Raw genomic sequence first — 56,221 nt, forward strand, 5'->3', positions numbered from 1 at the left:
CGCCGACCTGGCCGCCCTCGCGCTGAAGATCCTCGTGGCGGGCGGCTTCGGGGTGGGGAAGACCACGCTGGTGGGCGCGGTGAGCGAGATCCGGCCGCTGCGCACGGAGGAGCTGCTCAGCGAGGCGGGTGAACTGGTCGACGACACGGGCGGCGTGGACCAGAAGACGACCACGACCGTGGCCATGGACTTCGGGCGGATCACCATCAGGTCCGGGCTGTCCCTGTATCTGTTCGGCACTCCGGGGCAGGACCGGTTCTGGTTCATGTGGGACGAGCTGTCGCAGGGGGCGCTCGGCGCGGTGGTGCTCGCCGACACTCGGCGGCTGGAGGACTGCTTCCCGGCGGTCGACTACTTCGAGCACCGGCGCATTCCGTTCGTGGTGGCCGTCAACTGCTTCTCGGACGCTCGGCGTTACGGGGCGCACGACGTGTCGCGGGCGCTGGACCTGGATCAGGGGACGCCGGTGGTGCTGTGTGACGCGCGGGACAGGGACTCGGGGAAGGAAGTGCTCATCAGGCTGGTCGAGTACGCCGGACGGGTGCACACCGCCCGGCTGCTGGACTCGGTGGAGCCGCAGGCGGATTCCGTGTGAACCGGCCCGCCCGGGAGGCGGTCAGTCCGCCACGGCCGCGATCGCGATCACGTTGTCGATCAGGACCCGGACGAGGAGTTCGCCCGGGACGGCATTGCGGCGGCCGAAGGCCTCTGCGCGCTCCTCGCCCATGTAGCGGGCGCCGATCCGGGTCGCCCAGGTGAGCAACTCGTCCGCGGTGTCGGCGTACTCGCCGATCTCGGCGCGGCCCTGCAGCACGACGTAGGAGAACGGCGGCCGGTCGTCGTCCACGCAGAGCGCGACCCGGCCGTCACGGGCGATGTTGCGCGCCTTGACCGTGTCCTTGCCGGTGGTGAACACGAAGGAATCGCCGTCGAGCACGAACCAGACGGGAGCGATGTGCGGGCTTCCGTCCTTGCGGACGGTGGAGAGCTTTACGGTGCGGGTGGAATGGGAGGCGAATGCACGCCATTCCTCTTGAGTCATCTTCTTCGCCATGGGGACATCCTCCTTGCCGGAAAGGAGCTGGTGGGGAAGGCTTGCGGCACGAGTACGCGGGGTGGGGCGCGGCCGTTCGGGCCGCGTCGAGGGGGAGGGGCTGGGAATGGCACTGGACAAGCAACTGGACTGGCTGCTGGACGACCTGACGCGCAGGGTCCAGCGGGTGCGGTACGCGGTCGTGCTGTCCAACGACGGCCTGGTGACGGGGGCGAGCGCGGGACTGGCGCGGGAGGACGCCGAGCACCTGGCGGCCGTAGCCGCCGGTCTGCAGAGTCTGGCGAAGGGGTCGGGACGGCACTTTCGGGCCGGTGAGGTCCGGCAGACGATGGTCGAGTACGACGAGGGGGTGCTCTTCGTCATGGCGGCGGGCGCGGGCAGCTGCCTGTGCGTGCTGAGCGCCGCCGAGGCGGACGTCGGCCAGGTCGCGTACGAGATGACGCTGCTGGTCAACCGGGTGGGCGAGCACCTGGGTGTCGCGGAGCGGCGCATCACCGGCGGCTGAGTCCGGCTGAGTCCGGCTGAGTCCGGCTGGGTCCGGCTGGGTCCGGCTGGGCAGGGGCGCCGGGTCGGGGTGCGGGGAGGTGGCGCGGGCCCGGCTGGCCGCTCCGGACAGTTGTCCACAGGCCTCGCGCACTGTCGTCGCACTCGGTTACGGTCTTCACGCAGAGTAATCACTGCTGGTGGGGAGGCCGTAATGATGCAGATGGGGACCGCGCTGCGGGACGACGTGGCCGTGAGCCGGGACGACGTGGCCGCGAGTGTCGAGGCGGTCGCGGCCGCGGCCGTCGGAACCGGCGGTGAAGGCGCCGCCGTGGACGAGCTGGTGGGCGGCGTGCGGGCCGCCGGGGAACTGCGCCTGAGCCGAGCCGAGTTCGCCAGGGCGGTCCAGCTGGGGATCGTCCGGGCCGGGCCGCCGGCGGCCGGTGGGGCCGCGCGGTACGCACGGGCCGAGCTGGACCGGGTCAGGTCGGCCGACAGCCCGCCGGGTGCCCTGCGCGAGCGGGTCGAGGCGGTGGCCGGCGCACAGGCCGCCGCCGAGGTGCTGGGGATCGGCCCGAGCCGCTTCACCCGGCTCGCCCGATGCGGGCACGTCATCCCGGTCGGCTACCGGATCAACCGGTACCGGGCCGTGGTCTGGCTCTACCTGGCCGCGGAGCTCAGGGGGTTCGCCGCTCGGGAGCCGGGGATGCTGCGCGGGATCGCATCCCCTGAAGACCGGGAGCTGATGGCGGCCGGGGCGGATCTGCGCCCGCGCAAGTGGCGCGGGCGGCATGTGGGGCTCCTGCTGAGACAGACCGCCGACCCCTGGGAGCGCGCCGCCGTACTGGCCTCCGTACTCCCCGAGGAAGAGGTGCGGGACGCCGTGCCCGACCCGGGGGACCGGATCGTGCTGGCGGCGCTCGCCCCACCCCCGCCGTACGGGCATCCGCAGGTTCCGGCGGCCGCGGCGGTGGCGCTCGGCCTGCTGAAGGCCGGGCCGCCGGAGGAGGTCCAGTGGTACCGCACCAGCCTGGACTTCGCCCTGGCGGGGGCGCGGGGTCAGTCGAAGTCGACGGGGGAGAGGGGTCCGACGTAGACCCATGCCCCGCCCTCGCGGGCGAAGCTGCTGTGCTCGTGCAGCGAGCCGGTGCGCCGGCCCTCGCGGTAGTGGGCGCGGAACTCCACCGAGCCCTCCGTCTCGAACATCCCGCCGCGCTCGGTGGCCAGGATCTCCAGCCGCTCCCAGCGCTGCCCGGGATCCAGGTCCAGATGGGCCGGACGGGTCGAGGGATGCCAGGAGCGCAGCAGGTAGGCGGTGTCGCCGACGGCGAAGGCGCTGAACCGGGAGCGCATCAGCCGTTCGGCGGTGGGTGCCTGCTGAGTGCCGGAGTGGAAGCGGCCGCAGCACTCCGGGTAGACGGCGGGCAGCCCGCAGGGGCAGGGGCGGGCGGGAGTGGGCATGGGCGTGCTCAGTTCTTCGGGGCGGGCTCGGACTGCCCGGCCGGCCGGGCCGACCCGGACGGCTTGGGGGCGTACGGACGGAAGAGGCCCTCCTGGACCACGGAGACCAGCATCCTGCCCTCCACGTCGTAGATGCGGCCCCGGGCCAGGCCCCGGCCGCCGTGCGCGATGGGCGACTCCTGGTCGTACAGGAACCACTCGTCCGCTCGGAAGGGCCGGTGGAACCACATGGCGTGGTCCAGCGAGGCCATGTCGAATCCGCGCATCCCCCACAGCGGTTCCACGGGGATGCGCACGGCGTCGAGGAGGGTCATGTCACTGGCGTAGGTGAGGGCGCAGGTGTGCACGAGCGGGTCGTCGCCCAGCGGGCCGACCGCGCGCATCCACACCGCGCTGCGGGGATCGGCGCCCTTGAGCTCCTCGGGAGTCCAGCGGAGCCGGTTCACGTACCGGATGTCGAAGGGCTGGCGGCGGGCCATCCGCTCCAGCGCCTCGGGCAGCGCCCCCAGGTGCTCCCGGATCTCGTCCGCCACCTTGGGGAGCGTCTCCGGGTGGGGGTAGTGGTGAGGAGGCAGCTGGTGCTCGATGCCGCCCTCCTCCGGATGGTGGAAGGAGGCGGTGAGATTGAAGATCGTCTTGCCCTGCTGGACCGCGGTGACCCGTCGCGTGGTGAAGGACCGCCCGTCGCGCACCCGCTCCACCTGGTACACGATCGGTACCCCGGGGATGCCGGGGCGCAGGAAGTACGCGTGGAGCGAGTGGACCGGTCGGTCGCTCTCGACGGTGCGGCCCGCGGCCACCAGCGCCTGGCCGGCGACCTGCCCGCCGAAGACGCGCTGGAGGGACTCCTGCGGGCTGGCGCCGCGGAAGATGTTGACCTCGATCTGCTCCAGATCGAGCAGGTCGACCAGTCTCTCGGCGGGGTTCGTCATCAGAGGATCTCCACTGTCAGGTCCGGTCGGGGCCGGCGGGAAACAGGAGTCTGCGGTTCGTGCGGGATACGGCGGACGGTCAGAGCGCTCCGAGCTCACCGACCGAGGTGACCCGGATGACCGCCCGGGCCTCCTCGTCGGAGGCCGCAAGGTCGACCTCGGCGCTGATGCCCCAGCCATGGTCCCCGCTGGGGTCGGCGAAGGTCTGGCGGACGCGCCACAGGCCGTGCGCCGGGTCCTCCTCGATCTGCAGCAGCTTCGGGCCGCGCGCGTCGGGGCCGGTGCCCAGGTCGTCGTACTCGTCCCAGTACCCGTCCATGGCCTCGCCCCAGGCGTCGGCGTCCCAGCCGGACTCGGCGTCGAGCTCGCCCAGCACGTTGACGTGGTCGAGGGCGGCCAGCTCCACCCGGCGGAACATGGCGTTGCGGACCAGGACGCGGAAGGCGCGCGAGTTCGCGGTGACCGGCTTGACCTGGTCGGCCTTCTCCTGGGCCTGCTCCGCCGTCTCCACCTCCGGGTTCGCCAGCTGCTCCCACTCGTCCAGCAGGCTGGAGTCGACCTGTCGGACCAGTTCGCCGAGCCAGGCGATCAGGTCCTGGAGGTCCTCGGACTTGAGGTCGTCGGGGATGGTGTGGTCGAGCGCCTTGAACGCGCTCGCCAGGTAGCGCAGGACGATGCCCTCGGTGCGGGCCAGCTCGTAGAAGGAGGTGAACTCGGTGAAGGTCATCGCGCGTTCGTACATGTCGCGGATGATCGACTTCGGGGAGACGGGGTGGTCGCGCACCCACGGGTGGCTCTTGGCGTAGACGTCGTAGGCGTGGAAGAGCAGTTCCTCCAGCGGCTTGGGATAGGTGACGTCCTGGAGCCGCTCCATCCGCTCCTCGTACTCGATCCCGTCGGCCTTCATCTGGCCGACCGTGATGCCGCGTTCCTTGTTCTGCTGGGCGGCCAGGATCTGACGCGGGTCGTCCAGCGTGGACTCCACGACGGAGACCATGTCCAGGGCGTAGGAGGGGGACTCCGGGTCCAGCAGGTCGAAGGAGGCCAGCGCGAAGGTGGACAGCGGCTGGTTGAGCGCGAAGTCCTGCTGCAGGTCGACGGTGAGCCGGATGGTGCGGCCCTCCGCGTCCGGGGTGTCGAGCTTCTCGACGACACCGCCATCCAGCAGCGAGCGGTAGATCGCGATGGCCCGGCGGATGTGCCGCAGCTGGGCCTTGCGGGGCTCGTGGTTGTCCTCGAGGAGGTGGCGCATCGCCTGGAAGGCATCGCCCGGCCGGGCGATGACCGACAACAGCATGATGTTGGTGACCTTGAAGCGCGAGGTCAGCGCCTCCGGGTCGGCGGCGATGAGCTTCTCGAAGGTGGTGTCCGACCAGGCGACGAAGCCCTCGGGAGCCTTCTTGCGCACCACCTTGCGGCGCTTCTTCGGGTCGTCGCCCGCCTTCGCGAGCGCCTTCTCGTTCTCGATGACGTGCTCGGGCGCCTGGGCGACCACATAGCCCGCCGTGTCGAAGCCGGCCCGGCCGGCACGGCCGGCGATCTGGTGGAACTCACGGGCGCGCAGCGTGCGGACCCGGTTGCCGTCGTACTTGGTGAGCGCGGTGAACAGCACCGTGCGGATCGGGACGTTCACGCCGACGCCGAGGGTGTCGGTCCCGCAGATGACCTTCAGCAGGCCCGCCTGGGCGAGCTTCTCGACCAGGCGCCGGTACTTGGGGAGCATGCCGGCGTGGTGCACGCCGATGCCGTGCCGGACGTAGCGGGAGAGGTTCTGGCCGAATTTGGTGGTGAAGCGGAAGTTGCCGATGAGATCGGCGATCTTGTCCTTCTCCTCGCGGGTGCACATGTTGATGCTCATGAGCGACTGCGCCCGCTCGACCGCCTGGGCCTGGGTGAAGTGGACGATGTAGACGGGGGCCTGCCGGGTCTCCAGCAGCTCCGTGATCGTGTCGGTGATCGGTGTGGTGACGTACTCGTAGGACAGGGGGACGGGCCGGGTCGCGGAGCGGACCACCGTGGTGGGCCGGCCGGTGCGCCGGGTCAGGTCCTCCTCGAACCGCTTCATGTCGCCGAGGGTCGCGGACATCAGGACGAACTGTGCCTGCGGCAGCTCCAGCAGCGGAATCTGCCAGGCCCAGCCGCGGTCCGGCTCGGCATAGAAGTGGAACTCGTCCATCACGACCTGGCCGATGTCGGCGTGCTTGCCGTCGCGCAGGGCGATGGAGGCCAGCACCTCGGCGGTGCAGCAGATCACCGGGGCGTCCGCGTTCACGGAGGCGTCGCCGGTCAGCATGCCGACGTTCTCCGTGCCGAAGAGTTTGCACAGGTCGAAGAACTTCTCCGACACCAGCGCCTTGATCGGGGCGGTGTAGAAGGTGACCTTGTCCTGGGCCAGGGCGGTGAAGTGCGCGCCGGCCGCGACCAGGCTCTTGCCGGAGCCGGTCGGGGTGGAGAGGATCACGTTCGCCCCGGAGACGACCTCGATCAACGCCTCCTCCTGAGCCGGGTACAGGGTGATGCCCTGGTCCTCCGCCCACGAGGAGAAAGCCTCGAAGAGGGCATCGGGGTCGGCGTTCGGCGGGAGCTGATCAATGAGGGTCACACCCCCCATCTTGCCTGGCTTCCCCCCGGATCAGGGAACCGGCGGACGGAACGAAGATCACCGCCGGTACGCTGTGCCGTCGATGAGGCCCGAACGAAACAGTCGGCAGGGCCCGAGCACACACCACCGGGGCGGGGAAACGACCATGATGGGTCCGGCGCACTCATTGTCAGGGGCGGCGGCGTGGCTGGGGGTGGGAGCGGCGACCGCGGCCGCCGGTCACCCCATGCCCTGGCCGGTCCTCGTCGTCGGCGCGCTGATCTGCGCCGGGGCGGCCCTCGCCCCCGACCTCGACCACAAGTCGGCGACGATCTCGCGCGCATTCGGCCCGCTCTCCCGAGGCCTGTGCGAGGTGGTCGACAAGATCTCCTATGCCGTCTACAAGGCCACCCGCTCCAAGAAGGACGCGCGCCGCACCGGCGGCCACCGCACGCTGACGCACACCTGGCTCTGGGCGGTCCTGATCGGCGGCGGCGCCTCGGTGCTCGCCGTGAGCACCGACCGCTGGGGCGTCCTCGCGCTGCTCTTCGTACACCTGGTGCTGGCGGTCGAAGGCCTGCTGTGGCGCGCGGCCCGGATGTCCAGCGACGTCCTGGTCTGGCTGCTCGGCGCCACCAGCGCCTGGATCCTTGCGGGCGTACTCGACCAGCCCGGCAACGGAGCGAACTGGCTGTTCACCGGACCGGGCCAGGAGTACCTCTGGCTCGGTCTGCCGATCGTGCTCGGTGCCCTGGTCCACGACATCGGCGACTCGCTGACCGTGTCCGGCTGCCCGGTCCTGTGGCCCATCCCGATTGCAGGGAAGCGCTGGTATCCGGTCGGCCCGCCGAAGCCGATCCGCTTCCGGGCCGGCAGCTGGGTGGAGCTCAAGGTCCTGATGCCGGTGTTCGTCCTGCTGGGCGGCTTCGGCGGGGCGTCGGCCCTCGGGTTCATCTAGGCCCTGGATCCGGCGAGGGGCCGGAGGGACGCTGCGAGGCGGGTCGGACCGTTGGGTCCGGACCCGCCCCGCAGCGCGTGGTCACCCGTGCCAGGACCGCCACAGCGCCGCGTACGCCCCGTCGGCCGCGACCAGCTCGTCGTGCGAGCCCAGTTCGCTGATCCGGCCGCCCTCGACCACCGCGATCACGTCCGCGTCGTGCGCGGTGTGCAGCCGGTGGGCGATGGCGATGACCGTACGGCCGTCCAGCACCCGGGCCAGCGAGCGCTCCAAGTGCCGTGCCGCCCGCGGATCCAGCAGCGAGGTCGCCTCGTCCAGCACCAGCGTGTGCGGGTCCGCCAGCACCAGCCGGGCCAGCGCGATCTGCTGCGCCTGCGCCGGGGTCAGCGACGTGCTGCCGGAGCCGACCTCGGTGTCCAGACCGGCCTCCAGGGCCCGCGCCCAGCCGTCCGCGTCCACCGCGCCCAGCGCGGCCCACAGCTCCGCGTCCCCGGCGCCCGTCCGCGCGAGGCGGAGGTTGTCGCGCAGGGAGCCGACGAACACGTGGTGTTCCTGGTTGACCAGTGCCACGTGCTCGCGCACCCGCTCCGCCGGCATCCGCGACAGCTGCGCCCCGCCGAGGGTGACCTCGCCGGTCCGGGGTGCGTAGATGCCCGCGAGCAGCCGTCCCAGGGTGGACTTGCCTGCGCCCGAGGGCCCGACGAGCGCCATCCGGGTGCCGGGCGGCACGGACATCGACACCTTGTGCAGGACGTCCACCCCCTCCCGGTAGCCGAAGTGGACCTCCTGCGCCCTGACGTCCCGGCCCTCGGGAGCCACCTTCGCGTCCCCCGCGTCCGGTTCGATCTCCCGGACGCCGACCAGGCGGCCCAGCGAGACCTGGGCGACCTGCAGTTCGTCGTACCAGCGCAGGATCAGACCGATCGGGTCGACCAGCATCTGCGCCAGTAGTGCGCCCGTGGTCAGCTGCCCCACCGACATCCAACCCCGCAGCACGCAGTATCCGCCGATCATCAGCACGGAGCCGAGGATCGTCACGAAGGTGACGTTGATGACCGGGAAGAGGACCGTCCGCAGGAACAACGTGTAGCGCTCCCACGCGACCCACTGCGTGATCCGCCGCTCCGACAGGGCGATCCGGTCCGGCCCGAGGCGGTGCGCCTCGACCGTGCGGCCCGCGTCCACCGTCTCGGTGAGCACGGCCGAGACCGCCGCATAGCCGGCCGCCTCCGAGCGGTACGCCGACGGCGCGCGCCGGAAGTACCAGCGGCAGCCGATCACCAGCACCGGCAGCGCCACCAGCGCGGCCAGCGCGAGCGGCGGCGCGGTCACCGCGAGCGCCCCGAAGAGCAGCCCCGCCCACACCACTCCGATGGCCAGCTGCGGTACGGCCTCACGCATGGCGTTGGCCAGCCGGTCGATGTCGGTGGTGATCCGGGACAGCAGGTCACCGGTACCGGCCCGCTCCAGGACACCGGGCGGCAGCCCCACCGACCGCACCAGGAAGTCCTCGCGCAGATCGGCCAGCATCTCCTCGCCCAGCATCGCCCCGCGCAGCCGGACCAGCCGGACGAAGAACGTCTGGACGGCGAGCGCCAGCGCGAACAGCAGCGCCACGCGCCCCAGATGGAGTTCGCGCACCCCCGCCGCGAGATCGTCCACGATCCGGCCCAACAGGTACGGACCGGCCATGGAGGCGATCACCGCGACCGCGTTGACGCTCACCAGCACCACGAAGGCCCGCCGGTGGCGCCGGAACAGGCCGCGCACGTAGCCCCGTACGGTCGCCGACGTGCCCACGGGCAGGGTCGCGGCCGACTCGGGGGCCGCCGGATCGTATTCCGGTGGCGCCACGCCGATCATGCGGATTCCTCGATCTCTGTGAGTGCTTCTTCCAGCTCTGTCATCTCGAGCCCGGCGAGCCGCTGCTCCTCGTCCGTCTCGCGGGTGACGACCGCCCGGTAACGCGGCTCACGCTGCAACAGCTCGCGATGCGTGCCGATCGCCGCGACCGCGCCCGCGTCGATGAGCACGACCCGGTCCGCGCGGTCCAGCAGCAGCGGCGAGGACGCCAGGACCACCGTGGTGCGTCCGGCGCGCAGAGCCGCCACACCGTCCGCGATCCGCGCCTCGGTGTGCGAGTCGACCGCGGAGGTCGGCTCGTCGAGCACCAGCACCTCCGGGTCGGTGACCAGGGACCGCGCGAGAGCGAGACGCTGGCGCTGCCCGCCCGACAGGGACCGGCCGCGCTCGGTGATCCGCGCGTCCATGGGGTCGTCGACACCCTCCGGCGCCGACTGCAGCAGCGCGTCCAGGACGTCCGCGCACTGGGCCGCCCCCAGAGCTGCCGCGGCCTCGACCGCGCCGGAGGCCGGTACGTCGAACAGCTCGCGCAGGGTTCCCGACAGCAGCACCGGGTCCTTGTCCTGGACGAGGACCAGCGTGCGCGCGGTGTCCAGCGCGAGCTCGTCCAGCGCGACCCCGCCGAGGAGCACCGACGGCCCGCCGGGCTCCGCATCGCCGCCCTCGTCCATGGGATGGCCGCCCAGACGTTCCGCGAGGCGGCCCGCCAGGTCCGGGTCGCCGCACACGACGGCGGTGAGCCGGCCCGCGGGGGCCAGCAGCCCGGTCTGCGGGTCGTACAGGTCCCCTCCCGCGGCCGGTGCCTGCACCGTCTCGGCGTGCGCGGGCTGCTCGGGGGCGTCCGTCCGGGTCAGCGACAGCACCCGGGCGGCGCGCTTGGCGGAGGGGCGAGAGAAGGAGTACGCCATGGCGATCTCCTCGAAGTGCCGCAGCGGGTAGAGCAGTGTCGCCACCGCGCTGAACGCCGCGACGAGTTCACCCACGGCGATCCGCCCGTCCACGACGAGCGTGGCGCCGTACCAGATCACCGTGATCAGCAGCGCACCCGGGAGCAGCACCTGGATCGCGGAGATCAGCGCCCACATCCGGGCACTGCGCACGGCGGCCTTGCGGACCTCCTGGGAGGCCTCGCGGTAGCGGCCGAGGAACAACTCCTCGCCCCCGATGCCGCGCAGGACGCGCAGACCGGCGACGGTGTCGGAGGCCAGCTCGGTGGCCTTGCCCGCCTTCTCCCGCTGGATGTCGGCGCGGCGGGTGGCGCGCGGCAGCAGCGGCAGTGAGGCCAGGGCGATCAGCGGCACGCCGATAGCGACGACCACGCCGAGCTCCGGCGCGTAGAACAGCAGCCCGACGCAGACGAGGACGATGGCGAAGACGGCCGCGAGGAAGCGAGAGACCGCCTCGACGAACCAGCCGATCTTCTCCACGTCGCCGGTGGACACCGCCACGACCTCACCCGCGGCGACCCGTCGGGTCAGGGCCGAGCCCAGTTCGGCGGTCTTGCGTGCGAGCAGCTGCTGCACGCGCGCGGCGGCGGTGATCCAGTTGGTGACGGCCGTGCGGTGGAGCATGGCGTCCCCGACCGAGATGGCGACGCCGATCAGGACGAGCAGCGCGCCGACGAGCAGCAGCCGGTCCGGGGCGCGTTCGACGACCGCGTCGACGCCCAGGCCCACGGTGTACGGCAGCCCGGCGATCCCGGAGAAGTGCAGCATCCCCCAGCCCAGGCTCTTGAGCTGTCCACCGAGTTGACCACGCCCCAGCCACAGGAGGAAGCGGGGCCCGGAACGAGCGTCGGGTTCCCCCGGATCCGGATACGGAAGATCGCTGATCTGCATGACGCCCCATGACTGGTCGAGTGGTTCAAACCGTGCAAGGTTCGCCTTCCGGACCCGACCCGGGCAATCGATTTTCCGTCGGCCGAAGCCTGCGGCGAAGAGGCTTACGGCCCCGGACGGCGGCTCGGCGCCTGGTCACAGGGCCGCGCACACCGGCGCTCACGGGCGACTGGCGTGCTCCAGTTCGATCAGAGCGGAACAGTAGCTTCGCCCGGTGGCCCGTTCCATGCCCAGCTCGCACATCCGGTTCGCCGACACGTGTGCGTCGAAGTCCCGCGCGGTCACCTCCGCCGCCTCGCGCCCCGTAGCCGAGGCCGCCAGCTCCGGATGCAGCATGCCGCGGTCACCCGCGAAGGCGCAGCAGCCCGCGTCGTCCGGGACCAGCACTTCCTCCGCGCATGCCGCGGCGACCGCGCGCAGCTGCGCCTCGTCGCCCAAGTGCCGCATCGAGCAGGTGGGGTGGAGCACGGCCGAGCCCACCGTGCGCCGGATCTCCAGATGCGGCAGCAGCTCTTCCGCGGCCCACACGATCGAGTCGACGATCCGCAGCTGCACGTGCAGTGCCCGGTTCTCCTCCGTCAGATACGGGATCACCTCGTGCGCGAGGCCCAGGGTGCAGGACGAGGCGTCGACGACCAGCGGCAGCTGTCCGCCGGCCGTCCAGCCCCAGGCCGCCTCGACGATCCGGTTGGCCATGACCCGGTTCCCCGCCTCGTAGCCCTTGGAGTGCCAGATCGTCGCGCAGCAGGTGCCGCGCACATCCCCGGGGATCCAGACCGGCTTCCCGGCCCGCTCCGACACGGCCACGACGGCCTCCGGCAGGGAGGGACCCGGCCGGTCCCGCGGTCCGCCGAAGATCCGGTTGACGCAGGCCGGGTAGTAGACGGCCGCGGCGCCCACCCGCCGCGTCGCGGGCATGCTGCGCGCGGCGGCGCCGGGCATCCGAGGCAGCCACTGCGGGACCAGGTCCGGTCGTACGGCCTTGCGCGCGGCGCCCGTCACGGCCGTGAGGAACCCGTCACCGATCCGATGAGTGATCTTGTCGGCGGCGGCCACGGCCAGCCGGGCCGCGGCCTCGACGGTTGCGAACCGCCGCGCGGCCAGCGCTGCGGCGGCCTCCTCGCGCGGGCTGTGCCGACGGTGGCGGAAGTCCTTCATCAGCGCCCCGGTGTCGATGCCGACCGGGCAGGCGAGCCTGCAGGTCGAATCGCCCGCGCAGGTGTCCACCGCGTCGTAGCCGTAGGCGTCCAGCAGCCCGTCCAGCACGGGGGAGCCGGGCGGCTGGCGCATCATCTCCCGGCGCAGCACGATCCGCTGGCGGGGAGTGGTCGTAAGATCCTGGCTGGGGCAGGTCGGTTCGCAGAAGCCGCACTCGATGCAGGGGTCCGCCACTGCTTCCACCTGCGGGATCGTCTTCAGGCCGCGCAGGTGGGCCCGCGGGTCGCGGTCGAGGAGGATGCGCGGGGCGAGGACGCCGGCCGGGTCGACGACCCGCTTGGTGCGCCACATCAGCTCGGTGGCCCTGGGCCCCCACTCCAGTTCCAGGAAGGGGGCCATGTTGCGGCCGGTGGAGTGCTCGGCCTTCAGCGAGCCGTCGAACCGTTCCACGGTGAGTCGGCAGAAGGCTTCCATGAAGGCGCCGTACCGCGCGACGTCGGAGGGGTCGGCGGCGTCGAAGGCGAGCAGGAAGTGCAGGTTGCCGTGGGCCGCGTGACCGGCGACGGCCGCGTCGAAGCCGTGCTCCGCCTGGAGTTCGAGGAGCGCCTCGCAGGCCTCGGCCAGCCGGGACGGCGGCACCGCGAAATCCTCGGTGATCAGGGTCGTGCCGCAGGCGCGGGCCCCGCCGACGGCGGTGACGAAGGCCTTGCGGGCCTTCCAGTAGCCGCCCACGGTCTTCGGGTCGCTGGTGAACGCATTGGTGACCGAGGCCACCGGCGAGACCAGGCCGAGCCCGGCGAGGGCCTGCGCCGCCCGGCGTGCGCAGGCGTCCCGGCCGGCCGCGTCCGGTGCACGGAACTCCACGAGCAGGGCGGTGGTCTCCCTGGGCAGGTCCGCCCAGTCGGCCGGAACCCCCTCGACGCTGACCGAGGCGCGCAGGGTGTTGCCGTCCATCAGCTCGACGGCGAGGGCGCCCGCCTCCGTGAAGCGCGGCACGGCGGCCGCCGCGGCGGGCAGCGAGGGGAAGAACAGCAGGGCGGAGCAGACCTCGCGGTCCAGGGGGAGGGTGTCGAAGACGGTCTCGGCGATGAAGCCGAGCGTGCCCTCCGATCCGACCATGAGGCCCCGCAGGATCTCGACGGGCGTGTTGCCGTCCAGGTAGGCGTCGAGGCGGTAGCCGGTGGTGTTCTTGATCTCGTACTTGGCGCGGATCCGGGCGACCAGCCCGGGATCGGCCTCGATCTCCTTCTTGATCTCCATCAGCCCCTGGCACAGGGCCGGTTCGGCGCGCGCGAGCTCCTCGTCGGCCAGCGGGTCGGCCGTGTCCACGACGGTGCCGCCGGGCAGGACGAAGGTGAGGGAGGAGAGTGTGCGGTAGGAGTTCCTCGTGGTGCCGGCCGTCATGCCGGACGCGTTGTTGGCGACGACCCCGCCGAGGGTGCAGGCGATGGCGCTGGCGGGGTCGGGGCCGAGAATCCGGCCGTGGCGGGCCAGGGCGGCGTTGGCCCGCATGACGGTGGTGCCCGGCCGGATCCGGGCCCGCCGGCCCTCCTCCAGCACCTCGATCCCGGCCCAGTGGCGGCGCACGTCGACCAGGACGTCCTCGCCCTGGGCCTGGCCGTTGAGCGAGGTCCCGGCGGCGCGGAAGACCACCTCGCGCCGGCGGCCGTGGGCGTACGACAGCACCGCGGAGACGTCGTCGAGGTCCTCCGCGATCACCACAACCTGCGGCACGAAGCGGTAGGGGGAGGCGTCGGAGGCGTAACGGACCAGGTCGGAGACCTTCCACAGCACCTTCCCGGCGCCCAGGAGCTCGGTCAGCTCGGTGCGCAGCGGCTCCGGGGTGCCGGCGGCCCGGTGCCGGGGGACCCGGTCGGGGGAGGGGCCGCGGAGGCTGTGGGGACGCAGGGCCCCCGGCTTCGGTTCGAGCAGCGGCATGTGCGACCCCTCGCCTCATCGCGGCCCACGAGTGGCCTACTCAGCAGGTGCGCTCCGCCGGCGCGTCCGACAGGGCGTTCAGCAGGCCGCCGAGCACTTCGCGCTGGTCGGCGGTCAACGGAGCCAGGATCTCCTCCGCCGCGTCGGTTCGCGCGTTGCGCAGACGGCGCAGCGTGGCGCGGCCGGTGTCGGTGAGCTCGATCCTGATGACGCGGCGGTTCGCGGGGTCGGGCGCGCGCCGCACGCACGCGGCCGCCTCCAGGCCGTCCACCAGAGTGGTCACCGCGCGGGGGACGACCTCCAGCCGGGCCGCCAGATCCGCCATCCGGGGTGCCTGCTCTCCCTCGTAATGCGAGACCAGGCGCAGCAGCCGACCCTGGGCGGGAGTGATCCCGAGCGGCACCATGTGTCGCTTCTGGATCCGGTGGAGCCTGCGCGTCAGGCGCAGGAGCTGTTCGGCGAGGAGGCGATCGGTGTCGGAGGCGGAGCTCATGCGGGAACAATATCAGGAGGCCGTTCATTGTGAGTATAGGTAACAATGACCTGTGCTCCAATGGCAGCGACCCTGCCGAAACCGGCTCCGCGACGACTTCGACCCCTGACTTCCCGACCCCGAGAGGGTGCCCATGCCACACGACGAACCGAAGTGGACCCCATCGAAAGACCCCCTGGACCCACGCCGCCCCGCCCCGGCCGAGCAGCCGCGGGAACTGCGCCGGATCGTGGCCCTGTTCCGGCCCTACCGCGGCAGGCTCGCCGTCGTCGGCCTGCTCGTCGGCGCCTCCTCGCTGGTCGGCGTCGCCTCGCCGTTCCTCCTCAGGGAGATACTCGACGTCGCGATCCCGCAGGGCCGCACCGGGCTGCTCACCCTGCTCGTCCTCGGCATGATCCTCACCGCCGTCGTCACCAGCGTCTTCGGCGTACTCCAGACGCTGATCTCCACGACCGTCGGTCAGCGCGTCATGCACGACCTGCGCACCGCCGTCTACGCACAGCTGCAGCGGATGCCGCTGGCCTTCTTCACCCGGACCCGCACCGGAGAGGTGCAGTCCCGCATCGCCAATGACATCGGCGGCATGCAGGCGACCGTCACCTCCACCGCTACCTCGCTCGTCTCGAACCTGACGATCGTCATAGCCTCCCTGGTCGCCATGCTCGCGCTCGACTGGCGGCTCACCCTCGTCTCGCTGCTCCTGCTCCCCGTCTTCGTGTGGATCAGCCGGCGGGTCGGCCGCGAGCGCAAGAGGATCACCACGAAGCGGCAGAAGCAGATGGCCGCCATGGCCGCGACGGTCACCGAGTCGCTTTCGGTGAGCGGGATCCTGCTGGGCCGCACGATGGGCCGCTCCGAGTCACTCACCGCCGCCTTCTCCGCGGAGTCCGAGAAACTCGTCGACCTCGAAGTGCGCTCCAGCATGGCCGGGCGCTGGCGGATGTCCACCATCGGCATCGTCATGGCCGCGATGCCCGCGCTCATCTACTGGGCCGCCGGTATCGCCCTCCAGACCGGCGCCCCCTCGCTCTCCGTCGGCACCCTCGTCGCCTTCGTGACCCTCCAGCAGGGCCTCTTCCGGCCCGCCGTGAGCCTGTTGTCGACCGGCGTGCAGATACAGACCTCGCTCGCGCTGTTCGCCCGCATCTTCGAGTACCTCGACCTGCCGGTGGACATCACCGAACGCGCCGAGCCGATACGGCTGGAGCGGGCCCGGGGCGAGGTCAGGCTGGAGGACGTGCACTTCGCGTACGACGCGAAGAACGGTCCGACGCTCTCGGGCATCGACATCACGGTCCCGGCCGGCGGCTCCCTCGCCGTCGTCGGCCCGACCGGCTCCGGCAAGAGCACGCTCAGCTACCTCGTGCCCAGGCTCTACGACGTGACCGGCGGACGGGTCGCCCTCGACGGGGTGGACGTGCGCGACCTCGACTTCGACTCGCTGGCCCGCTCCATCGGCGTGGTCTCCCAGGAGACCTACCTCTTCCACGCCTCGGTCGCGGACAACCTGCGCTTCGCCAAACCGGACGCCACCGACGAGGAGATCGTCGAGGCGGCCCGCGCGGCCCAGATCCACGACCACATCACGTCCCTGCCCGACGGGTACGACACCCTGGTCGGCGAGCGGGGCTACCGCTTCTCCGGTGGCGAGAAGCAGCGCCTCGCCATCGCCCGCACCATCCTGCGGGACCCGCCGGTGCTGATCCTCGACGAGGCCACCAGCGCCCTGGACACCCGTACCGAGTACGCCGTTCAGCAGGCCATCGACAACCTCTCGGCGGGTCGCACCACCATCACCATCGCGCACCGCCTCTCCACCGTCCGCGACGCCGACCAGATCGTGGTCCTGGACGCGGGCCGGATAGCCGAGCGCGGCACCCACGAGGAGCTGCTCAAGGCGGACGGCCGGTACGCCGCCCTGGTACGCCGGGACCGGGACGCCACGCTGGCGCCGGAGCCGCCCGAGGAGGTCCAGCTGGCTCCGGTGAATGTGTGACCGTATGACCGGCGCACCGGTTGGGTGCCGGAAATCTGGCGTTTTGCAGGGTAGCGTTCCCGTATGCGTCATGAGTACCGGCCGCCGCAGCGCCGTTCCCGGCTCACCCGCCGGGGCCGGCTGGCACTCTTCTTCGGCACGCTGCTCGCGCTGGGTGCGGCAGTCCTGATCCCGATGCTGCGGGGCGGGGAAGTGCCCGAGAAGCCACGCCGGTTGGTGATCCCCGAGGGCTGGCGGGCCACCCAGGTGTACGCCGCGATCGACCGCGAGCTGAAGCTCCCGCCCGGATCCACGAAGTCGGCGGTGGCCACCGCCGGGCTGGACCTGCCCGCGGAGGCCAAGGGGAACCCGGAGGGCTACCTCTTCCCGGCGACGTACCCGGTGACCTCGAAGTCCACCCCGGCCACCCTCCTCGCGTACATGGTGCGCACCGCGAACGAGAAGCTCGCCACCAAGGCCGTCGCGGACGGCGGCAAGGCCCACGGGATGACCCCCTACCAGACGGCCACGCTGGCCAGCGTCATCGAGGCGGAGGCCGAGGGCCGCGCCGACATGGGCAAGGTCGCACGGGTGGTGCACAACCGGCTGGCGAAGTCGATGCCGCTCCAGATGGACTCCACCATCAACTACGCGCTGAACCGCAACACCGTGGACACCACTCTGAACGAGACGCGGATCGACAGCCCCTTCAACACCTACGAACGCCAGGGACTGCCGCCCACCCCGATCGACAGCCCGGGATTGCAGGCCATGGCAGCCGCGGTCGCGCCGACTCCCGGCGACTGGTTGTTCTTCGTCACCGTCAAGCCGGGGGACACCCGCTTCTCGGCGACGTACGAGGAGCACAAGAAGCACGTGGCGGAGTTCAACAGGAACCGCGCCCACGCCGGTTCCCGTGCAGCCCAGGGGGCTGCAGCCGGGAAATGAGCGGCGCAGTGACCCGGATCGGTCCTACGAGGGCGTGCGCGGCCGGCACCCCGGACCGGGAGTTTCCCGTCGAGGCGCCGGGGCCGGGCTGACGGCCCCGCGGGCCCCGTCAGGCCGCGGGCGAACCCGCCTGCTCGCGGGTCAGCAGCCGGCGGATCTCGCGGACCGCCGCGCCGCCCGCCCGGTTGGCGCCGACGGTCGACGCCGAGGGGCCGTATCCGACGAGGTGGATCCGCTCGTCGCGCACGGCCCGGGTCCCCTCGACCCGGATGCCTCCGCCGGGCTCGCGCAGGCGCAGCGGGGCCAGGTGGTCGACGGCGGCACGGAAGCCGGTGGCCCACAGGATGACGTCCGCGTCCACGCGGCTCCCGTCCGCCCACACGGCGCCCGTGGGGGTGATCCGGTCGAACACGGGCCGGCGGTCCAGCACGCCCGAGTCCAGACCCGCCCGGACGGCGTCGTTCAGCGGGAGTCCCGTCACGCTGACCACGCTCTGCGGCGGCAGGCCCCGGCGCACCCGCTCGTCCACCAGGGCCACCGCGGCCCGGCCCTCGGCCTCGCCGAAGCTCCCGTCACGGAAGACCGGGGGCCGCCGGGTCGCCCAGGTGGTCTGCGCCGCCACCTCGGCGATCTCCAGCAGGTGCTGCACCGCCGAGGTGCCGCCGCCCACGACGATCACCCGGGCGCCGGCGAACTCCTGCGGCCCCGGGTAGTTCGCGGTGTGCAGCTGGCGGCCGCGGAAGGTCTCCTGACCCGGGTAGCGCGGCCAGAACGGCCGGTCCCAGGTCCCGGTGGCGTTGATCAGGACCCGGGCCGACCAGATGCCGGCCGAGGTCTCCACGCGCAGTCGTCCGCCGTCCACCTCCCGTACGGCCGACACGTCCACGGGACGCCGGACGTGCAGACCGAAGTGGTCCTCGTACGCGGCGAAGTACTCCCCGATCACCTGGGACGACGGCCGCAGCGGGTCGGCGCCCGTCAGCTCCATCCCGGGCAGGGCGTGCATCCCGTGGACCCTTCCGTACGTGAGCGAGGGCCAGCGGAACTGCCAGGCCCCGCCGGGGCGGGGCGAGCGGTCCAGGACCACGTGGTCGAGCCCCGCCCGGGTCAGGTGGTAGGCGCTGGACAGCCCCGCCTGGCCGGCGCCGACGACCGCCACGTCCACGTTCCACGTCAGATTGTTCACGGTTCTACTAACTTGCGAAGGCTGCGAGATCTTCCCGTGACCCGTGACCCGTGACCCGTGACCCGTGCCCGCGCCCGTGGCCCGGGGCCATTGCCGCTGTCGGCTCAGGGCTTGAGCGAGCCGTACGCCGCCGCCGGTTCCGGCAGGCCGGTGCGGCGCAGCGTCGCCGTGACCGGCCCGGACGGCTGCAGGGTGAGCCCCGGGAAGACCCCGGCCCGCTCGCTCCCGCTGTCCAGGTGGAACCGCCGTCCCAGCACGGCCAGTACGAGCGCGGCCTCCACCAGCGCGAACCGCGCCCCCAGGCAGGCCCGCGGGCCGCCACCGAAGGGAAACCAGGCGTGCTCGGGCACCGGATGGGGAGCATCCGCGTCCCACCGCTCAGGGCGGAAGGCCTCCGGGTCCGGGAACCAGCGCTCGTCCCGGTGCATCGACCAGGGGCTGATCCACACCGCCGTCCCCGCCGGTACCGCCCGCCCGCCGATGCTCGCGCCCTCCGTTGCCACGGCCGAGATCAGCCAGATCGGCGGATAGATCCGCAGCGCCTCCTTGACCACCTGCCGGGTCCACGGCAGCCGTGCGTAGTCCTCGTACGTCGGAAGGCGTCCGCCGAGAACCCGGTCCAGCTCCTCCGTCAGCCGAGCCCGCGCCTCGGGCGCCCCCGACAGCAGCTGCCAGGCCCAGGTCAGGGTGGTCGACGTGGTCTCGTGGCCACCGATGTACAGGGTGATCGACTCGTCCCGCAGCTCCTTGCGGGACAGCGGGCCGCCGTGTTCGTCGCGGGCCGCGAGCAGCCGGCTCAGCAGGTCGTCCCGTTCCAGGCCGGCCGCCGAGGCCGCTTCGTGCTCGCGTATGACGTGCTCGATCTCCCGGTCGAGGACCGCCACTGCCTCCCGCATCCGGCGCCGCCCGGCCGTGCGCACCCACGGTGGCAGGAACAGCGTCAGTCCCCTGAACCCCGCGCCCAGTTCCCGCTGAGCCGTGGCCATGGCGGCGCTGATGGGCGCCTCCCGGCCGGCGGCGTCGCTCCCGAACAGCGTGCGCACTGCGATCCGCTGGGTGAGGCCGGCCATCTCCCGGTGCACGTCGATCCGCGTGCCCTCGCGCCAGCCGCCGGCCAGCGCGTCCGCGCACTCCACCATCGTGGCGGCGTACGACCGCACTTGCCGCGGCCGCACGGCCGGCTGGACCAGGGCCCGTTTGCGCCGCCAGTCGTCCCCGGTGGCGACGACCACCCCGTCGCCGAGCAACTGGTGGAAGGCCCAGCCCAGTTCCATCGGCTTGAAGGTGGACTCGACGGCGCCGAGCAGTTCGGCTGCGTGCTCGGGCCGGGAGACCAGGACGTTGCGCTGCGGGCCGAGCGCCCAGGGCACCCAGTCCCCGTAGTCGTCGCGCAGGGACTCGAAGAAGGCCAGTGGATCGCGGGCGAAGGCGGGCAGGTTCCCGAGCAGGGGCCACCGGCGCGGTCCGCCGTCCCGGGTGCCCTGGGGCAGGGTCGCGGTCACGCTGGCATGGTGACAGCAGCCTCCGCACGGCGCCAGAGTGCGGACCGGGCCGTTCACGGGCTCGCCCCGCGGCGCCCTGCGACGGGCAGGCCGAACAGGCCGATCAGGCGGTCAGGCGTTCCGTCAGGTGGTCAGGCGGTCAGGCGTTCCGCCAGGCGGTTCGTCACGTCGTCCGGCGCGCACTCAGCCAGTCGTACGCCGCGTCCGCGCTGAACTCCGGCTGCCCGCCCGGGAAGAGGAGCCCGACGGACGCGAAGGCCGGGTCGTCGGCGATGTCGGCCACGTACGGGACCGCGATGCAGTCCATGCCCGCAGCGCGGGCGACCAGCGCCCCCGGCGTCGCGTCCTCGACGACCACGCAGTCGGAGGGCTCGGCGCCGAGCCGGCGGGCCGCCTCCAGGAACACGTCCGGAGCGGCTTGCCGTGCGCGACCTCCTCGGCGGAGACCACGGTGTTCAGCAGCGCGTCCAGCCCGGTGCCCTCCAGTACGGCGTCGATCGCCTCGCGCGAGGAGCCGGAGGCCACCGCCATGGGCACGCCCTCGGCGTGCAGCCGCTCGACGAACTTGCGCATCTGCGGGAAGACCTCGGTCCGGGTGCGGGCCAGTTCCAGATAGGCGGCGTTCTGTTCCGCCGGCAGCCGTTCGACCGGCGCATGGATCCCGTACCGGTCCTTGAGGATCTCCAGCGTCTCCAGGGTGCCTACGCCGATGAAAGGGGAGTGCTGCTCCCACGTGAAATCGCGGAGCCCGTGCCTCTCCAGGGTGCGGCGCCCGGACTCGTAGTAGTTCGGTTCGCTGTCCACGAGGGTGCCGTCGAGATCGAATATGACGGAAGTCATCCGTTGCCCGCCCTGCTACTTGTGGCCCGTACCGGCCATCCTGTCAGGCTTTGCGGGCATTTCGGCCCACGGATTCGACCAGCGGCAGCAGCCGGTGCGGGACCCGCTCGCGCAGCGCCACCTCCGTGCGGGTGCGGACCACGCCCGGCAGCTGGATCAGCCGCTGGATCACGTCCTCCAGATGCGCGTTGTCCCGGGCGGCCACACGGGTCAGCAGGTCCCCGCCGCCGGTGATCGAGAAGGCCTCGATGATCTCCGGTACGGCGGCCAGCGCGTCGCCCACGTCGTCCAGATGCCCCTGGGTGACCTCGATGTGCACGAAGGCCAGCACCGGATGCCCCAGCGCGGCGGGGGAGAGCACCGGCCCGGTCCCGGTGATCACGCCCGTGCGCTCGAGCCGGTCCAGCCGGGCCTGCAGCGTGCCGCGCGCGACGCCGAGGATCCGGGCGTACTCGCGGACGCTGGTGCGCGGCTGCTCGATCAGCAGGCGCAGGATTCTGGTGTCGAGCTCGTCCACCGCCATGGCGCGACTGTACCAATGGCCCAGTCCACCGGGACGGTTCCGGGCCGGAGGCCTGTCCGGCTGGCCTGGCCTGGGCTGCCCAGGCCAGGCCGTGCGGCCGATCGCCATGCCGATCGCATCGCCGGCGCAAGACCCACCACTGCCCCGAATGCGCTGTGACGCACGTACGCCCCGTGACGCCCGCCGGTGACACGCCCACCGGGTCCGCCCGCGCCGGCATGCCGGAGGGAATAGGGTCCGAGGGGTGAGCGACCTGTTGCTGGTGAGGCACGGCGAGACCGAGTGGAGCGCGAACGGGCGGCACACCGGACGCACCGACGTTCCGCTGACCGCGCGCGGGGTCGAGGAGGCCATCTCACTGGCGTCCTTCTTCCAGGACCGGCGCCCGGCCCTGGTGCTGACCAGCCCGCTGCGCCGGGCCGCCGCCACGGCAGACCTCGCGGGGCTCGCCGGCGCGGGCACGGACCCCGATCTGTACGAGTGGGACTACGGCGGCTACGAGGGCGTCACGACCGAGGAGATCCGGCGGACCACGCCGGACTGGTCCCTGTGGACCCACGGCGTCCCGCCCGGCGACGCCGAGCACCCCGGTGAGAGCGCCGCCCAGGTGGGCGTGCGCGCGGACCGCGCGCTGGACCGGGTCGCCCCCGTACTCCGCGCGGACGGCGGCGACGTGGTGCTCGTCGCCCACGGCCACTTCCTGCGCGTCCTCACCGCCCGCTACCTGGGACTGGAACCCGAGGACGGCCGGTTGTTCCTGCTGCGCACCGCCACCGTCAGCACGCTCTCCACGGAACACGCCCTCCCCGTCATCGCGGGCTGGAACACCCGCCCCTGACAGCGGCCGCTTCGCCTCGCGCGCCGGTGCGCCGTGCGTGACCATTCGTACATGGCCCACGACAGTGCAGGTGACGGACCCGGGACGGAGATCCACGACGAAGGGCTCAAGGCCAACGCGATCGGCTTCCTCGACGCACTGGTGATCGGCCTGAACTCGACCTCGCCGGCCTACTCCCTGGCCGCCGTCCTCGGTCCGATCGTGGCCCTCGTCGGGATCTACGCGCCCGGCGTGATGCTGGCCTCCTTCGTCCCGATGCTGCTCATCGCCGCCGCCTTCTACTACCTGAACAAGGTCGACCAGGACTGCGGGACGACCTTCTCGTGGGTGACCCGGGCCATGGGCCCCTGGGCGGGCTGGCTCGGCGGCTGGGCGATCGCCATGACGGGCGTGCTGGTCATCGGCTCGCTGGCGGACGTCGCCGTCAACTTCGGACTGCTCGCCCTCGGACTGGACGACTGGGCCGCCAACGCCTGGATCCGGCAGGGCCTCACCGTCGCCGTGATCCTGGCCATGACCGCGATCTGCGTCATCGGCACCGAGCTCTCGGCCCACCTGCAGGACATCCTCATCCTCGCGCAGGTCTTCTTCCTCCTGGCCTTCGCGGTGGTCGCCATCTCCCGCATCTACGCCGACACCAGCACCCTCGAGGCGATCGAGCCGTCCGTCACCTGGCTCAACCCCTTCGGAGCCGGTGGCGCCGCCCTCACCGGCGGACTGCTGCTCGGCGTGTTCATGTACTGGGGCTGGGAGTCCGCGGTGAACCTCACCGAGGAGGTCGAGAACTCCGCCACGGCGCCCGGCAAGGCCGGAATCTGGTCGACGGTGATCCTGCTGGTCACCTATCTGTCCGTGTGCTTCGCGGTCGTCGGCTACGCGGGCACCGCCTTCCTCGCCGAGAACGCGGCCGAGGAGGAGGCCATCTTCGCCGTGCTCGCCCACGAGGTCATGGGCGGCTGGGACTGGGTCGTGCTCCTCGCCGTCTGCACCTCCGCCCTCGCCTCCACCCAGACCACGATCATCCCCGCCTCCCGCACCGCCCTGTCCATGGCCCGCCGGCACGCGCTGCCGCCACCGCTCGCACACATCCACCCCCGCTTCCGGACGCCGGACGTCAGCACGTGGTGGGTGGCCGGCATCGCCATCGGCTGGTACCTCGTCGTCAACCAGATCAGCGAGAACGCGCTCCTGGACTCGCTCACCGCGCTCTCCCTGCTCATCGCCTTCTACTACGCGCTCACCGGCCTGGCCTGCGCCGTCTACTACCGCCGCCACCTGCTCGAGAGCGCCCACAACCTGCTGCTCATCGGCGTGGGCCCAGTGGTCGGGGCGGGACTGCTGATCTGGCTCCTGGTGGAGTCGATCGGCGACATGTCCGACCCCGAGAACTCGGCGAGCGGCGTTTCCTGGCTCGGGCTCGGCCCGCCGCTGGTCATCGGGCTCGCGATCGCCGTCGTCGGCGTACTGGTGATGTGCTTCTGGCGGGTACGGGACGGCAGGTTCTGGCAGGAGCGGCGGGGCGTGGTCGACCCGGCCCTCGTCCACGCCCCGAAGCAGTGAGGAGTCTTGATGTCCGTGGTCCTCGGATACGACGAGTCGCCCGGCGCGGAACGGGCCCTGTACGTGGCGCTGGAGGTGGCCACCGCCTTCGGCGAGCCGCTCGTCCTCGTCTACGGGGCGGCCGCCCCGGGTGCCACCGGTGAGGAGTACCGCGCCCACAGGGAAGCCGTCCGCCAGGCGGGCCGCAGCGCGCTCGCGCACGCCGTCGAGGAGGCCGACGCCGCCGGTGTCCCGTCGACGGTCGAGGTGGTCGACGAGAAGCCGGCCCAGGCCCTGCTGGACGCCGCCGAGCGTCACCGCGCCCGGGTCATCATCGTCGGCAGCTGGGGCGACAGCCCGATGCGCGGCGCCCTGCTCGGCTCGACCCCGCACAAGCTCCTGCACCTGTCGCCGGTCCCGGTGCTGTGCGTACCGACCGAAGGCGGGCCCGTCCGCTGAAGGAGAGGGGCCCCCGGTGCGGCTGCCCCCGTGAAACCATCTTGGTGCGCCTGCCGCGGCCCGGCTGGAAGACTGGCCCCGTGGAACGACGCACGGCCGACCGGCTGCTCAGGGCGCGCGCACAGGCCGTAGGGGGCGACGTCCGGGAGGACTCGGTCGCCTCCGTCCTCGGCCGGGTGCTGGCCGTGCAGGCCCAGGACCTGCCCGCCGCCGAGCTAGGGCTGCGGGTGCGGGCCAGCGGGCTGACCCGGGACGCGGTGCGGCGGGCCACCGACACGGAACGCACCGCCGTTCGCGGCTGGTTCATGCGCGGAACCCTCCAGCTCGTGCCGGCCGCCGACGCCCGGTGGATGCTGGCCCTCCTCGGCCCGGTCCACCTCGCCCTCGCCGCCCGGCGGCTGCGCGAACTCGACCTGGACGAGGGCCTGTGCGTGCGCTCGGAGCAGCTCATCGCCGACGCCGTCGACGGCGAGGGGCCCCTGACGCGCGCGCAGCTCACCGACCGCCTCACCACCCTCGGCGTCGACCCCGGGGGGCAGGCCGCCTTCCACCTGATCCGCCGCGCGGCGCTGGCAGGCCGCATCTGCCACGGACCGCAGCGGGACGGCGAGGCCACCTTCGTCCTCCTCGACGACTGGCTGCCCGCCACCGGACCCCTGCCCTTCACCGGAGCGGCCGCCGAACGGGAACTCGCGCGGCGCTACCGCCTGGCACACGGACCCTCCGACGCCCTGGACTTCGTCCACTGGTCGGGGCTCAAGACCACGACGGGCCGAAACGCATGGGCCGCCGTACCGGACCCGGGGCCCGAGACCCCGCCCTCTCCCGCCGGCCCCGACGTACGGCTGCTGCCGGCCTATGACAACTACCTCGTCGGCTACCGGGGCCGGGAACTGTCGGTGCCCGCGGAACACGAACGCCGGGTGTGGCCGGGAGGCGGGCAGATCCGGGCCACCGTGCTCGTCGACGGCCTGGCCGTCGGCACCTGGTCGGGAGGCCGCCGCGGGGCGCCTGTGACGGTGGAGCCTTTCGCCGGGGCCGGGCCCCCGACCCCCGCAGTGGCCGCCGGGATCGCCATAGAGTGCGCCGACGTCGCACGCTTCTGCGCCGACACCTCTCGCCCGTCCGGCGGCGTCCGCCACGGTGTGTCCTAGGCCCCCGGATCCCGCACTGGTCCGTTGGCCGGTCCGTGGCCGAGGAGTGGGGGCCACAGGTGTGCCAATGGCTCACATCCGACAGGTCGAGTTGAGCCAGTGGGCCCACAGGTGCTTATCTGTGGTGTACCCATTTACTTGTGGCGCCGCGCGGCGCCGGACGGCAACGAGGCCGATTCCGGAGCGCGGCGCCTTCGCCGTGCCCGCCTGCCGCCCACCACCCCCGGGCGGCGCCGGGCCGGCGCGCATCACCTGCAAGGGGGGCGGCACACCGCCGTGAAGAGGATGTTCGTGGCTCCGGATCCGGGGCGAATGAGACTCAGGACCTCGGCCCGCGCCGTGATCGGCGTCGCCGCCGCCGTCGCGCTCGCCGAGCTCTGCGGTCTCTCCCTGACCGCCTCCATCACCGGAGGACTCGCGGCCCTGCTCGCCCTCTTCACCGTCACCGACGCGACCGTGCGCCGCCAGACGGTCACCACCGCCCTGCTGCCGGCCGCCGGATTCCCGGTCCTGGCCCTCGCCACCACCTTGCACGGAGTGACCCCCGCCCGGGACGCGGCCTTCGTCCTCGTCGTCTTCTGCGGGGTCTACGCCCGCCGCTGGGGCCCGCGCGGACACTCACTCGGCATCTTCGCGTTCATGAACTTCTTCATCACGCAGTTCCTGCACGCCGTCCCCGCCCAGCTCCCGGAGCTGTACGCCGCCGTGGGCCTCGCCCTGGCCTCCGCCGGCGCCGTGCGGTTCCTGCTCTGGCCCATCGAGCGGCGCACTCCGCCGCCCGCCGCCCCCGCGCCGCTGCCCGGGCGGGGCCTGGCCCGGCCCACCACCCGCCAGGCCTTCCAGGCGACCGCCGCGTGCGCCGTGGCCCTCGCCATCGGGCAGGTGCTCTCCGAGGATCGCTGGTACTGGGCCGTCGGCACGGCCTGGTGGATCTTCGTCAACACCGCCTCGCGCGGCGAGACCCTCGTACGGGGCTTCCGCCGGGTGCTCGGCACCGTCGTCGGCGTCGCCGCCGGCGTGCTGATCGCCATCCCGCTGAACGGCGCCCCCGCGCCCACCGCCCTGCTCGTCGCCGCGTGCATCTTCGCGATCTTCTACACGGCGGCGGTCTCGTACAGCTGGATGATCCTCGCGGTCACGCTCATGGCCGGGCTGCTCTACGGGCTGCTGGGGGTGCTGGACCCCGGCCTGCTCGTGCTGCGCCTGGAGGAGACGGCCGTCGGCGCGGTGTGCGCCGCGCTGGCCGTCGTCCTCGTGCTGCCGGTCACCACCCACGCCACGAACGACGCCTGGATCCAGCGCGCGCTGCACTGCGTTCACGCGGCCACGGCCCAGGCCACCGCCCGTCTCGCAGGCTCCCCGACGGCCGATCCCGCACCGCACGCGGCCGAGCTGGAGACCCTGCTGGCCCGGGTCCGGATGGCACTCGCCCCGCTGGTCCACCCGCTCAGCCCGTTCCGCGCCCGCAAGGCCCGCGCCGGACAGGTCATCGCGCTGCTGGACGACTGCGCCCGCGAGGTACGGGGCCTGGTGGCCGTCGCGGCCGACCCGGATGCGAGCCACGACGCCCGCCTCGCCGCGGCCTGCTGGCGCGTCGAGACGGCGGTGGAGGCGCTGACTGCGGACGGGCGGGGACCGGACGCGTCCGGCGCGGCGCGCGACAACGTGCCGGACGCGGCGGTCACCGAGCCCGCCCTCGCCCACCTGCAGAGTCTGGAGCGGGCGCTCGCCGAACTCGCCACCCCGCTGGGCACCGACCCGCGGGCGCCGTTCGTCGTCAGCGCCTGAGCAGCCCGTCCCCGGCCCCTGCCAGCCCCGTCGGCAGCCGGCCGGGGGTGTGCACCACCCCCAGGGCCTGGGTGGCCCGGGTCAGCGCCACGTACAGGTCGCTCGGCCGCAGGTCGGCCGGCTCCACCACGATGACCGTGTCGAACTCCAGCCCCTTGGCCTGCCGCGGATCCAGCAGGACCACATCCCGGGTCAGATCCGGCTCGGCGCCCGCCCGTACCCCCGGCAGCACGGCGGCCAGCGCCGCGTGCCGCGCAGGCGGCGCGATCACCGCGAGCCGTCCCTCGGCCGGCACCTCGCGTTCCACGGCCTCGGCGACCGCCTGCGCGAGGTCCCCGGTCGCGTGCGCCCACGGCCGCACCCCGGTCGCCCGTACCGAACGCGGCGGTTCGAAGCCGGGATCGAGCCCCCGCAGCACGGCCGCCGCCACCTCCATGATCTCGGCCGGCGTGCGGTAGTTGACCCCCAGCCGGACAAGCTCCCAGCGCCCGCCCACGTACGGGGCCAGGATCTGCTCCCAGCCGCCGCAGCCCGCCTCGTCGGCGGTCTGCGCCGGATCGCCGACCAGTGTCATCGACCGGGTCGGACAGCGCCGCATCAGCAGCCGCCACGCCATCGGGGACAGCTCCTGCGCCTCGTCCACGATGACGTGCCCGAAAGCCCAGGTGCGGTCGCCCGCCGCCCGCTCGGCCGTGCTGCGGTGGTCCGCCTCCTCCTGGCGCTCGGCCATCCGCTCGGCGTCGATGATGTCGTGGGCCGCGAGGAACTCGTTCTCCTCGTCCTCGAACTCGTACGACTGCGAGCCCGCGGACACGTTCAGCACGCCCTGGGCGTACGCGATGCGCTGCTGCCGCTGCCGTTCCTCGGCGGCGCGCCGGGCGCTGTCGTCCTCTCCCAGCAGTTCTGCCGCCTCGTCCAGCAGCGGCACGTCGGCCGGGGTCCAGTCCGGCCGTGCCGACGGCGCGCGCCGGATGAGCCACGCCTCGTCCGCGGGCAGGTGCGTGGGGTCCGCCAGGAAGTCGGTGATCAGCTGCTCGGGGGTGAGCGAGGGCCACAGCGAGTCGATCGCCGCGTGCACGGCCGGGCTCATCGCGATCTCCTTGCCGAGCTGGGCGACGTCGTCGGGGCCCAGCAGGTTGGGACCGCCGTACGGATCGGCGCCCAGCCGGTCGGCGAGCTGCGCGGTGAGGGCGTCGATGATCCGGAACGCGAAGGAGGGGCGCGCCTGGTTGTGCGGCAGCCCGGTGGCCCGGGCCCGGTCCCGCGCCTCGTACGCCATCGTGCGGTCCAGCAGCAGCGTCCCGTAGTCGTCGTGGTCGATCTCCAGCGCCGGCTCGGGGACCGTGTCGTACTCCTCGCCGGTGTCCCGCGGCACGGTCTCCGGCAGGCACTGCCGGTCGGCCACGACACGGGCGAGGACCTCCGCCATCGCGGCCCGGCCCTTCACCGCGGCGGCCCCGGGACGGTCGGTGCCGGTGGCGTGGACGCCGGGGAAGAGCTCGCCGGGGCTGGAGAGCAGCACGCCCGTCTCGCCGAGCGCGGGGAGCACCCCGCCGATGTAGCCCAGGAACGCGGGGCCGGGTCCGACGATCAGCACGCCGCGCTTGGCCAGCAGCTCCCGGTGGGCGTACAGCAGGTACGCGGCGCGGTGCAGCGCGACCGCGGTCTTGCCGGTGCCGGGGCCGCCCTCGACGACGAGCACCCCGCGGTGCGTGGAGCGGATGACCCGGTCCTGCTCGGCCTGGATGGTGCGCACGATGTCGTGCATGCGGCCGGTCCGGGCGGCGTCGAGCGCGGCGAGCAGCACGGCGTCCGCGTCGGCGCCCTCGTACCCGGTGCGCTCCGCGTCGGTCAGGTCGAGGATCTCGTCGTGCAGGGCGGTGACCACGCGCCCCCGGCTGCTGATGTGGCGACGGCGCCGCAGCCCCATGGGCGTATGGCCGGTGGCGAGGTAGAACGGGCGGGCCACCTCCGCGCGCCAGTCCAGGACCAGGGGCGTGCGTTCCGCGTCGTCCGCGCGGATTCCGATCCGGCCGATGTGGTGGTCACCGCCGTCGGAGAACTCCAGACGGCCGAAACAGAGGCCGTTCTCACCCGCATTCAGAGCGGAAAGCAGGCCGGACTGCTCGGCGACCAGGACATCCCGCTCCAGACGTGCCTGAGCACCGTTCCCGACTTCACGCAAAGCCCCCTCCATTGCGCTTTCCGCCTGGTCACGCAGATGGTCGAGGCGTAGGTAGAGGTCGGTGACGAATTGCTGCTCTTTCCGGAATTCCTCGGTTGACAATTGCACTCCTGCCGCGATACAGTGTCCTCGAAAGCTTCTTCATGTCTTCGATTCAGCGAAGTCGTGAACCAATTAATATACTCTCCTTCTTCCCTCGGCACTGAATTCCGCCGGGGGATTTTTTGCGTACCGTGGATCCCATGACCACCGCACACGGCTCCGCCGACGGCATCGTCTACCGCCTCGCCCGCCCGGAGGACGCCGGCGCCATCGAGGCCCTTGACGGCTCCTTCACCACCGCCACGGTCTTCGAGGTGTCCGCCTCCGGCGCCGGTGCCGGCTTCGGCGGCTTCCTGCTCCGCGAGGTCCCCGTGGACCCGCCCGTGCACAAGGTGTTCCCGCCCGAAGAGCACGACGAGCAGGGCTCCGGCGGCGCCGCGGGCCTGGATGTGGAAGCGGACGCGCGCACTTTCGTGGCGCTCGACGGCGGCGAGCTGTGCGGTTTCGCCGCCGTCGGCTACGCCGCGTGGAACCGGCGGCTGACGATCGAGGACATCGAGGTCTCGCCCGCTCACCGGGGCCGCGGCATCGGCCGCGCGCTGATCGAGTGCGCGGCGGAGTTCGCCCGCGAACGGGGCGCGGAACACCTGTGGTTGGAGGTCAGCACGGTCAACGCCCCCGCCGTACACGCCTACCGGCGCATGGGCTTCGACTTCTGCGGCCTCGACACCACCCTGTACGGTGGTACGCCCTCCGCCGGTGAGCAGGCGCTGTACATGAGCCGCCCCTGCCGCTGACCCCTCGCGCCACGCCTCGTTCGCACGCTCAACTCCGGGACAGCGCCGGATCGTACGCCCTTGCACCCCCTGCCCGCAGTCGGATGCGCGAGGACCACTCGGAGGAGTGTTACCGGCCCGCCAACCCCACGGCGCTGACCTGCGGCAGGTACAACGGGTAATTGTTTATTGCACATTCATCCGGCACGTACAGGGTGGATCTGGTGGGACAGGGGGTAACCGCCCGGAATGGAAATTCTTCAACAGCGCTCCACCACCGCTCAAGTGTGGGAAGCGGCCGAGGAGTTCATCCGACTCTTCCACCGGGAGAACGCGGACGCAGGTGATCCGCGGGCGCGGCTCGCCGCCGTACGGGCCGAGCTCGCGGAGACCGGCAGCTACGTGCACACCCCCGAGGAGCTGGTCCACGGGACGCGCGTCGCCTGGCGCAACAGCAACCGCTGCATAGGCCGGCTCTACTGGAACTCGCTGCGGGTCCGCGACCGCCGCGAGCTGACCGACGCCGACGGCATCGCCGCCGAGTGCTTCGAGCACCTGCGCGAGGCGACCAACGGCGGGCGCGTCAGACCCACGATCACGGTCTTCGCACCCGACACCCCGGACCGCCCGGGGCCGCTGATCTGGAGCGAGCAGCTCGTCAGGTACGCCGGCTACGGCGACCACCCGTCGATAACCGTCGGCGACGCCCGCAACGCGCCGCTCACCGGGGCCCTGCTGGAGCTGGGCTGGCCCGGCGGCGCCGGCACCCCCTTCGACCTGCTTCCGCTGGTCGTCCAGGGCGTCGACGACAAACCCCGCTGGTTCGACACCCCCGCGGACGCCGTCCTGGAGGTGCCGATCGACCACCCCGACGGCGACGGCTGGGCGGACTGGGGCCTGCGCTGGCACGCCGTGCCCGCCATCTCCAACATGTGCCTGGAGATCGGCGGCCTGCACTACCCGGCCGCCCCGTTCAACGGCTGGTACATGGGCACGGAGATCGGCGCCCGCAACCTCGCCGACACCGACCGGTACAACCTCCTGCCCGCCGTCGCCCGCCGCCTGGGTCTGGACACCTCCAGCGACCGCTCCCTCTGGAAGGACCGCGCGCTCGTCGAGCTCAACCGGGCGGTCCTGCACTCCTTCGACCGCGCAGGGGTCACCATCGCCGACCACCACAGCGAGTCCCGGCGCTTCCTGTCCCACATGGAACGGGAGCAGCGCAAGGGGCGCGAGGTGGGCGCGGACTGGTCCTGGATCGTGCCGCCGATCTCCGGCTCCGCGACGCCCGTCTTCCACCGCACCTACGAGGACCGCCCGAGCAGTACGGCGTACGTCCACCACGCCGGCGCTCAAGAGCGGGCCCGGGGGCGGGATTTGGTCTAGACCTTCTGTTACCGTCGGTTCCGAACGATCCGACAGCGGTGAGAGGGGCTTTTGTGGACGGCGCGAGCTCGGACCGAAGCGGCGTACACCGGGCCTACGTCGGCTCGTTCACCTCGGGGGGCGGCCGCGGTGTCACCACCGCGGCCGTGAACCCGGAGACCGGAGCGCTGACCCCGCTCTCGGTCACCGCCGCCGAGGACCCGTCGTACCTCGCCGTCGCCCGGGACACCGGTCTGCTCTACGCGGTGAACGAGACCGAGGAGGGCAGCGTGACCGCCTTCCGGCCCACGGTCGAGGGGCTCACCCCCCTCGGTGCGGCCGTCCGCGTCGGGGGCTCCGGACCCACCCACCTCAGCATGGCCGGCGGCCGGCTGTTGACCGCCAACTACACCTCAGGGAGCCTCAGCAGCCTCCCGCTCGCCGCCGACGGCAGCCCGGGCGGGCCTGTCCACGTCCTGGCGCACCGGGGATCCGGCCTCGACGCCGACCGGCAGGACGGCCCGCACGCCCATCAGGTGCTGCCCGACCCGACCGGCCACTGGGTGCTCGGCGTGGACCTCGGCACCGATGCGGTACGGGTCTGCGCCCTCGACCCGGCGACCGGAGCGCTGCGGGTGCACGCCGAGACGGCGCTGAGAGCCGGGACCGGACCCCGGCAGCTGGCCTTCCATCCGGACGGTGCGGTGGCCTACGTCCTGCACGAACTGGAGCCGCAGATGACCGTCTGCCGCTGGAACGGGGCGTCGGGGCGACTGGAACCGGTCGGCGAGGTTCCGCTGGCCTCCGCGGGTCCTTCAGAGGCCGTGCGGGCCTATCCCTCGGCGATCGTCACCTCGCCCGACGGCAGGTTCCTCTGGGCGGCCGTCCGCGGCACCGACGTCATCGTCACGTTCTCCCTCGCCGACGGCGACGAGAAGCCGCGCCGGATCGGAGTCGTGGACTGCGGCGGCGAATGGCCGCGCGATCTTGCCGTCGACCCCTCGGGGCGCCGGCTGTACGCGGCCAACGAGCGCTCGGGGAACGTCACGTGGTTCGACGTGGACCCGCTCTCCGGGCAGCCGCGCAGGGCCGGCTCGGTGGTCGTGCCCGCGGCCGCCTGCGTGGTCTTCGGCTGACGCGCGCACGGGCGGGTCAGGCGACCGGGGGCCGCGAAATGGGCCCCCGCCGGCCACCGGAGACCCGGGTGGCGGGGGCCCTTTCCGTCGCGTCGGACGGGTCAGTGTGCAGAGGCGCCCTGGGTGATGCCGAGGGCCGCGGCGTACTGCGCGACGGCCAGCTTGCCGAGCGCCGGGTAGGCGCCGAGCACCTCGGCGGTGGCGCAGTCGGCCTCCTTGCACGCGGTGTCCAGCAGACCCTCGGCCGCCTCGGGGCCGATCAGGTACGGGGCGAGCGCCAGCTGGGTGGAGCCCTCGCGGCGCAGCTGCTCGGCGATCGAGGCCACCGAGCCCTCCTCGTCGAGTGCGGCGGCCTTGACCGGCACGGCGAGGCGGGCCGCGAGCAGCATGCCCGTGATCCCGGCGGCCTGTACGGCCTCCTCGCCACCGGTGGTGGCCAGGACGATGCCGTCGGCGGCGGTGGTCACCGTGAAGAGGCGGGCGCGGTCGGCGCGGGCCAGGCCCGCCTCCGACAGCCGCACGTGCAGGCCCTCGGCGAGCAGCGGGTGCGGACCGAGTACGTCGGCCAGCTCGGCGGCGGCCGAGGAGTCCATCAGGGCCTGGCGCATCCGGCGGAGAAGGTCGCCGTCCGGACCGGCCAGCAGTGGCACGACCACGGCGTCGGGGCCGGTCGGCGCGGGCACCTCGTGGCCGGCGGCGCGGGCGAACTCCGCGCGCGCGGCACGCTCGGTCGCGACGGCGGTCAGCACGCCCGACAGGGACGGGAACTCGGAGGCGTCGTCACCGTCGAGGAAGCCGATCCGGGCGTCGAGGCCCGGCAGCTCGGAGCGGCCGATGCTGATGATCTCTTCCGCCAGCCCACGCGAGGCGGCAGAGGGGGCACCGGGCACGGCGAGCACCAGCGCGGGCGCGCCCTCGGGCGCCACCGCGGGCTCGGGCCGGCGGTGCCGTCCGGTCTGGCGGGGTCGCGGCATTCGTACGGGCAGGCCATTTGCGGGCCCAGTGGGGGAGCTCATGGCGCCGCATGCTACTGGCTTATCGGCGCGGGGTGTTCGGGCAGGGCCTTCTCCGGCGGCATCTGTCCACATTTATCCGGTGAATAGCAGATACGATCAACTGACGGACGGCAAGCGTCAGTTTACGTACAGTGCACACAGGCGGACGCCTCCGCGCCCGGGCCGAGGGTGGGTTCCGAGTGATTCGATCATGAGCGGGGGGCGTGCACCCCCGTACGCCGTGCGCCAGTAGAGTGACGCGTTGTGGCAGCTCTTCCGTTGAACCAACTTGTCGAGCCCGGATGGGCGAACGCGCTGGAACCCGTGGCCGGGCGTATCGCCGCGATGGGTGACTTCCTGCGAGCGGAGATCGCGGCCGGCCGCACCTATCTGCCGGCCGGAGCGCACGTCCTGCGCGCGTTCCAGCAGCCGTTCGACGAGGTGCGGGTCCTGATCATGGGGCAGGATCCGTATCCGACCCCGGGCATGGCCATCGGACACAGCTTCGCGGTCGCGCCCGAGGTCCGCCCGCTGCCCGGCAGTCTGGAGAACATCTTCCGGGAACTGCACACGGATCTCGGACTGCCCCGCCCTGCCAACGGTGACCTGACACCGTGGACCCGGCAGGGAGTGCTGCTGCTGAACAGGGCGCTGACCACCGCGCCCCGCAAGCCGGCGGCCCATCGGGGCAAGGGCTGGGAGGAGGTGACGGAGCAGGCCATCCGCGCCCTGGTCGCGCGCGGCAAGCCGCTGGTGTCCGTGCTGTGGGGGCGTGACGCACGCAATCTGCGGCCGTTCCTCGACGGCTTCCCGGCGATCGAGTCCGCCCATCCGTCCCCGATGTCCGCGGACCGCGGCTTCTTCGGGTCGCGGCCGTTCAGCCGCACCAACGAGCTTCTGATCCGTCAGGGCGCACAGCCGGTGGACTGGCAGCTGCCCTGACCCGCCGGCGTCCCGCAGCCGTCGAGGACGCTCGACGGGGCCTGAGCGCTCACCGCTCCAGGGTGGCCGCCCGTACGCACAGGACGTCCGGCAGGTGCTCGGTCAGCAACTGCCAGCTCTCGCCGTCGTCATGGCTGGCGTACAGCTCGCCGTTGCGATTGCCGAAGTAGATCCCCGCCGGGTCCGCGTCGTCCGTACACAGTGCGTCCCGCAGTACCGTGCCGTAGTGGTCCCCGGCCGGGAGCCCGCGCGTCAGCGGTTCCCAGCTGGCGCCCGCGTCCCGGGTGCGGAAGACCCGGCACCGGTGCTCGGCGGGGACCCGGTCGGAGTCGGCGTTGAGCGGGAAGACGTAGGCGGTGTCCGGCCGGTGCGGATGGGCGGCCACCGCGAAGCCGAAGTCGGAGGGCAGCCCGCCGCCGATGTCGGTCCAGCGGGCGCCCGCGTCGTCGCTGCGGTAGACGCCCCAGTGGTTCTGCAGGTACAGCCGGTCCGTGTCCCCGGCATCCTGGGCGATCTTGTGCACGCACTGGCCGAACTCGGGGTGCGGATCCGGCAGGAACACCGCCGAGACCCCGTCGTTGGACGGGCTCCAGCTGGCCCCGCCGTCCTTCGTCCGGAACACGCCGGCGGTGGAGACGGCCACCGTCACCGCGTCCGGGTCGCGGGGGTCGGTGATCACGGTGTGCAGGCCCTCACCGCCGCCGCCCGGCTGCCACTTCCCACGGCTCGGGTGCTCCCACAGCGGGCGGACCAGTTCGAAGGACTCGCCCCGGTCCGTCGAACGGAACAGCGCGGCCGGCTCCGTCCCCGCGTACACGACGTCCGGGGCCTCGGGCCCGGCCGGCTGGAGCTGCCAGACCCGCTCCAGCGAGGCGCCGGTGTCCTGGGGGAACTTCACCGCGGCCGCGGCGGGTTCCCGCCAGGTCACCCCGAGGTCGTCGGAGCTGAAGACGGACGGTCCCCAGTGCGTGCTGTCCCCGCCGACCAGCAGCCGGGGCGCGGGGCCCCGCCGGTCGACGGCGACCGCGTAGATCGCCTGGGCGTTGAAATGGGGTCCGCCGAACTCCCAGGGCGCGCCGTTGCGGCGACGGCCGATGAAGAGTCCTTTACGGGTACCCACGAGCAGCAGTACGTCGGCCATGGCCGGCACCTCCGGGCCTCGTCGTCCTGTAGGTCTTTCCTTGCAGAGCTTTCTTTTCGGCCAGTCTGCACCCGCCCACCGACAGTGGCCCGGCGGACCGCGCGGAGTTCGTGCACAGGTGATCGGCATCGATCATTTACGGCAACGGAATGATTGCTACTTGCATGTAGGTGTTTGCAATGGGTTGACTTCGGGCCACTGTCGCTGCACCCGAGAGGACCTATGTGGCCACCGAGCGCCTTTCCCCGCTCGACCTCGCCTTCTGGCGGATCGAATCCGCCGACCATCCCATGCATCTCGGCGCCCTCGCCGTCTTCGGCGCCGCGGCAGGCCGTGCCTCAAGCGCCGCCGAGCACGCCGCCGACCTGCTCGCCGTCCGCTGCGCCTCCGTACCGGGGCTGCGCCGCCGGATCCGCGACGTGCTGCTGCCGGTCGGCGCGGCCGCCTGGTCGCCCGACCCCGGCTTCGACCCGGCGCGGCACGTCTTCCTCGTCCGCACGGAGTCCGCCGACCCGCACGCCGCCGCCGGGCCGCTGATGGCCCGCCCGCTGGACCGGGGGCTCCCGCCGTGGGAGGCGCACGTGCTGGCCGGGCCGGACCCGGACTCCTTCGCGGTTCTCTTCAAGTTCCACCACGCCCTCGCCGACGGCCTGGGGGCGCTCGCCCTGGCGGCCACCCTGTTCGACGAGGGGCCGGCCCCGCGGGCGCCCGCGCGCCCGGTCCCCGAGCAGCGGGCCGGCTCTCCCCTGCGCCGGCTCCCCGGGGCCCTGGCCGCCCGCGTCCAGGACGTCGGCCAAGCCCTGGAGATCGGCGCCGCCGTGGCACGCGCCGGCCTGCCGCTCGCAGTCCCCGCTGCCCTCACCGCAGACCCTGCCGCTCCAGGGCCCCGGGCCGTCGCCGGCCTCGCCCTGGATCTGGACGAGGTCAACCTGGTCCGCAAGGCCGCCGGCGGCACCGTCAACGACGTGCTCATCTCCGTGGTCGCCGGGGCGCTGCGGCGCTGGCTGGAGGAGCGGGGCGATCCCGCGCCCGCCGGACCGGGACCTCGCGCCCTCATTCCGGTCTCCCGCCGGGGCAGACCCGGCGCCGGCGGCGGGAACCGGCTCTCCGGCTACCTCCTGCGACTGCCGCTCGCCGAGCGCGACCCGCTGCTCCGGCTGGACCGGGTCCGGGCGGCCATGGACCGCAACAAGGACGCCGGACCCGCCCGAGGCGCGGGGGCCGTCGCCCTGCTCGCCGACCACGTCCACCCGCTCGGCCACCGGCTCGGGGGGCCGCTCGTCGCCCAGGCCGCCCGGCTGCTCTTCGACATCCTGGTCACGAGCGTCCCGCTGCCCGGCCTGACCTTCTCTCTCGGCGGCAGCCGGGTCCGGGAGGTCTATCCGTTCGCCCCGCTGGCCCGCGGGCAGTCGCTGGCCGTCGCTGTCTCCACATACAAGGGGACGGTCCACTACGGCCTGGTCGCCGACGCCGGCGCCGTCCCGGACCTGCCCGCGCTGGCCGGGGCGCTGCGTACAGAGCTCGACGTGCTTGTACGAGAAGTCTCGTAGTACGAGGAAGTTCGTAGTATGGTGAACCTCGTACTTAGCCGCCGATCCCGGCGCGCCCGGTGACATCTGGAGAGCCCTGATGAGTGCTGCACCCGCCGTTCCTGCCGCTTTCGCCGCCCTGTTCGCGCCCTACACCCTTCGCTCGGTCACCGTCCCGAACCGCGTGTGGATGGCGGCGATGTGCCAGTACAGCGCCGAGGCCTCCGGGCCGAACACGGGCGTGGCCCACGACTGGCACTTCGCGCACTACGCCGCCCGCGCCGTCGGCGGCACCGGCCTGATCATCCAGGAGGCCACCGCCGTCTCGCCGGAAGGGCGGATCTCCCCCTACGACCTCGGCATCTGGAACGACACCCAGGTCGAGGCGCTGCGCCGGATCACCTCCTTCCTCAAGACCCAGGGCACCGTCCCCGGCATCCAGATCGCACACGCCGGCCGCAAGGCCTCCACCGACCGGACCTGGAAGGGCGGCGCCCCGGTCGGACCCGAGGCGCACGGCTGGCAGCCGGTCGCCCCGAGCGCCCTGCCGTTCGCCGAGGGCCACCCGGTTCCGCACGAGCTGACGGACGATGAGATCGGCGCGATCACCCGCCAGTTCGCGGCCGCCGCCGAACGTGCGCTCGCGGCGGGTTACGAGGTCGTCGAGATCCACGGCGCCCACGGCTACCTCATCGGGGAGTTCCTCTCCCCGCACAGCAACAAGCGCACCGACGCCTACGGCGGCTCCTTCGAGAACCGGACCCGCTTCGCCCTCGACGTCGTGGACGCCGTGCGGGCGGTGTGGCCGGAGGAACTCCCGCTGTTCTTCCGGATCTCCGCCACCGACTGGCTGGAGCAGGACGGCTGGACCGCCGACGAGACGGTGCGGCTGGCCGGGCTGCTCCAGGAGCACGGCGTGGACCTCCTCGACGTCTCGACCGGCGGCCTGGCCCCCGGGGTGAGCATCCCCGTCGGCCCCGGGTTCCAGGTGCCGTTCGCCGCCCGGGTCAAGGCCGAGACGGCCCTGCCCGTGGCCGCCGTCGGCCTCATCACCGAACCGCAGCAGGCCGAGAAGATCCTGACCAACGGCGAGGCCGACGCGGTCCTGCTGGGCCGCGAGCTGCTGCGCGACCCGTACTGGGCCCGCCGCGCGGCCGACGAGCTGGGCGCGGAGATCCGTACGCCCCGGCCGTACCACCGGTCCTGGTGACGGCGGTGCGACGGCGCCCCACAGGCCGGAGCCGCCGCACCCCGATTGCCGCCGGATTCCGCGACTCCGACAGCTCCTTCGACGACTCTCGTACGATGGGGGTCGGGAGCCAAGCCGACTGAGTGGAGCAGGGACATGACGGAACGGGACGCGGTCCGCACCCTCGCCCACCCCGAGGCGGCCGAGATCCGCCTGGAGGGCGTGCTGCACGCCCTCTCCGACCCGGTGCGGCTCTCCATCGTCCTGGATCTGGCCGCCTCGGCCGGGGACCTGTCCTGCTCCCACTTCGACCTGCCGGTCACCAAGTCCACGACCACCCACCACTTCCGCGTCCTGCGGGAGAGCGGCGTCGTACGCCAGGCCTACCGGGGCACCACCAAGCTCAACGCCCTGCGCCGGGAGGACCTGGAGGCGCTCTTCCCCGGCCTCCTCGACAGCGTCCTGACGGCGGCGTCGGCCGAAGCGGCGCGGCTGTCCTAGGCCGCGGCGTCCCCGGGCCGCTGTCCTAGGCCGTGGCGTCCCAGCGGTGGAGCAGGCTACCGTCCGGACCGAAGACGTCCATGCGGTAGCCGCCGGGCAGCCGGACACCTTCGCTGAGCGACAGGTACGCGGTGATGGACGCCGCCTGCTTCTTGAACAGGGCGTCGTCCGTGTCCGGGTTGTGGGTGCGGACGACGATCAGGGGCGCCGCCCCGTCCGGCCCGGGGATCTGCTCGATGCCGTACACGTCGCCGTCCCCGCCCGCCTCCCGGTAACGCTCGGCGAGGGCCGCCGCGTCTGGGGGAGCGGCCGTACCCGTCACGGTGGGGCCCGGTGCCGGTGCGGTACGCCCGGCACCTCCTTCGTCCGAGCACCCCGCCAGCGCGGCGCAGGCCGCCATGGACACCGCCAGTACCAGAATTCTCGCGCGCATCACCGCAGCACCCTACGACACCGCTTGATCAGCTGTCCTGCCGTCGCCCGAGCAAACGGCCTGCCCCTGCTGCAGACCCTCAAGGCGCCGCCCGTCCCCGAACCCGGCCACCTGAAGGAGTGCTTGAGACCTCTAAGCGAGCTCCGCGGCGCCCAACAGGCCGGCCCAGTCCGGGATCTTGACGGAGCGGCGGCCCAGGGACACTCCCAGATCGGCCTCGGCCGCCTCGATGGCCAGCCAGCCCGGCCACTCCACGGGTCGCATGCCCGCTGCCCGCAGGGCGTCCAGCGGGTCGTCGGGCAGCTCGCGCCGGGCCAGCGCCCCCGCGTCCTGGAGCAGCGAGGACGCGGTCTCCTTGGCGCAGGGCCGGTTCGTGCCGATCACCCCGGTCGGGCCGCGCTTGATCCAGCCCGCCACGTACTCGCCGACCGAGGCCCGGCCCGCCCGCAGCACCCGTCCTCCCGCGTGCGGGACCGTGCCCTTCGCCGGATCGAAGGGCAGCCCGGCCAGCGGGACGCCCTTGTACCCCACCGAGCGCAGCACCAGCTGCGCCTCGATGTCCTCGTAGACCCCCGTCCCGGTCACCCCGCCGCGGCCGTCGGGTGCGGTCCGTTCGAAGCGCATCGCGGTGACCCGGCCGTCGGGCCCGCCCAGGATCTCCACCGGGCGCAGGTAGAACCGCAGCGCGATGCGGCGCGGTGCATCGCCCGGGCCCGCCTCGGCCCAGCCGCGCAGCACCTCCACGTTGCGCCGCGCCACGGCCGGCAGTGCGGCGGCCGCGCCCGGGTCGTCGTACAGGGGGTCGAGCGCCAGTTCGGCCGGGTCCGACCAGGCGTCCACCCCCGGCAGCGTGCCCAGTTCCCGCAACTCCTTGGTGGTGAACTTGCCCTGCGAGGGCCCGCGCCGGGCCACCATCGCCACCCTGCGCACCCCGCTGTCCGCGAGGGCGCCCAACGCGGGCTGCGGCATGTCCGTCGGCGTCAGTTCGGCCGGGCCCCGGGCCAGGATCCGCGTCACGTCCACCGCGACGTTGCCCGCCCCGACCACCACCGCCGCATCCACCCCGGGCAGGTCGAAGGCCTCGGCGGCGGCGTCCGGATGACCGCTGTACCAGGACACGAACGCCGTTGCGGAGTGCACGCCGGCCAGGTCCTCGCCGGGGATGCCCAGCAGCCGGTCCCGCGCCGCGCCCACGCAGTACACCACCGCGTGGTACAGCTCCAGCAGCCGCTGCGTGGACAGCTCCTCGCCGCCGACCTCGACGTTCCCGAGGAAGCGGATGCGTTCGTCCTCCAGGACGGTGCGCAGGCTGCCCTGCAGCGACTTGATCTTCTCGTGGTCCGGAGCGACCCCGTACCGGACGAGCCCGTACGGTGCGGGCAGCCGGTCCAGTACGTCGACCCGCACTCCGGGCACCTCGCGCTGCTGGACCAGCGTCTGGGCCGCATAGACCCCGCTGGGGCCCGATCCGACGACGGCGACACGAAGCACGGCGGAGCTCCTCCCGCAGGTGGTCCCAGCATGACACCGGCTCCGTCCGCCGTCAGCCCATCGCGCGCATACGGTGGATCTCGGCGCTCTGCGTGGCCACCACCTCGGTGGCCATCTCCTCGACGGCGACGTTGTTGCCCCCGGCCAGCGCTTCGCCGGCCATCTTCAGGGCGCCCTCGTGGTGGGCGGTCATCAGCTTCAGGAAGAGCCGGTCGAAATCGGCGCCCCTGGCCTGGGCCAGTTCCTTGAGCTGCTGCTCGGTCGCCATGCCCGGCATCGCGCCGTGGTCCGGGCCGTGGTCCCCGCCGTGGCCGTGCCCGCCGGAACCCGCCGACGGCGCCGGATGGCGGGCCAACCACTTCTCCATCGCACCGATTTCCGGCTTCTGCGCGGCCGTGATCCGCTCCGCCAGCCGTTTCACCCCGTCCGCCGCGGACCGCTGCGGGGTCAGCGCGCTCATGGTCAGGGCCTGGCGGTGGTGTTCGATCATGCGCTGCACGTAGGCGTGGTCGGCGGCGTTCGGGGTGTCGTCGGGTTTCGCCTTCGCCGCCTGCTCGGGCGTGAGCGTACGCGCCTTCTCGCCGGGTCTGCCCGGGGCGACGATCACGGCCCGTCCGTCGTCGGCCCGCTCGGCGCCGTCATCCCCCCGGCAGCCGGCCAGCGTCAGCAGGAGGCCTGCGCCCACCAACGCCGCGACGCACCGCCCGGCTATCGTTCCCAACTTCTCACGGACCCTGTGGGCTGTTGCCATGTCCATGAAGGGAAGATACTGCCGGGGTCCTGGTTCCGTTCCCCTGCGGGCGGAACCGATCGGGCTCCCATGGGAGGCACAGTGACCTCGTTACACACCAGGAGAGTGCGAAACAGGAGAGTGGGGGTGGCCGCCGCCGCGGCCGGGCTCCTCACCACGCTGCTGACAGCCGGACCGGCGGCCGCCACCCCCGACCCGGGCGATCTGGCGCCGGGCCACGGCAACCAGCAGAGCGCCGGCCCCGTCGAGGGCAGGGCACTCGCCCCGGGTGAGATCCCCGGGCAGGACGAGATCGTGCACAGCCCCAACATCACGCCTCTGGCCAACATCCCAACCAGCGACCCCACGGCCGTCAACTCCGACCTGGCCTTCCAGGGCAGGTACGCCTACGCGGGCAACTACAACGGGTTCACGATCTACGACATCGGCAACCCGAAGGCGCCGAAGACCGTCTCCCACGTCCTCTGCCCGGGCGGCCAGAACGACATCTCCGTCTACGGCGACCTGCTCTTCCTCTCCACCGACTCCTCGCGCAGCGACGACTCCTGCAACAGCGTCTCGCAGCCCGCGACGGAGAAGTCCTCGTGGGAGGGCATCAAGATCTTCGACATCAAGGACAAGAAGAACCCCAAGTACATCAAGTCCGTCGAGACCGCCTGCGGCTCCCACACCCACACCCTGGTGCCGGGCGGCCGCGACATCTACCTCTACGTCGCCTCGTACTCCCCGAACGAGGCGTTCCCCGACTGCAAGCCGCCCCACGACGGCATCTCCGTGGTGAAGGTCCCGAAGAAGGCGCCGACGAAGGCCGCGGTCGTCGCCTTCCCGATCCTCTTCCCCGACGGCGGCAACCCGGGCGGGCCCACCAACCCCGGCGTCTCCAAGACCACCGGCTGCCACGACATCACCGTGCTTCCGTCCAGGAACCTGGCCGCCGGCGCCTGCATGGGCGACGGCATCCTCTTCGACATCAGCGAGCCCGAGCAGCCGAGGGTCATCGACCGCGTGCAGGACAACGTGAACTTCGCGTTCTGGCACTCGGCGACCTTCAACGAGCGCGCGGACAAGGTGGTGTTCACCGACGAACTCGGCGGAGGGGGCGGTGCCACCTGCAACGAGGCCACCGGTCCCCACCGAGGAGCGGACGGGATCTACGACATCACCGGCCGCGGAGACCAGCGCAAGCTCGCCTTCCGCAGCTACTTCAAGATCCCGCGCCACCAGGCCGACACCGAGAACTGCGTCGCCCACAACGGCTCGCTGATCCCGGTCGGCGGCGGCCGCGACATCATGGTGCAGGCCTGGTACCAAGGCGGTGTCTCGGTGTGGGAGTTCACCGATTCCGCCCGGCCCAAGGAGATCGCGTACTTCGAGCGCGGGCCGCTGTCGACGGACCGGATCGGACTCGGCGGGTCCTGGTCGGCGTACTACTACAACGGCCACATCTACTCGAACGACATCGCCAAGGGCCTCGACGTGCTGAGGCTGCACGACTGGCGCACCGAGAGCGCCACATGGGTGTGGATGGACCGGCTCAACGTGCAGAGCCAGCCCGACTACCGCTGACGCCCGCGTCACACGTGTGAGGGGAACCTTCCGTCGGGCGGCGGCCCGCCGTCCGGCGGAACACCGAGTTCCCAGTCCAGCCCGTAGCGCTGGAACAGCTCGGCCCGCAGTCGCGCGGCCGGCATCGGGGCGCCGGGCAGCAGGACCGCCACCACCGCACCCATCAACAGAGCCCGCAGCAGCGGATAGTCCGCGTCCACGTCCGCCGAACCGTACCGGGCGACGGTGTCCCGGAGCAGCTCCGCCAGCCGCTGCTGCTCCGGACACTGCACGAAGCCCTCGGCCGTGAGGATGCCCGCCATGTGCGTCCGCATCAGCAGCGGATGGTCCCGGGCCAGCCCGAGGACGGCGTCGATGGCGCGCGCGAGCCGCTCGCGCCCGTCCTCGCTGCGGGGCTCCCGTTCCAGCGCGGCGTGCAGGGTGAGGTGCATCAGCCGGTGCACCGCCGACTGCAGCAACTGCCGTTTGCCGGGAAAGTAGTACGAGACCAGTCCGCGCGCCGCACCCGCCCGGTCGGCGATGTCGCCGAGGGTCGTCGCCTCGTAGCCGCGCTCGGCGACGAGCTCGACCGTGGACTGGAGCAGCCGCTCCCGGGAACGTCTGCGCAATTCTTCATTGACCGATGCGCTGCGCGGGGACATGCTTACTCCTGCGTTGACTGGCTCAGAGCCAATATACTCAGCGCAGGGGCCTGCTCTGGGTGACACGGGGGATCGCCCAGAGCAGGCACACCTACTTCAGGGCCACCGGTACGACCGAGCGCGCCCGGTCGGCCGATCGGCCCGCCCGGAGAGCGAGGCCGGCAGGGACGCCGCTCGGCCCGGAGCGCGGCTGTCCCCTGAGTGCGCCCTGCTCATGGCTGTGCTGCTTCAGGCCCGCCTTGAGACGTCGGATCTGCGTCGCCGGCCGGATCCGGACGTCGCGAGGGCCACCAGTGCCACGCCCAGGAGCCAGCCCGCCACCACGTCCGACAGCCAGTGCACGCCGAGGTAGACGCGGGTGAAGCCGACCCCGAGCACCGAGACCGCGGCCACCGCCCAGGCGATCGGCGCCCACGCGGGGACCGGATGGGGGAGCAGCCACAGGAGCAGCCCGCACACCACCGTCGCCGTCAGGGCGTGGCCGGAGGGGTAGGCCAAGTACTGCGCCGAGTCCACCGGATCCGACCACACCGGGCGCTCCCGCCCCACCAGTGTCTTCATTCCCTGCTGCACCACCGTCGCCACCACCGCGACCAGCGCCACCCGCAGGGCCCGCTCCCGGTCGCCCCGCCGCCACAGCAGGAGGCAGACCACGGCGGCCAGCGCACGCATGGTCCATGGATCCCACACCCAGTCGGTGAGCACCCTCATGGCACCGGTGATCCCGGGGTGGGCGAGGGCGTGCGCGTGCAGGTCCCGGGCGACGTGACCGTCGTAGGAGAGGAGCGGCCGCCACCCCGTCACCACCAGCACCGTCAGGACCGCCAAGAGCAGCAGACCGAGGACGCCCGTCCAGCGCAGTGGATTGTTCCGCATGGTGGGATCCTCGCACCGCCGCGCGGCCGTATTGCGCCGCAGCACCGCGACCGCAGCACCGCGACCGCAGCACCGTGCCGCCGCCACCTCCTAGGCCAGGGCGCTCAGTCCCGGTACGAAGGCCACCAGCAGCGGGACCGCCGGGACCAGCGTGGCCAGCGCCGTCAGCCGCAGTCTGCGGCCCGGCGACAGCCGGGGGTCGGCCGACAGGAGTCTGCGCACCCGCTGCGGGACGTGCGCGTGCTGTGTCGAGGAGGTCCCGAACACGCCGCGGTCCTCGTTGAGTCCGACCAGCGCCAGCGCGATCGTCAGGCGTCCGTACCGCCGCGAGGCCACGTCGTCGGCGGCCAGTTCCACCAGCCGGTGCATCTCCGCCTCGAAGGCCGCGAAGACCGGAACCTGCGGGAAACCCCGGGCCAGCGCCCGCGAGCAGTGCAGCAGCCAGTCGTGCCGGGCCGCCGCGTGCCCCTGCTCGTGGGCCAGCACGGCGTCCAGCTGGCTGCCCTTCAGCCGGCCCAGCGCCGCCGTCGTGACCACCAGCTGCGGGGCCGCCCCTGGCAGCCACCAGGCGTCCGGCCGCGGACCCTCCAGTACGACGAGCCGCGCGCCCGCGGGGTCCTCCCCGGGCAGCAGCGGGGCCCGCACCAGCAGTTCGCTGCCCTGCGCCCGCCGCCGGGCGCGCGCCCGCAGCACCTCGCCGGTCAGCATCGCCCCGGTCCACAGCGCACCGCCCGCCAGCACCAGCGCGGTGCCGACGGCCCAGGGACCGCCGGACGCGCCCAGCGCGTAGGCGTCGACCACGCCGTGCGGGGCGGCGGCGAAGAGCCGGCCCCGGACCGCCTGCCAGGCGGCGGCCGCGCTCAGCAGCATCGACAGCCCGAAGCACAGGAGCACCGCGGCGACCACGCACTGCCACACCCACAGGGCCACGACGGGTTCGCGCTCGGGCCATCGGGCGCGGGCCAGCAGACGGGGGGCGAGCACCGCGGTCAGGGCGCCGAGCAACAGGAGTGCGGCGGGGACCATCATGGTCGCCAGCCTATGAGCGCGGGGCTACCTGCGGGTACGACCTCGGGTCATTGGTGACGCAGGACACGTCCGCGGCCTGCGTCACATCGTGAGCAGCATGGCCAGCATCCCCATTCCCATGGCCAGTCGGCAGGCGTGGATGAACTCCACCGGTCCGCCACGGGCGACGGCCGCCGGATGCTCGGGCGGCGGTCCGCCCGCGGTGATCAGTCGGGTCCCTCCGAGCACCACGTATCCGGCGTAGTACAGGAGGAGCGCCCCGGTCAGCAGCGGAAGCCCCGCCCCCTGCCCGTGCCCTGACCCCCCGGGCAGGGTCATGTAGACCATCGTCAGGGTGCCCACCAGGTGGTGCGCGTGGTGCATGCCGCCCCGCAGCAGCCACAGGGCGTGCAGGGCCGCGCCACAGAAGACAACGCCCAGCACGGGTCCCCGCCACCCGTCGCCGTGCCCGAGGGGCACGGCCATCAGCGCCATGCCGAACCCCATCACCGCCTCCCCGGCGGTGGCCCCCGATCCGCGCACCCGCCGCAGGCAGTACGCACCGCTCACCACGCACAGCAAAACGAGCAGCCAGGAGGAGACGGAGGCGGAAAGCGGCGTAGCGGAACCGTGCACGGCGCAACTCCCGGTTCGTCGGCGTCACGGGGAGAGATGCCCCTCTCACCCGGCGCTCACGCCGCCCCGGGATACGCTCTCCCTGCCGCACCAGGCATGTCATATGCCGCCGCACCGAACGGAGTGTCCGATGTCGACCGCCCAGCACGCCGCCCTGAGTTTCCGCAGCGCCGTGGAGGCGGACGTACCGGAACTGGTGGCGCTCGTCGAGTCCGCCTACCGCGGAGAGGTCAGCCGGGCCGGCTGGACCACCGAGGCCGACTACCTGGACGGGCAGCGCACGGACCTGGACGGGGTCCGCGCGATCATCGACAGCCCGGACGGGGTCCTGCTCGTCGTCGAGCGCGCGGGCGAACTCGTCGCCTGCTGTCACCTCGAACACCGGGGCGGCCACGCCTACTTCGGCATGTTCGCGGTCCGGCCCGGACTCCAGGGCGCCGGCCTCGGCAGGGAGATCCTCGCCGAGGCCGAGCGCAGGGCCCGCGAGACGTGGGCCGCGCAGGAGATGAGGATGACGGTGGTGAACCTGCGGGAGGAGCTCATCGCCTACTACGTGCGCCGCGGCTACCGGCGCACCGGCGAGCTGAGCCCCTTCCCCTATGGCAACGAGCGCTTCGGCGTCCCGCTCCGCGACGACCTGGCCTTCGAGCTGCTGGTCAAGCCGCTCTGAGGCGCGGTCGCCCTCACGCGGTGAAGCGGCCGGTGCTGCGGATCTCCGGGTAGTCCGTGGTCGCGCCGTCCAGCCCGAGCGCCCGCGCGAGCCGCAACCGGTCCAGGGTGTTGACCGCGCGGCCGGTCACCCGCAGGCCCGCCGCGTGCGCCGACTCCACGGTCTCCAGGGCGAGCAGACGGATGTCCACGGCGAGCGTTGCGGCACCGGCGGCCACCGCCCGGTTCACGACGCCCTCGGCGTCGCCGGCGCGGGGGGACGCGTACAGGGTGGTCCGTACGCCCGGCACGAGCCGGGCCGCCTCGGCGAGCACCGCCCCGTCGGCGGAGGCCACCTCCACCCGGGCGGTCAGGTCGCGGCGCAGGATCAGCTCCGCGAGCACCGCGGCGGCGGCCCGGTCGGCGACGGCCGCCTGGAGCGGCGACCGCACTGCGTCGAGGACCTCCTCGAAGACCGGCACGTGCTCGCCCTGCCCGGCGTCCAGCTCGCGCAGCTCGGCCAGGGTCAGATCGGCGACGGCCCCCGAGCCGTCGGTGGTCCGGTCCACCTCGGGGTCGTGCAGGGCGACGAGGGCGCCGTCCTTGCTCAGCCGGAGGTCCAGGGCGATGGCGTCCATGCCGGAACGTTCCGCTCGAAGGTACGACCGCAGGGTGTTCTCCGGTTCGACACCCATGACCCCGCGGTGACCGATGGTGAGGAAAGTCAAGGTTCTCTCGCTTCCGTCGACGGCGGCTCCCCGCGCGGTCGCGGTGTCCCGACCGGCCGCGCGCGATGAGGACGCATGCTAGTGCGCCGGGGGTGCGAAGGGACCGTCCGTGCAGCGCCCCGGAAGGGCGCTCCGGCCGCTTCACGCCAGGGCTGTGCGTCCCGCGGCGGCCGGTGCCGGGCCTGCCGCGTCACCCGGGCGTGGGCGCGTCCCCACCGGCTTGACGGGGCCCGCTGCCGCTCTCCGCCCCCCTGCCGGACTCGGTGGCCGGCGGGGCCTCTTCGAGCCCCTCCAAGTCGCCGAGCAGGGCCTCGCCCAGCTCCAGTTCGGCCAGGTGCCGCCGCTCACTCCAGCGCAGTGCGAGGGCCTGGAAGGCCCATTCCGGTACGCCGCCCGCCTGCTCCATGGCCTCCCGTACGGCGGCCAGTTCGCCTCGGGTGCGCTCCAGGTGCTCGCCGACCATCGCGCGCAGCCGCTCCGGCTCGCCCAGGTGGCCGAGCCAGATCCGCAGCAGCAGGCCGTGCTTGAGCACCGGGGGCCCCGCCTGCGCGGTGTCGGCGGCCCAGCCGGAGAGGGCCTCGCGGCCCGCGTCGGTGATGGCGTAGCGCCGCTTGGCCCGCGCCTCCTCGGGACCCGAGCGCGCGGAGGCCGCGTAACCGATCTCCTCCAGTCGGTGCAGCTCCGCGTAGATCTGGCTGATGGCCGGAGACCAGTAGAAGAAGCGCAGCGAGGAGTCCGCCCACTTCTTCAGCTCGTAGCCGGTCCGCCCGCCGGGGAAGGAGAGCAGGCCGAGAACGGCCCACGCGGTCGGCGGAAGCTCTTGCTTCTTCGACTCATGACTACTAGTCATATTCCGAATTGAAGTAAGTCCGGGCACGCGACGCAACCCTGGAGGCACCGTGGAATTCTCCGTGATCTTCGAGGCTCAGCTGGCCGATCCGACCGTCGAGCGGGAGCACCAGGTCATCCGCGACTGCGTCGAGCAGGCCGTGCTGGCCGAACGCATGGGCTTCGACCGGATCTGGGCGGTCGAGCACCACTCGCTGAAGTGGTACGCGCACATGAGCGCCCCTGAGATCTTTCTGAGCTGGGTCGCCGCCAAGACCAGCACCATACGCATCGGCCACGGCGTCGTGTGCATGCCCTTCAACTTCAATCACCCGGTGCGGGTCGCGGAGCGGGCCGCCATGCTCGACCTGCTGTCGGGAGGACGGCTCGACCTCGGCGCCGGGCGCGGCGGCACCGAGCAGGAGACCTCGCTGTGCGGGGTGGACCGGGAGCGCACCGCGGCGGAGGTCGAGGAGGCCCTGAGGATCATCGGCCGGGCCTGGCAGGAGGAGGAGCTGGAGTACCACGGCGAGCTCATCGACATCGACCCGCACCCCATCCTGCCGCGGCCGCGGCAGACCCCGCATCCGCCGCTGTTCCTGGCGTGCAGCCGGGGCGAGACCCTGGTCCAGGCGGCGGAGCTGGGGATCGGGGCGCTGGTGATGGGCTTCGCCGGACCCGGATCGATCGCGCGGATGCGGTCCGTCTACGACGCCGCGATCGCCGGGCGGGACGGAAGCCGGTTCGTGTCCACCGTGGTCAACGACCACTTCTCGGTGCTGTGCCCGACCATCGTGCTGGACGACCGGGAGGAGGCGCGGCGGATCGGCACCCGCGGTCAGCGCTTCTTCGCCCAGTCCATCGCCCATTGGTACGGCGGGGCCGGCATCCCGGACGAGGCCGTGGTCGCGGGCGCGGACGACGCCGCCGAGATGCGCAGGGCCGCCGAGCAGGTGGTGGCCCGGCTGCATGAACTGGACATCCCGGTCCGGCCCGCCTCTACGGCCACGTTCAACGCCGACCACGCCTACGGGACCGCCGACGACGCCATCGCCTACGTGGAACGGCTGAGGGAGGCGGGCGCGGACGAGATCATGTGCCTGATCCAGATGGGCACGGTGGAACAGGAGGCCTGCCTGGAAACCCTGCGCCAGTGGGGCGAAAAGGTCATTCCGCACTTCCGGGGGTTGTGATCTCCGCCTCGGTCCCCCGCGCGGCCACCGCCCGCCCCGGCAGGGGCGGCGGACGGCCGCACGTCGGGGAAGCCTTGCCGCGACTGGGCGGACTCTTCCGTTCCACCCCGAGGAACGGGAAGACTTCCGGTGAAGCAGGGGGTGACGCAGGATAATTTCCTGAGTTCCCCACTTGAGTAGGAGAGCCTCGCACCCATACGCTGTGTTGACGTGAGGTTCTCCTGTGGAGGAAGTGACATGACGGAAACTCTTGTGCCGGGTACCGGCGGGGCCGTAATAACCGCCGAGGCGCGGGTGGTCGACCACCCGGCGTGGCCCGAGCTCAAGGCCGCCGTGGAGGAGATCCGCCCCTGGCAGGCCAAGGACGGCTCCATCGACTTCGAGGCCGAGGGTGCACCCGCCCGGCACACCGCCGAGGCCGCCGTCGGGCGCGTGATCCGCGCCATCGAGACGCTGTCCCCGCTGCTGCCGCACGCCACGGAGTACCACGAGGCCCTCGTCGGCGACCTGCGCAAGTGGGCCGCGGGCGACTTCCAGGTGCCGGACTTCCTCGACTCCCTGCTGGCCTTCCACCCGGCCGCCGAGCGCGCCGACGGTCTCCAGCACCTCGTCGTCTTCCCGATGTACACGCAGAACGGCAACCCGGACCGCAACCTGGAGGCCGTCGCGCTCAAGATGGTGTGGCCCGAGTGGCTCGCCGAGCTGGAGCGCACCCGGTACGACAACCCGCTCTTCCTCGGCATCACCTTCGAGGACTTCACCGCGGGCTACGACACGCACTCCGCCGTGCTGTTCCCGGAGACCATCGCCGTGCGCGAGGCGCCCGAGCGCTTCACCTGGGGCGGCATCTTCTGCGACCGCGAGGCCGCGCGCTTCCGCAAGGTCACCGCGGCCGCCGTCGACATCCTCGGCCTCGAGCTGCCCGCCGACATCGCCGCCATGGTCACCGACCAGGAGCGCTGCGAGAAGGCCTTCGTCCTGTGGGACATGGTCCACGACCGCACCCACAGCCACGGCGACCTGCCGTTCGACCCCTTCATGATCAAGCAGCGCCAGCCGTTCTGGATGTACGGCCTGGAGGAGCTGCGCTGCGACCTCACCGCCTTCAAGGAGGCCGTGAAGCTGGAGTCCGAGGGCAACGAGCACGGCCGCGACGTGCAGTACGCCGTCCTCTTCGACCGGATGTTCCGCTTCCCGGTCTCCGGCGACCGCAACCGCAACTACGACGGACTCGGCGGCCAGCTGCTCTTCGCGTACCTCCACAAGCACGACGTCGTGCGCTGGACGGACAACAAGCTGAAGATCGACTGGATGCGCGCCCCGCAGGTCACCAACCAGCTCTGCGCCGAGATCGAGGACCTGTACCGGGCCGGCATCGACCGCCCGAAGCTGGTCCACTGGTTCAAGGCCTACGAGCTGGTCTCGACGTACCTCGCCCCGCACCCGGGATCCAAGTGGGCCAAGGGTCCCGACGCCCTCGACATGACGCAGCCGCCGCGCAAGCTCGTGGACGACGTGCTTCCGGACGAGTTTCCGCTCAGCATGTTCTTTGAGGCGCTCGCCAAGAAGCTCAAGGGAGTGATCGCCTCCACGAAGGGCATCACCGCCCTGAATGCCGAGCAGGCCGAGCGAGTCGCCGCGTGAGCGCTCGCCCACAGGAGGCTGCAGAGATGAACGGCTCCGGGAACGGCAACGGAAAGCTGCACGGAGCGGTGGTGGCGGTGGCCGGGGCCGGCGGGCCCGCCGGCCGCGCCACCCTGCTCCGCCTCGCCGAGGCGGGCGCCGTGGTCATCGCGTCCGACGCCGATGCGGGGCGGCTCGCGGAAGCCGTGGACGCGGCACGCTACGCCCACGGCGGTGCCACCATCACCGGTGACACGGTGGACCTGCTGGACCTGGCCGCCACCAAGGCCTGGGCCGAGCAGACCGAGAAGGAATTCGGCCGGATCGACGGGCTGGTCCACCTCGTCGGCGGCTGGCGCGGCAGCAAGACCTTCACCGACGTCGACCTCGCGGACTGGGGCTTCCTGGAGAAGCTCCTCATCCGCACGGTCCAGCACACCTCACTCGCCTTCCACGACGGACTGCTGCGCAGCGACCGCGGCCGTTACGTCCTGGTCAGCCAGTCCGGCGCGCACAAGCCGGTCGCCAACAACGCCGCGTACAACGCGGGCAAGGCGGCAGCCGAGGCCTGGACCCTGGCCATGGCGGACTCCTTCCGCAAGGCGGGCGGTGACGAGGGCCCGGGCGCGGCGGCTGCGATCCTGGTCATCAAGGCACTGGTGCACGACGCGATGCGCGCCGAGCGTCCCAGTGCGAAGTTCGCGGGCTTCACCGACGTGAAGGAGCTGGCCGAGGCCATCGCCGGCGTCTGGGAGCGGCCCGCAATCGATGTGAACGGACAGCGTCTGTGGCTCACTCCGCAACCGTGAGAACCGATGCCGGGAAGACCGACGCCCGGCGCCACCACGATCCGGCGGTGCGAGGTTTCGCGAGCGACAACTACGCGGGGGTGCACCCGGAGGTCCTGGCCGCCATCGCGCTCGCCAACGGCGGCCACCAGGTCGCGTACGGCGAGGACGAGTACACCGAACACCTGCAGAAGGTCATCCGCAGCCACTTCGGGCCCTACGCGGAGGCCTTCCCGGTCTTCAACGGCACCGGCGCGAACGTCACCGCCCTCCAGGCGATGACGGACCGCTGGGGTGCGGTGATCTGCGCCAAGACCGCTCACATCAACGTGGACGAGGGCGGCGCTCCGGAGCGGATGGCGGGCCTCAAACTGCTCACCGTCCCGACCCCGGACGGCAAGCTCACCCCCGAGCTGATCGACCAGGAGGCCTGGGGCTTCGAGGACGAGCACCGGGCGATGCCGCAGGTCGTGTCGATCACCCAGAACACCGAGCTGGGCACGGTCTACACCCCGGACGAGATCCGGGCGATCTGCGAGCACGCCCACGGGCTCGGCATGAAGGTGCACCTCGACGGCGCCCGGATAGCCAACGCCGCGGCCTCGCTCGACGTGCCGATGCGCGCCTTCACGAACGCGGTCGGCGTGGACGTGCTGTCGTACGGCGGCACCAAGAACGGCATGATGTTCGGCGAGGCCGTGGTGGTGCTCAACCCGGACGCGGTCCGGCAGATGAAGCACATCCGCAAGATGTCGATGCAGCTCGCGTCCAAGATGCGTTTCGTGTCGGTGCAGTTGGAGGCGCTGCTCGCCAAGGATCTGTGGCTGCGCAACGCCCGGCACGCCAACGCGATGGCGGAGCGGCTCGCCGCCGGAGTGCGCGAGACCGACGGCGTGGAGATCCTCTACCCGGTGCAGGCCAACGCGGTGTTCGCACGGCTGCCGCACGAGGTGTCCCGGCGGCTGCAGGAGCGGTACCGCTTCTACTTCTGGGACGAGGCCGCGGGCGACGTCCGCTGGATGTGCGGTTTCGACACCCAGGAGGAGGACGTGGACGGCTTCCTCCAGGCACTGAAGGAAGAGCTGTCACGCTAAGCCTCACGACTGTATAGATATGCCCCCGGTTGTAAATCTATTGATCTACGGCCGGGGGCCTGCCTATGCTCAGGCTCATGCAGCTGATCCAACAGAACCCTGATATACACGCCTACTTGGCGTCGGATGCGGCCATCGATCACTGGCATCCGCTGGTGCAGGACACCGCGGACGACCTTTGGTCCACCACCGGTGACGCATATTCATACGCCAAGGGTGCCTTCGAGTTCGTCCGCGACGCCATCCCGCACTCGGCCGATTCCGGTGACATGAGGGTCACCTGGCGCGCGTCGGACGTCCTGGGCACGCGCAACGGAATCTGCTACGCCAAGTCCCATGCGCTCGTCGCCCTCCTGCGGGCTCAAGGTGTCCCGGCCGCCCTCTGCTACCAGCGGCTTGCCGAGGACGACGGTTCGCGCCACCTCGTCCACGGCCTGATCGCCCTCAGGCTGCCCGGCAGTGATCAGTGGGCCCGCCTGGACCCGCGCGGCAACAAGCCCGGCGTGGACGCCCGGTTCGACCTCGACCGAGAGCAACTGGCCTTCCCCGTACGCCCGGAGCTCGGCGAGATCGACTATCCCGAGCTGTACGCCGCCCCGCACCCGGCCGCCCTCAGCGCCCTCCGGGAGTCCGCCGACCGGCAGCAGCTGTGGCGGAGGCTGCCGACGGCGCTGTAGCCGCATCCGCCGCCGGCCGGGGTCCGCGCGGCGCCACCAGGACGTGCAGCAGGGCGGACGCGAGCAGCAGCGCGGCGATCCCCGTCAAGAGCGCCGCCGCGGGGGCGTCGGCCGCGAGCCCCACCAGCGCCGCCCCCACCGACGCGGCCGTCAGCTTCAGCCCCGCGCCCAGCGTGAACACCTGCGTCCGCACCCCCTCCGGGGCGCTCTCCGAGCGGATCCGCAGCGTGGCCGTGAGCAGCGGCCCGTCGCACACCCCGGCCACCGCGAACAGCGCCGCCGTCACGGCGACGGAGGGTGCGAAGGAGGGCGCGAAGGCCGCTGCGGCGAGGGCCGCGCCGGTCCCGGCCAGCGCCCACCGGGCCAGCCGGCCCGGCGCCACGGTCGTGATCCGGCCCAGCGTCAGCGAGCCCGCCAGCGCCCCCACCGCGAAGGCCGTCATCAGCACACCCCCGGCGCCCGGACTGCCGAGCTCGGCGGCCAGCAGCACCGAGGTGGTGGTGAGCGAGCCGATGCCCACGAAGGCCAGGGTCGTGGCCGAGGTGACGGCCCGCAGCTCGCGGACCCGCCACAGGGCCGCGAGGCCCGCGCCCAGCCCGGCCCGGGGTGCGTCCGGGGCCCGGCCGGCGCCCTGGTCCTCGTACGGGAGGGTCGCCGCCAGCGCCGCCGCCAGTGCACCCGAGGCCGCCAGTACGGCCATGGCCGGCCCGGCCGAGCCGAGCGCCGCGACCAGGCCGACCGCCGCCGGCGCGGTGACCGCCGCGGCGTTGTAGGTGGCGGCGTCCCAGCCGTACGCCCGGTCGCGCCCGGGCCCCGCCGGTACCAGACCCGTGACCAGGCTGGACAGCCCGCCCGTCACCATCGGACCGCAGGTGCCGCCGAGCACCGCCACCGCCAGCACCAGCGCCGTCGGGGCCCGGCCGAGCAGCACGGTCAGCGCCGCCACGGCCGCCGTGAACCCGGCCACGGCGCCGACGTGGAAAAGCCGTGGCCGGCGGGTCCGTGCGGCCGCGGCGCCCGCGAGGGGGGCTGCCAGGACGTGCGGGGCCAGCCAGGCCGTCAGGACGAACGCCCCGTGCGCCGCGCTCCCGGTGCGCTCCAGGGCGAGCAGCACCACGGCCATGCCCATGCCCTCCGAGGCGATCCGCGCGGCCAGCGCCGCCGCCAGGTACCGCCCGAACCCGCCCATTCGACCCCTCCCGGTCCTGTGTAACGTGATAAACGCACAAGACGTTACGCCACTCGTGTGTACGGGGAAAGGATTCGGGCATGGCGGACTCCCAGGGCTTCTCGGCGGCCCGGCGGCTGATCGACCTCGCCGAGGCGGTCCGCGTGAACCCCGAACTGCCGCGCGCCGACCTCGCGGAGCTGCTCGCCGGGCACGGGGAGCGCCCGTCCGGCCTCACCGAGGAGGCGTTCCCCGAGGCGGGCGCCGCCGAACTGCGCGCCGCGGCCCGGCGGATCGCGGCGGTGCTCGGGGAGCGGGAGGAGGACCGCGCCGCCGAGGCGCTCAACGCGCTCTTCGAGGAGTACGGAACCCGGCCCCGCCTCACCCGGCACGACGGCCACCCGTGGCACCTGCACGCCGACCGGGGCGAAGGGGCCGGCTGGGGCGACTGGTTCCTCGCCTCCGGCGCCCTCGCGCTCGCCCAACTGCTCACCGAGTACGGGCGGATCGCCTGGGGCGCCTGCGCCGCCGAGGGCTGCGGACGGTTCTTCCTCGCCACCGGGCCGGGAAGCGTACGCCGTTACTGCTCCACCGGCTGCGCCACGCGCGCCCGCGTAGCCGCCCACCGGCGCCGCAGGCGCGCCGGAACCGAGGCCTGAGACGGGCCGTCGTGCGCAGGCTCACCGCGGGCCGGCGCCGGCCGGGCACCGAGCACCACTCCGAGGCGTGGGAGACCCCGACCCATGCCGAGACCCGACCG

50 protein-coding genes and 1 pseudogene (1 of these 51 running past the window's edge) are annotated in these 56,221 nt (G+C 72.5%); 26 read left to right on the forward strand and 25 right to left on the reverse strand.

Features of this window, described 5'->3' with window-relative positions; translation table 11 throughout:
* A protein-coding gene (locus tag ACWGIF_RS03230; RefSeq protein WP_453490236.1) for a GTP-binding protein crosses the window boundary here: on the forward strand, positions 1–595 show its 3' portion. It extends 56 nt beyond the left edge of the window; only the last 595 of its 651 coding nucleotides appear in the window; the start codon falls outside the window, past its left edge; its stop codon occupies positions 593–595.
* Between the two features lie 21 nt (positions 596–616).
* Here ACWGIF_RS03230 and ACWGIF_RS03235 read toward each other — a convergent pair whose 3' ends face one another.
* Entirely contained in the window at positions 617–1,054 is a 438-nt protein-coding gene (locus ACWGIF_RS03235; RefSeq protein ID WP_453490239.1) for a PPOX class F420-dependent oxidoreductase, read from the reverse strand.
* A 106-nt stretch (positions 1,055–1,160) separates the two neighbouring features.
* On the opposite strand from ACWGIF_RS03235, the gene ACWGIF_RS03240 reads away from it, so the two are divergent.
* A complete protein-coding gene (locus ACWGIF_RS03240) occupies positions 1,161–1,559 on the forward strand; it encodes a roadblock/LC7 domain-containing protein (protein ID WP_453490241.1) in 399 nt (132 codons plus the stop codon).
* A gap of 192 nt (positions 1,560–1,751) precedes the next feature.
* The gene (locus tag ACWGIF_RS03245; RefSeq protein WP_453490244.1) at positions 1,752–2,633 is read left to right on the forward strand and encodes a DUF6397 family protein; all 882 of its coding nucleotides are present in this window, start codon (positions 1,752–1,754) and stop codon (positions 2,631–2,633) included.
* Here the strand turns inward: ACWGIF_RS03245 and ACWGIF_RS03250 are convergent.
* The 3 genes from ACWGIF_RS03250 to ACWGIF_RS03260 form a co-directional block, all read right to left on the reverse strand.
* The gene (locus ACWGIF_RS03250; RefSeq protein ID WP_453490247.1) at positions 2,597–2,998 is read right to left on the reverse strand and encodes a YchJ family protein; all 402 of its coding nucleotides are present in this window, start codon (positions 2,996–2,998) and stop codon (positions 2,597–2,599) included. The two genes, ACWGIF_RS03245 and ACWGIF_RS03250, sit on opposite strands and share 37 nt — an antisense overlap.
* A gap of 8 nt (positions 2,999–3,006) precedes the next feature.
* The gene (locus tag ACWGIF_RS03255; RefSeq protein WP_453490250.1) at positions 3,007–3,930 is read right to left on the reverse strand and encodes an acyl-CoA thioesterase; all 924 of its coding nucleotides are present in this window, start codon (positions 3,928–3,930) and stop codon (positions 3,007–3,009) included.
* A gap of 79 nt (positions 3,931–4,009) precedes the next feature.
* On the reverse strand, positions 4,010–6,532 hold the full coding sequence (locus ACWGIF_RS03260) for a DEAD/DEAH box helicase (RefSeq protein ID WP_453490253.1): 2,523 nt from the start codon (positions 6,530–6,532) through the stop codon (positions 4,010–4,012).
* A 145-nt stretch (positions 6,533–6,677) separates the two neighbouring features.
* Here ACWGIF_RS03260 and ACWGIF_RS03265 point away from each other — a divergent pair, with 145 nt between their 5' ends.
* Positions 6,678–7,469 (forward strand): metal-dependent hydrolase, encoded by a 792-nt coding sequence (locus tag ACWGIF_RS03265; RefSeq protein WP_453490256.1) that lies wholly within the window; start codon positions 6,678–6,680, stop codon positions 7,467–7,469.
* 81 nt (positions 7,470–7,550) lie between these two features.
* Here ACWGIF_RS03265 and ACWGIF_RS03270 read toward each other — a convergent pair whose 3' ends face one another.
* The 4 genes from ACWGIF_RS03270 to ACWGIF_RS03285 all read right to left on the reverse strand — a co-directional run bounded on the left by ACWGIF_RS03270 (position 7,551) and on the right by ACWGIF_RS03285 (position 14,759).
* Entirely contained in the window at positions 7,551–9,332 is a 1,782-nt protein-coding gene (locus tag ACWGIF_RS03270; protein WP_453490259.1) for an ABC transporter ATP-binding protein, read from the reverse strand.
* On the reverse strand, positions 9,329–11,170 hold the full coding sequence (locus ACWGIF_RS03275) for an ABC transporter ATP-binding protein (RefSeq protein ID WP_453490262.1): 1,842 nt from the start codon (positions 11,168–11,170) through the stop codon (positions 9,329–9,331). The genes ACWGIF_RS03270 and ACWGIF_RS03275 overlap by 4 nt, the downstream gene beginning before the upstream one ends.
* Before the next feature lie 159 nt (positions 11,171–11,329).
* Entirely contained in the window at positions 11,330–14,266 is a 2,937-nt protein-coding gene (locus ACWGIF_RS03280; RefSeq protein ID WP_453490265.1) for an FAD-binding and (Fe-S)-binding domain-containing protein, read from the reverse strand.
* Positions 14,267–14,306: 40 nt separating this feature from the next.
* On the reverse strand, positions 14,307–14,759 hold the full coding sequence (locus ACWGIF_RS03285; RefSeq protein WP_453490268.1) for a MarR family winged helix-turn-helix transcriptional regulator: 453 nt from the start codon (positions 14,757–14,759) through the stop codon (positions 14,307–14,309).
* A gap of 133 nt (positions 14,760–14,892) precedes the next feature.
* Here ACWGIF_RS03285 and ACWGIF_RS03290 point away from each other — a divergent pair, with 133 nt between their 5' ends.
* Both ACWGIF_RS03290 and mltG read left to right on the forward strand, forming a co-directional pair.
* The gene (locus ACWGIF_RS03290; RefSeq protein ID WP_453490271.1) at positions 14,893–16,755 is read left to right on the forward strand and encodes an ABC transporter ATP-binding protein; all 1,863 of its coding nucleotides are present in this window, start codon (positions 14,893–14,895) and stop codon (positions 16,753–16,755) included.
* A gap of 63 nt (positions 16,756–16,818) precedes the next feature.
* Positions 16,819–17,682 carry an endolytic transglycosylase MltG gene (gene mltG, locus ACWGIF_RS03295; RefSeq protein WP_453490274.1) on the forward strand — a complete coding sequence of 288 codons (864 nt, stop codon included), beginning with the start codon at positions 16,819–16,821 and terminating at the stop codon, positions 17,680–17,682.
* A gap of 109 nt (positions 17,683–17,791) precedes the next feature.
* Here mltG and ACWGIF_RS03300 read toward each other — a convergent pair whose 3' ends face one another.
* From ACWGIF_RS03300 to ACWGIF_RS03315, 4 genes and pseudogenes are all read right to left on the reverse strand, one after another.
* Positions 17,792–18,868: an FAD-dependent oxidoreductase gene (locus ACWGIF_RS03300; RefSeq protein WP_453490277.1), complete on the reverse strand. Its 1,077-nt coding sequence runs from the start codon at positions 18,866–18,868 to the stop codon at positions 17,792–17,794.
* A gap of 104 nt (positions 18,869–18,972) precedes the next feature.
* Positions 18,973–20,370, reverse strand: coding sequence for a cytochrome P450 (locus ACWGIF_RS03305; RefSeq protein WP_453490280.1), 1,398 nt, complete (start codon positions 20,368–20,370; stop codon positions 18,973–18,975).
* Positions 20,371–20,533: 163 nt separating this feature from the next.
* A pseudogene (locus ACWGIF_RS03310) lies at positions 20,534–21,210 on the reverse strand (HAD family hydrolase).
* A 43-nt stretch (positions 21,211–21,253) separates the two neighbouring features.
* Entirely contained in the window at positions 21,254–21,733 is a 480-nt protein-coding gene (locus tag ACWGIF_RS03315) for an Lrp/AsnC family transcriptional regulator (RefSeq protein WP_453490283.1), read from the reverse strand.
* 244 nt (positions 21,734–21,977) lie between these two features.
* Here ACWGIF_RS03315 and ACWGIF_RS03320 point away from each other — a divergent pair, with 244 nt between their 5' ends.
* The 5 genes from ACWGIF_RS03320 to ACWGIF_RS03340 all read left to right on the forward strand — a co-directional run bounded on the left by ACWGIF_RS03320 (position 21,978) and on the right by ACWGIF_RS03340 (position 27,511).
* Positions 21,978–22,571 carry a histidine phosphatase family protein gene (locus tag ACWGIF_RS03320; protein ID WP_453490286.1) on the forward strand — a complete coding sequence of 198 codons (594 nt, stop codon included), beginning with the start codon at positions 21,978–21,980 and terminating at the stop codon, positions 22,569–22,571.
* 51 nt (positions 22,572–22,622) lie between these two features.
* On the forward strand, positions 22,623–24,131 hold the full coding sequence (locus ACWGIF_RS03325; protein ID WP_453490289.1) for an APC family permease: 1,509 nt from the start codon (positions 22,623–22,625) through the stop codon (positions 24,129–24,131).
* A 9-nt stretch (positions 24,132–24,140) separates the two neighbouring features.
* Positions 24,141–24,569 (forward strand): universal stress protein, encoded by a 429-nt coding sequence (locus ACWGIF_RS03330; protein ID WP_453490292.1) that lies wholly within the window; start codon positions 24,141–24,143, stop codon positions 24,567–24,569.
* A gap of 80 nt (positions 24,570–24,649) precedes the next feature.
* Positions 24,650–25,723 (forward strand): winged helix DNA-binding domain-containing protein, encoded by a 1,074-nt coding sequence (locus tag ACWGIF_RS03335; protein ID WP_453490295.1) that lies wholly within the window; start codon positions 24,650–24,652, stop codon positions 25,721–25,723.
* A gap of 285 nt (positions 25,724–26,008) precedes the next feature.
* The gene (locus ACWGIF_RS03340; RefSeq protein ID WP_453490474.1) at positions 26,009–27,511 is read left to right on the forward strand and encodes an FUSC family protein; all 1,503 of its coding nucleotides are present in this window, start codon (positions 26,009–26,011) and stop codon (positions 27,509–27,511) included.
* Here the strand turns inward: ACWGIF_RS03340 and ACWGIF_RS03345 are convergent.
* Complete coding sequence (locus ACWGIF_RS03345; RefSeq protein WP_453490298.1) at positions 27,501–29,798, reverse strand: HelD family protein; 2,298 nt, start codon at positions 29,796–29,798, stop codon at positions 27,501–27,503. The genes ACWGIF_RS03340 and ACWGIF_RS03345 overlap by 11 nt on opposite strands.
* A 140-nt stretch (positions 29,799–29,938) precedes the next feature.
* On the opposite strand from ACWGIF_RS03345, the gene ACWGIF_RS03350 reads away from it, so the two are divergent.
* From ACWGIF_RS03350 to ACWGIF_RS03360, 3 genes are all read left to right on the forward strand, one after another.
* Complete coding sequence (locus ACWGIF_RS03350; protein ID WP_453490301.1) at positions 29,939–30,535, forward strand: GNAT family N-acetyltransferase; 597 nt, start codon at positions 29,939–29,941, stop codon at positions 30,533–30,535.
* 228 nt (positions 30,536–30,763) lie between these two features.
* Positions 30,764–31,900: a nitric oxide synthase oxygenase gene (locus ACWGIF_RS03355; RefSeq protein ID WP_453490304.1), complete on the forward strand. Its 1,137-nt coding sequence runs from the start codon at positions 30,764–30,766 to the stop codon at positions 31,898–31,900.
* A 53-nt stretch (positions 31,901–31,953) separates the two neighbouring features.
* Positions 31,954–33,015: a lactonase family protein gene (locus ACWGIF_RS03360; protein WP_453490307.1), complete on the forward strand. Its 1,062-nt coding sequence runs from the start codon at positions 31,954–31,956 to the stop codon at positions 33,013–33,015.
* A gap of 101 nt (positions 33,016–33,116) precedes the next feature.
* On the opposite strand, the gene ACWGIF_RS03365 is transcribed toward ACWGIF_RS03360, so the two are convergent.
* A complete protein-coding gene (locus tag ACWGIF_RS03365) occupies positions 33,117–34,031 on the reverse strand; it encodes a sirohydrochlorin chelatase (RefSeq protein WP_453490310.1) in 915 nt (304 codons plus the stop codon).
* A gap of 243 nt (positions 34,032–34,274) precedes the next feature.
* Between ACWGIF_RS03365 and ACWGIF_RS03370 the strand changes: the two genes are divergently transcribed.
* The gene (locus ACWGIF_RS03370; protein WP_453490313.1) at positions 34,275–34,952 is read left to right on the forward strand and encodes a uracil-DNA glycosylase; all 678 of its coding nucleotides are present in this window, start codon (positions 34,275–34,277) and stop codon (positions 34,950–34,952) included.
* Between the two features lie 49 nt (positions 34,953–35,001).
* Here ACWGIF_RS03370 and ACWGIF_RS03375 read toward each other — a convergent pair whose 3' ends face one another.
* A complete protein-coding gene (locus ACWGIF_RS03375) occupies positions 35,002–36,093 on the reverse strand; it encodes a WD40/YVTN/BNR-like repeat-containing protein (RefSeq protein WP_453490316.1) in 1,092 nt (363 codons plus the stop codon).
* Between the two features lie 224 nt (positions 36,094–36,317).
* Between ACWGIF_RS03375 and ACWGIF_RS03380 the strand changes: the two genes are divergently transcribed.
* The 3 genes from ACWGIF_RS03380 (at position 36,318) to ACWGIF_RS03390 (ending at position 39,312) form a co-directional block, all read left to right on the forward strand.
* Positions 36,318–37,643 (forward strand): wax ester/triacylglycerol synthase family O-acyltransferase, encoded by a 1,326-nt coding sequence (locus ACWGIF_RS03380; RefSeq protein ID WP_453490319.1) that lies wholly within the window; start codon positions 36,318–36,320, stop codon positions 37,641–37,643.
* A 79-nt stretch (positions 37,644–37,722) separates the two neighbouring features.
* On the forward strand, positions 37,723–38,832 hold the full coding sequence (locus ACWGIF_RS03385) for an NADH:flavin oxidoreductase/NADH oxidase (protein ID WP_453490322.1): 1,110 nt from the start codon (positions 37,723–37,725) through the stop codon (positions 38,830–38,832).
* Positions 38,833–38,967: 135 nt separating this feature from the next.
* Entirely contained in the window at positions 38,968–39,312 is a 345-nt protein-coding gene (locus ACWGIF_RS03390) for an ArsR/SmtB family transcription factor (protein ID WP_453490325.1), read from the forward strand.
* 25 nt (positions 39,313–39,337) lie between these two features.
* Here ACWGIF_RS03390 and ACWGIF_RS03395 read toward each other — a convergent pair whose 3' ends face one another.
* From ACWGIF_RS03395 to ACWGIF_RS03405, 3 genes are all read right to left on the reverse strand, one after another.
* Entirely contained in the window at positions 39,338–39,745 is a 408-nt protein-coding gene (locus ACWGIF_RS03395) for a hypothetical protein (protein ID WP_453490328.1), read from the reverse strand.
* Positions 39,746–39,877: 132 nt separating this feature from the next.
* Positions 39,878–41,236 (reverse strand): FAD-dependent oxidoreductase, encoded by a 1,359-nt coding sequence (locus tag ACWGIF_RS03400; protein WP_453490331.1) that lies wholly within the window; start codon positions 41,234–41,236, stop codon positions 39,878–39,880.
* Positions 41,237–41,288: 52 nt separating this feature from the next.
* Positions 41,289–41,993: a DUF305 domain-containing protein gene (locus ACWGIF_RS03405; RefSeq protein ID WP_453490334.1), complete on the reverse strand. Its 705-nt coding sequence runs from the start codon at positions 41,991–41,993 to the stop codon at positions 41,289–41,291.
* A gap of 75 nt (positions 41,994–42,068) precedes the next feature.
* Here ACWGIF_RS03405 and ACWGIF_RS03410 point away from each other — a divergent pair, with 75 nt between their 5' ends.
* A complete protein-coding gene (locus ACWGIF_RS03410; RefSeq protein ID WP_453490337.1) occupies positions 42,069–43,553 on the forward strand; it encodes an LVIVD repeat-containing protein in 1,485 nt (494 codons plus the stop codon).
* An 8-nt stretch (positions 43,554–43,561) separates the two neighbouring features.
* Here ACWGIF_RS03410 and ACWGIF_RS03415 read toward each other — a convergent pair whose 3' ends face one another.
* From ACWGIF_RS03415 to ACWGIF_RS03430, 4 genes are all read right to left on the reverse strand, one after another.
* Positions 43,562–44,194, reverse strand: a complete 633-nt coding sequence (locus tag ACWGIF_RS03415) for a TetR/AcrR family transcriptional regulator (RefSeq protein ID WP_453490339.1) — start codon at positions 44,192–44,194, stop codon at positions 43,562–43,564.
* Between the two features lie 228 nt (positions 44,195–44,422).
* Positions 44,423–45,070, reverse strand: coding sequence for a phosphatase PAP2 family protein (locus tag ACWGIF_RS03420; protein ID WP_453490342.1), 648 nt, complete (start codon positions 45,068–45,070; stop codon positions 44,423–44,425).
* Between the two features lie 90 nt (positions 45,071–45,160).
* Positions 45,161–46,099, reverse strand: a complete 939-nt coding sequence (locus ACWGIF_RS03425) for a M56 family metallopeptidase (protein WP_453490345.1) — start codon at positions 46,097–46,099, stop codon at positions 45,161–45,163.
* Positions 46,100–46,180: 81 nt separating this feature from the next.
* A complete protein-coding gene (locus ACWGIF_RS03430) occupies positions 46,181–46,714 on the reverse strand; it encodes a DUF5134 domain-containing protein (RefSeq protein WP_453490347.1) in 534 nt (177 codons plus the stop codon).
* 130 nt (positions 46,715–46,844) lie between these two features.
* Between ACWGIF_RS03430 and ACWGIF_RS03435 the strand changes: the two genes are divergently transcribed.
* Positions 46,845–47,384 (forward strand): GNAT family N-acetyltransferase, encoded by a 540-nt coding sequence (locus ACWGIF_RS03435; RefSeq protein ID WP_453490350.1) that lies wholly within the window; start codon positions 46,845–46,847, stop codon positions 47,382–47,384.
* Positions 47,385–47,397: 13 nt separating this feature from the next.
* Here the strand turns inward: ACWGIF_RS03435 and ACWGIF_RS03440 are convergent, their stop codons facing one another.
* Together ACWGIF_RS03440 and ACWGIF_RS03445 are read right to left on the reverse strand one after the other, a co-directional pair.
* Entirely contained in the window at positions 47,398–48,090 is a 693-nt protein-coding gene (locus ACWGIF_RS03440; RefSeq protein WP_453490353.1) for a glycerophosphodiester phosphodiesterase, read from the reverse strand.
* A 190-nt stretch (positions 48,091–48,280) separates the two neighbouring features.
* Positions 48,281–48,940, reverse strand: a complete 660-nt coding sequence (locus ACWGIF_RS03445) for a helix-turn-helix transcriptional regulator (protein ID WP_453490356.1) — start codon at positions 48,938–48,940, stop codon at positions 48,281–48,283.
* A gap of 49 nt (positions 48,941–48,989) precedes the next feature.
* Between ACWGIF_RS03445 and ACWGIF_RS03450 the strand changes: the two genes are divergently transcribed.
* The 5 genes from ACWGIF_RS03450 to ACWGIF_RS03470 all read left to right on the forward strand — a co-directional run bounded on the left by ACWGIF_RS03450 (position 48,990) and on the right by ACWGIF_RS03470 (position 54,293).
* On the forward strand, positions 48,990–50,111 hold the full coding sequence (locus tag ACWGIF_RS03450) for an LLM class flavin-dependent oxidoreductase (protein WP_453490359.1): 1,122 nt from the start codon (positions 48,990–48,992) through the stop codon (positions 50,109–50,111).
* Positions 50,112–50,348: 237 nt separating this feature from the next.
* Positions 50,349–51,755 carry a DUF6421 family protein gene (locus tag ACWGIF_RS03455; protein ID WP_453490362.1) on the forward strand — a complete coding sequence of 469 codons (1,407 nt, stop codon included), beginning with the start codon at positions 50,349–50,351 and terminating at the stop codon, positions 51,753–51,755.
* A 26-nt stretch (positions 51,756–51,781) separates the two neighbouring features.
* Positions 51,782–52,543, forward strand: coding sequence for an SDR family NAD(P)-dependent oxidoreductase (locus tag ACWGIF_RS03460; RefSeq protein ID WP_453490365.1), 762 nt, complete (start codon positions 51,782–51,784; stop codon positions 52,541–52,543).
* Positions 52,522–53,616: a threonine aldolase family protein gene (locus tag ACWGIF_RS03465; RefSeq protein ID WP_453490368.1), complete on the forward strand. Its 1,095-nt coding sequence runs from the start codon at positions 52,522–52,524 to the stop codon at positions 53,614–53,616. Before ACWGIF_RS03460 ends, ACWGIF_RS03465 begins: the two co-directional genes overlap by 22 nt.
* A 77-nt stretch (positions 53,617–53,693) precedes the next feature.
* A complete protein-coding gene (locus tag ACWGIF_RS03470; protein WP_453490371.1) occupies positions 53,694–54,293 on the forward strand; it encodes a transglutaminase-like domain-containing protein in 600 nt (199 codons plus the stop codon).
* On the opposite strand, the gene ACWGIF_RS03475 is transcribed toward ACWGIF_RS03470, so the two are convergent.
* A complete protein-coding gene (locus ACWGIF_RS03475; protein WP_453490374.1) occupies positions 54,229–55,482 on the reverse strand; it encodes an MFS transporter in 1,254 nt (417 codons plus the stop codon). The genes ACWGIF_RS03470 and ACWGIF_RS03475 overlap by 65 nt on opposite strands.
* An 80-nt stretch (positions 55,483–55,562) precedes the next feature.
* Between ACWGIF_RS03475 and ACWGIF_RS03480 the strand changes: the two genes are divergently transcribed.
* Entirely contained in the window at positions 55,563–56,120 is a 558-nt protein-coding gene (locus tag ACWGIF_RS03480) for a CGNR zinc finger domain-containing protein (protein WP_453490377.1), read from the forward strand.
* The last annotated feature ends 101 nt before the right edge of the window (positions 56,121–56,221 follow it).

The organism is Streptomyces sp. NPDC054849 (assembly GCF_053610945.1).

Bases quoted from the DNA above. Each gene is read 5' to 3' on its own strand.
- ACWGIF_RS03255 (WP_453490250.1), bottom strand. From the start codon at position 3,930: ATGACGAACCCCGCCGAGAGACTGGTCGACCTGCTCGATCTGGAGCAG.
- ACWGIF_RS03375 (WP_453490316.1), bottom strand. From the start codon at position 36,093: ATGGCCGACGTACTGCTGCTCGTGGGTACCCGTAAAGGACTCTTCATC.
- ACWGIF_RS03275 (WP_453490262.1), bottom strand. From the start codon at position 11,170: ATGCAGATCAGCGATCTTCCGTATCCGGATCCGGGGGAACCCGACGCT.
- ACWGIF_RS03425 (WP_453490345.1), bottom strand. From the start codon at position 46,099: ATGATGGTCCCCGCCGCACTCCTGTTGCTCGGCGCCCTGACCGCGGTG.
- ACWGIF_RS03480 (WP_453490377.1), top strand. From the start codon at position 55,563: ATGGCGGACTCCCAGGGCTTCTCGGCGGCCCGGCGGCTGATCGACCTC.
- ACWGIF_RS03420 (WP_453490342.1), bottom strand. From the start codon at position 45,070: ATGCGGAACAATCCACTGCGCTGGACGGGCGTCCTCGGTCTGCTGCTC.
- ACWGIF_RS03270 (WP_453490259.1), bottom strand. From the start codon at position 9,332: ATGATCGGCGTGGCGCCACCGGAATACGATCCGGCGGCCCCCGAGTCG.
- mltG (WP_453490274.1), top strand. From the start codon at position 16,819: ATGCGTCATGAGTACCGGCCGCCGCAGCGCCGTTCCCGGCTCACCCGC.
- ACWGIF_RS03280 (WP_453490265.1), bottom strand. From the start codon at position 14,266: ATGCCGCTGCTCGAACCGAAGCCGGGGGCCCTGCGTCCCCACAGCCTC.
- ACWGIF_RS03405 (WP_453490334.1), bottom strand. From the start codon at position 41,993: ATGGACATGGCAACAGCCCACAGGGTCCGTGAGAAGTTGGGAACGATA.
- ACWGIF_RS03240 (WP_453490241.1), top strand. From the start codon at position 1,161: ATGGCACTGGACAAGCAACTGGACTGGCTGCTGGACGACCTGACGCGC.
- ACWGIF_RS03475 (WP_453490374.1), bottom strand. From the start codon at position 55,482: ATGGGCGGGTTCGGGCGGTACCTGGCGGCGGCGCTGGCCGCGCGGATC.
- ACWGIF_RS03315 (WP_453490283.1), bottom strand. From the start codon at position 21,733: ATGGCGGTGGACGAGCTCGACACCAGAATCCTGCGCCTGCTGATCGAG.
- ACWGIF_RS03365 (WP_453490310.1), bottom strand. From the start codon at position 34,031: ATGAGCTCCCCCACTGGGCCCGCAAATGGCCTGCCCGTACGAATGCCG.
- ACWGIF_RS03455 (WP_453490362.1), top strand. From the start codon at position 50,349: ATGACGGAAACTCTTGTGCCGGGTACCGGCGGGGCCGTAATAACCGCC.
- ACWGIF_RS03350 (WP_453490301.1), top strand. From the start codon at position 29,939: ATGACCACCGCACACGGCTCCGCCGACGGCATCGTCTACCGCCTCGCC.
- ACWGIF_RS03330 (WP_453490292.1), top strand. From the start codon at position 24,141: ATGTCCGTGGTCCTCGGATACGACGAGTCGCCCGGCGCGGAACGGGCC.
- ACWGIF_RS03390 (WP_453490325.1), top strand. From the start codon at position 38,968: ATGACGGAACGGGACGCGGTCCGCACCCTCGCCCACCCCGAGGCGGCC.
- ACWGIF_RS03385 (WP_453490322.1), top strand. From the start codon at position 37,723: ATGAGTGCTGCACCCGCCGTTCCTGCCGCTTTCGCCGCCCTGTTCGCG.
- ACWGIF_RS03245 (WP_453490244.1), top strand. From the start codon at position 1,752: ATGATGCAGATGGGGACCGCGCTGCGGGACGACGTGGCCGTGAGCCGG.
- ACWGIF_RS03415 (WP_453490339.1), bottom strand. From the start codon at position 44,194: ATGTCCCCGCGCAGCGCATCGGTCAATGAAGAATTGCGCAGACGTTCC.
- ACWGIF_RS03445 (WP_453490356.1), bottom strand. From the start codon at position 48,940: ATGACTAGTAGTCATGAGTCGAAGAAGCAAGAGCTTCCGCCGACCGCG.
- ACWGIF_RS03435 (WP_453490350.1), top strand. From the start codon at position 46,845: ATGTCGACCGCCCAGCACGCCGCCCTGAGTTTCCGCAGCGCCGTGGAG.
- ACWGIF_RS03470 (WP_453490371.1), top strand. From the start codon at position 53,694: ATGCAGCTGATCCAACAGAACCCTGATATACACGCCTACTTGGCGTCG.
- ACWGIF_RS03290 (WP_453490271.1), top strand. From the start codon at position 14,893: ATGCCACACGACGAACCGAAGTGGACCCCATCGAAAGACCCCCTGGAC.
- ACWGIF_RS03250 (WP_453490247.1), bottom strand. From the start codon at position 2,998: ATGCCCACTCCCGCCCGCCCCTGCCCCTGCGGGCTGCCCGCCGTCTAC.
- ACWGIF_RS03460 (WP_453490365.1), top strand. From the start codon at position 51,782: ATGAACGGCTCCGGGAACGGCAACGGAAAGCTGCACGGAGCGGTGGTG.
- ACWGIF_RS03265 (WP_453490256.1), top strand. From the start codon at position 6,678: ATGATGGGTCCGGCGCACTCATTGTCAGGGGCGGCGGCGTGGCTGGGG.
- ACWGIF_RS03355 (WP_453490304.1), top strand. From the start codon at position 30,764: ATGGAAATTCTTCAACAGCGCTCCACCACCGCTCAAGTGTGGGAAGCG.
- ACWGIF_RS03395 (WP_453490328.1), bottom strand. From the start codon at position 39,745: ATGCGCGCGAGAATTCTGGTACTGGCGGTGTCCATGGCGGCCTGCGCC.
- ACWGIF_RS03340 (WP_453490474.1), top strand. From the start codon at position 26,009: ATGTTCGTGGCTCCGGATCCGGGGCGAATGAGACTCAGGACCTCGGCC.
- ACWGIF_RS03285 (WP_453490268.1), bottom strand. From the start codon at position 14,759: ATGAGCTCCGCCTCCGACACCGATCGCCTCCTCGCCGAACAGCTCCTG.
- ACWGIF_RS03325 (WP_453490289.1), top strand. From the start codon at position 22,623: ATGGCCCACGACAGTGCAGGTGACGGACCCGGGACGGAGATCCACGAC.
- ACWGIF_RS03235 (WP_453490239.1), bottom strand. From the start codon at position 1,054: ATGGCGAAGAAGATGACTCAAGAGGAATGGCGTGCATTCGCCTCCCAT.